At 71.0% G+C, this 56,532-nt stretch carries 48 protein-coding genes (1 of these 48 only partly in view); 34 read left to right on the plus strand and 14 right to left on the minus strand.

The annotated features are described in order from the left end of the window. Nucleotides 1-86: 86 nt before the first annotated feature. Nucleotides 87-1,064 (minus strand): GMP reductase, encoded by a 978-nt coding sequence (locus KAK03_RS13240; RefSeq protein ID WP_210854435.1) that lies wholly within the window; start codon nt 1,062-1,064, stop codon nt 87-89. Between the two features lie 199 nt (nt 1,065-1,263). On the opposite strand from KAK03_RS13240, the gene KAK03_RS13245 reads away from it, so the two are divergent. From KAK03_RS13245 to KAK03_RS13255, 3 genes are read left to right on the plus strand one after another with little or no spacing between them, the layout of a single operon-like run. Then, nucleotides 1,264-3,657, plus strand: coding sequence for a UvrD-helicase domain-containing protein (locus KAK03_RS13245; protein ID WP_210854436.1), 2,394 nt, complete (start codon nt 1,264-1,266; stop codon nt 3,655-3,657). Beyond that, nucleotides 3,654-5,651: a diguanylate cyclase gene (locus KAK03_RS25405; RefSeq protein WP_210854437.1), complete on the plus strand. Its 1,998-nt coding sequence runs from the start codon at nt 3,654-3,656 to the stop codon at nt 5,649-5,651. The genes KAK03_RS13245 and KAK03_RS25405 overlap by 4 nt, the downstream gene beginning before the upstream one ends. Further along, entirely contained in the window at nt 5,648-7,714 is a 2,067-nt protein-coding gene (locus KAK03_RS13255) for a GGDEF domain-containing protein (RefSeq protein WP_210854438.1), read from the plus strand. The genes KAK03_RS25405 and KAK03_RS13255 overlap by 4 nt, the downstream gene beginning before the upstream one ends. Here the strand turns inward: KAK03_RS13255 and KAK03_RS13260 are convergent. From KAK03_RS13260 to KAK03_RS13270, 3 genes are read right to left on the minus strand one after another with little or no spacing between them, the layout of a single operon-like run. Beyond that, a complete protein-coding gene (locus KAK03_RS13260) occupies nt 7,669-8,448 on the minus strand; it encodes a BPSS1780 family membrane protein (RefSeq protein ID WP_210854439.1) in 780 nt (259 codons plus the stop codon). The genes KAK03_RS13255 and KAK03_RS13260 overlap by 46 nt on opposite strands. A 7-nt stretch (nt 8,449-8,455) precedes the next feature. Next, complete coding sequence (locus KAK03_RS13265; protein WP_210854440.1) at nt 8,456-9,418, minus strand: homoserine kinase; 963 nt, start codon at nt 9,416-9,418, stop codon at nt 8,456-8,458. Between the two features lie 42 nt (nt 9,419-9,460). Then, nucleotides 9,461-9,748, minus strand: coding sequence for a hypothetical protein (locus tag KAK03_RS13270; protein ID WP_210854441.1), 288 nt, complete (start codon nt 9,746-9,748; stop codon nt 9,461-9,463). A 56-nt stretch (nt 9,749-9,804) separates the two neighbouring features. Here KAK03_RS13270 and polA point away from each other — a divergent pair, with 56 nt between their 5' ends. Further along, nucleotides 9,805-12,582: a DNA polymerase I gene (gene polA / locus KAK03_RS13275; RefSeq protein WP_210854442.1), complete on the plus strand. Its 2,778-nt coding sequence runs from the start codon at nt 9,805-9,807 to the stop codon at nt 12,580-12,582. 48 nt (nt 12,583-12,630) lie between these two features. Here polA and KAK03_RS13280 read toward each other — a convergent pair whose 3' ends face one another. Further along, nucleotides 12,631-13,536, minus strand: a complete 906-nt coding sequence (locus tag KAK03_RS13280; RefSeq protein WP_210854443.1) for an AraC family transcriptional regulator — start codon at nt 13,534-13,536, stop codon at nt 12,631-12,633. A gap of 138 nt (nt 13,537-13,674) precedes the next feature. Here KAK03_RS13280 and KAK03_RS13285 point away from each other — a divergent pair, with 138 nt between their 5' ends. The 5 genes from KAK03_RS13285 (at nt 13,675) to KAK03_RS13305 (ending at nt 20,428) form a co-directional block, all read left to right on the plus strand. Then, nucleotides 13,675-14,148: a (2Fe-2S)-binding protein gene (locus KAK03_RS13285; RefSeq protein ID WP_210854444.1), complete on the plus strand. Its 474-nt coding sequence runs from the start codon at nt 13,675-13,677 to the stop codon at nt 14,146-14,148. Nucleotides 14,149-14,161: 13 nt separating this feature from the next. Further along, nucleotides 14,162-16,390, plus strand: coding sequence for a xanthine dehydrogenase family protein molybdopterin-binding subunit (locus KAK03_RS13290; protein ID WP_210854445.1), 2,229 nt, complete (start codon nt 14,162-14,164; stop codon nt 16,388-16,390). 86 nt (nt 16,391-16,476) lie between these two features. Further along, nucleotides 16,477-18,540 carry a polyphosphate kinase 1 gene (gene ppk1 / locus KAK03_RS13295; protein WP_210854446.1) on the plus strand — a complete coding sequence of 688 codons (2,064 nt, stop codon included), beginning with the start codon at nt 16,477-16,479 and terminating at the stop codon, nt 18,538-18,540. After that, on the plus strand, nt 18,541-19,026 hold the full coding sequence (locus KAK03_RS13300) for a SixA phosphatase family protein (protein WP_210854447.1): 486 nt from the start codon (nt 18,541-18,543) through the stop codon (nt 19,024-19,026). A 199-nt stretch (nt 19,027-19,225) separates the two neighbouring features. After that, complete coding sequence (locus tag KAK03_RS13305) at nt 19,226-20,428, plus strand: ammonium transporter (RefSeq protein WP_210854448.1); 1,203 nt, start codon at nt 19,226-19,228, stop codon at nt 20,426-20,428. On the opposite strand, the gene KAK03_RS13310 is transcribed toward KAK03_RS13305, so the two are convergent. Then, nucleotides 20,418-21,749, minus strand: coding sequence for a sensor histidine kinase (locus tag KAK03_RS13310; protein WP_210854449.1), 1,332 nt, complete (start codon nt 21,747-21,749; stop codon nt 20,418-20,420). The two genes, KAK03_RS13305 and KAK03_RS13310, sit on opposite strands and share 11 nt — an antisense overlap. A 34-nt stretch (nt 21,750-21,783) precedes the next feature. Beyond that, nucleotides 21,784-22,146, minus strand: coding sequence for a response regulator transcription factor (locus tag KAK03_RS13315; protein WP_210854450.1), 363 nt, complete (start codon nt 22,144-22,146; stop codon nt 21,784-21,786). 238 nt (nt 22,147-22,384) lie between these two features. On the opposite strand from KAK03_RS13315, the gene KAK03_RS25410 reads away from it, so the two are divergent. Continuing rightward, entirely contained in the window at nt 22,385-23,869 is a 1,485-nt protein-coding gene (locus tag KAK03_RS25410) for a methyl-accepting chemotaxis protein (RefSeq protein WP_210854451.1), read from the plus strand. Between the two features lie 23 nt (nt 23,870-23,892). On the opposite strand, the gene KAK03_RS13325 is transcribed toward KAK03_RS25410, so the two are convergent. After that, nucleotides 23,893-25,833, minus strand: a complete 1,941-nt coding sequence (locus KAK03_RS13325; RefSeq protein ID WP_210854452.1) for a sigma-54-dependent Fis family transcriptional regulator — start codon at nt 25,831-25,833, stop codon at nt 23,893-23,895. A 309-nt stretch (nt 25,834-26,142) separates the two neighbouring features. Here KAK03_RS13325 and adh point away from each other — a divergent pair, with 309 nt between their 5' ends. The 5 genes from adh (at nt 26,143) to KAK03_RS13350 (ending at nt 31,416) form a co-directional block, all read left to right on the plus strand. After that, a complete protein-coding gene (gene adh / locus KAK03_RS13330; protein WP_210854453.1) occupies nt 26,143-27,663 on the plus strand; it encodes an aldehyde dehydrogenase in 1,521 nt (506 codons plus the stop codon). A 105-nt stretch (nt 27,664-27,768) separates the two neighbouring features. Beyond that, entirely contained in the window at nt 27,769-28,158 is a 390-nt protein-coding gene (locus KAK03_RS13335; protein ID WP_210854454.1) for a DUF779 domain-containing protein, read from the plus strand. A 76-nt stretch (nt 28,159-28,234) separates the two neighbouring features. After that, on the plus strand, nt 28,235-28,648 hold the full coding sequence (locus KAK03_RS25520; RefSeq protein ID WP_210854455.1) for a PAS domain-containing protein: 414 nt from the start codon (nt 28,235-28,237) through the stop codon (nt 28,646-28,648). 20 nt (nt 28,649-28,668) lie between these two features. Further along, a complete protein-coding gene (locus KAK03_RS13345) occupies nt 28,669-30,651 on the plus strand; it encodes a response regulator (protein WP_210854456.1) in 1,983 nt (660 codons plus the stop codon). Between the two features lie 45 nt (nt 30,652-30,696). Further along, nucleotides 30,697-31,416 carry a riboflavin synthase subunit alpha gene (locus KAK03_RS13350; RefSeq protein ID WP_210854457.1) on the plus strand — a complete coding sequence of 240 codons (720 nt, stop codon included), beginning with the start codon at nt 30,697-30,699 and terminating at the stop codon, nt 31,414-31,416. On the opposite strand, the gene KAK03_RS13355 is transcribed toward KAK03_RS13350, so the two are convergent. Then, on the minus strand, nt 31,406-32,929 hold the full coding sequence (locus tag KAK03_RS13355) for a methyl-accepting chemotaxis protein (RefSeq protein ID WP_210854458.1): 1,524 nt from the start codon (nt 32,927-32,929) through the stop codon (nt 31,406-31,408). The two genes, KAK03_RS13350 and KAK03_RS13355, sit on opposite strands and share 11 nt — an antisense overlap. Before the next feature lie 185 nt (nt 32,930-33,114). On the opposite strand from KAK03_RS13355, the gene KAK03_RS13360 reads away from it, so the two are divergent. The 10 genes from KAK03_RS13360 (at nt 33,115) to KAK03_RS13405 (ending at nt 43,673) form a co-directional block, all read left to right on the plus strand. After that, the gene (locus KAK03_RS13360) at nt 33,115-33,984 is read left to right on the plus strand and encodes a DNA ligase (RefSeq protein ID WP_210854459.1); all 870 of its coding nucleotides are present in this window, start codon (nt 33,115-33,117) and stop codon (nt 33,982-33,984) included. A gap of 163 nt (nt 33,985-34,147) precedes the next feature. Then, the gene (gene sbcB, locus KAK03_RS13365; RefSeq protein ID WP_210854460.1) at nt 34,148-35,578 is read left to right on the plus strand and encodes an exodeoxyribonuclease I; all 1,431 of its coding nucleotides are present in this window, start codon (nt 34,148-34,150) and stop codon (nt 35,576-35,578) included. A gap of 82 nt (nt 35,579-35,660) precedes the next feature. Then, on the plus strand, nt 35,661-36,350 hold the full coding sequence (locus KAK03_RS13370; protein ID WP_210854461.1) for a DUF6781 family protein: 690 nt from the start codon (nt 35,661-35,663) through the stop codon (nt 36,348-36,350). A 79-nt stretch (nt 36,351-36,429) separates the two neighbouring features. Continuing rightward, on the plus strand, nt 36,430-37,551 hold the full coding sequence (locus KAK03_RS13375) for a beta-ketoacyl-ACP synthase III (RefSeq protein WP_210854462.1): 1,122 nt from the start codon (nt 36,430-36,432) through the stop codon (nt 37,549-37,551). 63 nt (nt 37,552-37,614) lie between these two features. Then, nucleotides 37,615-38,313, plus strand: coding sequence for a hypothetical protein (locus tag KAK03_RS13380; RefSeq protein WP_210854463.1), 699 nt, complete (start codon nt 37,615-37,617; stop codon nt 38,311-38,313). Between the two features lie 13 nt (nt 38,314-38,326). Further along, nucleotides 38,327-39,859, plus strand: a complete 1,533-nt coding sequence (locus KAK03_RS13385) for a class I adenylate-forming enzyme family protein (RefSeq protein ID WP_210854464.1) — start codon at nt 38,327-38,329, stop codon at nt 39,857-39,859. Then, the gene (locus KAK03_RS13390; RefSeq protein WP_210854465.1) at nt 39,856-40,848 is read left to right on the plus strand and encodes an NAD-dependent epimerase/dehydratase family protein; all 993 of its coding nucleotides are present in this window, start codon (nt 39,856-39,858) and stop codon (nt 40,846-40,848) included. Before KAK03_RS13385 ends, KAK03_RS13390 begins: the two co-directional genes overlap by 4 nt. Then, nucleotides 40,845-41,240, plus strand: a complete 396-nt coding sequence (locus tag KAK03_RS13395; RefSeq protein ID WP_210854466.1) for a PPC domain-containing DNA-binding protein — start codon at nt 40,845-40,847, stop codon at nt 41,238-41,240. Before KAK03_RS13390 ends, KAK03_RS13395 begins: the two co-directional genes overlap by 4 nt. Nucleotides 41,241-41,274: 34 nt before the next feature. Next, nucleotides 41,275-42,663, plus strand: a complete 1,389-nt coding sequence (trhP, locus tag KAK03_RS13400) for a prephenate-dependent tRNA uridine(34) hydroxylase TrhP (RefSeq protein WP_210854467.1) — start codon at nt 41,275-41,277, stop codon at nt 42,661-42,663. Further along, the gene (locus KAK03_RS13405) at nt 42,660-43,673 is read left to right on the plus strand and encodes an MBL fold metallo-hydrolase (protein ID WP_247661147.1); all 1,014 of its coding nucleotides are present in this window, start codon (nt 42,660-42,662) and stop codon (nt 43,671-43,673) included. Before trhP ends, KAK03_RS13405 begins: the two co-directional genes overlap by 4 nt. Before the next feature lie 13 nt (nt 43,674-43,686). Here KAK03_RS13405 and KAK03_RS13410 read toward each other — a convergent pair whose 3' ends face one another. After that, nucleotides 43,687-44,259, minus strand: coding sequence for a peroxidase-related enzyme (locus KAK03_RS13410; RefSeq protein WP_210854468.1), 573 nt, complete (start codon nt 44,257-44,259; stop codon nt 43,687-43,689). A gap of 78 nt (nt 44,260-44,337) precedes the next feature. On the opposite strand from KAK03_RS13410, the gene KAK03_RS13415 reads away from it, so the two are divergent. From KAK03_RS13415 to KAK03_RS13435, 5 genes are all read left to right on the plus strand, one after another. Beyond that, nucleotides 44,338-44,694, plus strand: a complete 357-nt coding sequence (locus KAK03_RS13415; RefSeq protein WP_210854469.1) for a YciI family protein — start codon at nt 44,338-44,340, stop codon at nt 44,692-44,694. 86 nt (nt 44,695-44,780) lie between these two features. Next, on the plus strand, nt 44,781-45,188 hold the full coding sequence (locus tag KAK03_RS13420; RefSeq protein WP_210854470.1) for a VOC family protein: 408 nt from the start codon (nt 44,781-44,783) through the stop codon (nt 45,186-45,188). A 13-nt stretch (nt 45,189-45,201) separates the two neighbouring features. Then, nucleotides 45,202-45,630 (plus strand): YciI family protein, encoded by a 429-nt coding sequence (locus KAK03_RS13425; protein ID WP_210854471.1) that lies wholly within the window; start codon nt 45,202-45,204, stop codon nt 45,628-45,630. Then, nucleotides 45,627-46,946: an RNA polymerase sigma factor gene (locus KAK03_RS13430; protein WP_210854472.1), complete on the plus strand. Its 1,320-nt coding sequence runs from the start codon at nt 45,627-45,629 to the stop codon at nt 46,944-46,946. Before KAK03_RS13425 ends, KAK03_RS13430 begins: the two co-directional genes overlap by 4 nt. Next, nucleotides 46,943-47,506 (plus strand): GNAT family N-acetyltransferase, encoded by a 564-nt coding sequence (locus KAK03_RS13435; protein WP_210854473.1) that lies wholly within the window; start codon nt 46,943-46,945, stop codon nt 47,504-47,506. The genes KAK03_RS13430 and KAK03_RS13435 overlap by 4 nt, the downstream gene beginning before the upstream one ends. Nucleotides 47,507-47,551: 45 nt before the next feature. On the opposite strand, the gene acnB is transcribed toward KAK03_RS13435, so the two are convergent. From acnB to KAK03_RS13455, 4 genes are all read right to left on the minus strand, one after another. After that, nucleotides 47,552-50,140 carry a bifunctional aconitate hydratase 2/2-methylisocitrate dehydratase gene (gene acnB, locus KAK03_RS13440; protein ID WP_210854474.1) on the minus strand — a complete coding sequence of 863 codons (2,589 nt, stop codon included), beginning with the start codon at nt 50,138-50,140 and terminating at the stop codon, nt 47,552-47,554. A 265-nt stretch (nt 50,141-50,405) separates the two neighbouring features. After that, nucleotides 50,406-50,942 carry a hypothetical protein gene (locus KAK03_RS13445; protein WP_210854475.1) on the minus strand — a complete coding sequence of 179 codons (537 nt, stop codon included), beginning with the start codon at nt 50,940-50,942 and terminating at the stop codon, nt 50,406-50,408. Between the two features lie 98 nt (nt 50,943-51,040). Beyond that, nucleotides 51,041-52,051 carry an HpcH/HpaI aldolase/citrate lyase family protein gene (locus tag KAK03_RS13450; protein ID WP_210854476.1) on the minus strand — a complete coding sequence of 337 codons (1,011 nt, stop codon included), beginning with the start codon at nt 52,049-52,051 and terminating at the stop codon, nt 51,041-51,043. Between the two features lie 94 nt (nt 52,052-52,145). Then, complete coding sequence (locus tag KAK03_RS13455) at nt 52,146-53,132, minus strand: malate dehydrogenase (protein ID WP_210854477.1); 987 nt, start codon at nt 53,130-53,132, stop codon at nt 52,146-52,148. A gap of 225 nt (nt 53,133-53,357) precedes the next feature. On the opposite strand from KAK03_RS13455, the gene KAK03_RS13460 reads away from it, so the two are divergent. The 4 genes from KAK03_RS13460 to sdhA form a co-directional block, all read left to right on the plus strand. Further along, nucleotides 53,358-54,131 (plus strand): GntR family transcriptional regulator, encoded by a 774-nt coding sequence (locus KAK03_RS13460; protein WP_210854478.1) that lies wholly within the window; start codon nt 53,358-53,360, stop codon nt 54,129-54,131. Nucleotides 54,132-54,297: 166 nt separating this feature from the next. Beyond that, nucleotides 54,298-54,729, plus strand: a complete 432-nt coding sequence (gene sdhC / locus KAK03_RS13465; RefSeq protein ID WP_210854479.1) for a succinate dehydrogenase, cytochrome b556 subunit — start codon at nt 54,298-54,300, stop codon at nt 54,727-54,729. A gap of 22 nt (nt 54,730-54,751) precedes the next feature. After that, nucleotides 54,752-55,114: a succinate dehydrogenase, hydrophobic membrane anchor protein gene (sdhD, locus tag KAK03_RS13470; RefSeq protein ID WP_210854480.1), complete on the plus strand. Its 363-nt coding sequence runs from the start codon at nt 54,752-54,754 to the stop codon at nt 55,112-55,114. 33 nt (nt 55,115-55,147) lie between these two features. Further along, nucleotides 55,148-56,532, plus strand: partial view of a succinate dehydrogenase flavoprotein subunit gene (gene sdhA, locus KAK03_RS13475; protein WP_210854481.1) — the 5' portion only. Its footprint extends 382 nt past the window's final position; only the first 1,385 of its 1,767 coding nucleotides appear in the window; its start codon is at nt 55,148-55,150; the stop codon falls past the right edge of the window.

The raw sequence follows: 56,532 nt of genomic DNA on the forward strand, positions 1-56,532 counted from the left end.
TCACGGTGGAGGGTCACATCACTGGGTGTCCGTTGGCGTTGTGACGCCCCTGGCGGGGCGTCGAAACGCCGGTTCACCGTGGAGCGTTACATCAGAAGGTGTTCCCCGGCGTTTTCACCCCCGAGGATGACGTAGTTGACGCGGCGCAGATCACCCAGCTGGCGGCCGCCGGCGTAGCTGATGCTGCTTTGCAGGTCCTCGCGCATCTCGCGCAGCGTGTCGGCCAGTTGGCCCTTGACCGGCTCGAGGATGCGCTTGCCTTCAACGTGCTTGTATTCGCCTTTGTTGAAGTCCGAGGCCGAGCCGAAGTACTCCTTGTAGAGCTGGCCGTCGACCTCCACCGTCTTGCCGGGCGATTCCTCGTGGCCGGCGAACAGCGAGCCCACCATCACCATGCTGGCGCCGAAGCGCACGCTCTTGGCGATGTCGCCATGGTGGCGGATGCCGCCGTCGGCGATGATCGGCTTGGTGGCCACGCGGGCGCACCACTTCAGCGCCGAGAGTTGCCAGCCGCCGGTGCCGAAGCCGGTCTTCAGCCGCGTGATGCACACCTTGCCCGGGCCGATGCCCACCTTGGTGGCGTCGGCGCCCCAGTTCTCCAGGTCGATCACCGCCTCGGGCGTGCCCACATTGCCGGCGATGATGAAGGTCTTGGGCAGACGCTGCTTGATGTAATCGATCATCTGCCGCACGCTCTCGGCATGGCCGTGGGCGATGTCGATGGTGATGTAGTCGGCGCCCACGCCCTCGGCGGCCAGGCGGTCGACCATCTCGCGGTCGGCCTGCTTGACGCCGGCACTGATCGACACGAACAGGCCCTTGTCGCGCATGGACCGGGCGTAGGCCACGTTGTCCAGGTCGAAGCGGTGCATCACGTAGAAGTAGCCGTTGGCGGCCAGGTATTCGGTGATGCGCTCGTCGACCACCGTCTTCATGTTGGCCGGGACCACCGGCAGCTTGAAGCGGCGGCCACCGAAGTCGATGCCGGTGTCGCATTCCGAGCGGCTTTCCACGCGGCATTGGCGCGGCAGCAGCAGGATGTTGTCGTAGTCAAAGATTTCCATCTCGAAGCTCCAGTGAAGGCGCCGACGCGTTGAAGGCAGTGCGTCGGCCAAGGGCTGCGAGCGCTTGACCTGGGGGCCGGTCACGTGGCCGCTGCAGTGCGTCCTCAGATCTGAGGCGAGCGGGCACAAAAAACCGGGCGCCAGAATTTGGGCCCGGTGGCCGATTCTAGAGGTGCCCGCGCATCCCTACAATCCGGCGATGGTTTTTTCGGCATCTTCCGAGGCGTCTGCACGCCCCGACGCCCAGGGACTGCTGCGCGGTCTCAATCCCGAGCAGCTGGCCGCCGTGACGCTGCCCGACGAGCCGGCCCTGATCCTGGCCGGTGCGGGCTCGGGCAAGACGCGGGTGCTGACCACCCGCATCGCCTGGCTGCTGCAGACCGGGCGCGTCTCGCCCGGCGGCGTGATGGCCGTCACCTTCACCAACAAGGCGGCCAAGGAGATGCTCACCCGCCTGGGTGCGATGCTGCCGGTCAATGTGCGTGGCATGTGGATCGGCACCTTCCACGGCCTGTGCAACCGCTTCCTGCGCGCCCACTGGAAGGCCGCCGGCCTGCCGCAGAGCTTCCAGATCCTGGACAGCGGCGACCAGCTCAGCGCCGTCAAGCGCGTCATCAAGGCGATGCAGCTGGATGAAGAGCGCTTCGTGCCCAAGCAGGTCACCTGGTTCATCGCCGACGCGAAAGAGAACGGCCAGCGCCCCAAGGACGTGCCGGTGCGCGACGGCCAGACGCAGACGCTGGTGCAGGTCTACCAGGCCTATGAGGACCAGTGCCAGCGCGAGGGCGTGGTCGATTTCGCCGAGCTGATGCTGCGCACCTACGAGCTGCTGCGCGACGACGCGCTGCTGCGCGAGCACTACCGCCGGCGCTTCCGCCACATCCTGGTCGACGAGTTCCAGGACACCAACCGCCTGCAGTACGCCTGGCTGAAGATGTTCGCCGGCCCCGACACCGCGGTGCTGGCGGTGGGCGACGACGACCAGAGCATCTACGCCTTCCGCGGCGCCCAGGTCGGCAACATGGCCGACTTCGAGCGTGAGTTCCGCGTCGGCCACCTGATCAAGCTGGAAACCAACTACCGCTCCAGCGGCCACATCCTGGACGCCGCCAACGCGCTGATCGCCCACAACAGCCGCCGCCTGGGCAAGACCCTGCGCACCGAGGCCGGCCACGGCGAGCCGGTGCGGGTGCAGGAGAACGCCAGCGACTTCAACGAGGCCCAGTGGCTGCTCGAGGAGGCCCAGCAGCTGCACCGCCAGGGCCTGCCGCGGCGCGAGATCGCGGTGCTCTACCGCAGCAATGCGCAGAGCCGGGTGATCGAGTCGGCGCTGTTCAACGCCGGCATTCCGTACCGCGTCTACGGCGGCCTGCGCTTCTTCGAGCGCGCCGAGATCAAGCACGCACTGGCCTACCTGCGCCTGATCGAGAACTGCCACGACGACACCAGCTACCTGCGGGTGGTGAATTTCCCCACCCGCGGCATCGGCGCGCGCACGCTGGAGCAGTTGCAGGACGCCGCGCGCCAGAGCGGCCGCAGCCTGTGGCAGAGCGTGGGCGCGGTGGGCGGCAAGGGCGGCGCCAACCTGATCGCCTTCAATGCGCTGGTCGACAGCATGCGCAACGCCACGCTGGGCCTGACGCTGCGCGAGATCATCGAGCACATGCTGCAGCGCTCCGGCCTGGTCGACTTCTACCGCACCGAGAAGGAAGGCACCGACCGCATCGAGAACCTGGAGGAACTGGTCAACGCCGCCGAGGCCTTTGTCACCCAGGAAGGCTTCGGCAAGGATGCGGTGGCCCTGCCGGTGGATGAGCATGGTCCCGGCCAGATCGCTGCGCCCAGGCCCGGCGAGCCACCGGCGGTGGCGCCGGTGGACCTGACCCCCGACGCCGAGACCGGCGAGATCATGTCGCCGCTGGCCGCCTTCCTCACCCACGCGGCGCTCGAAGCCGGCGACAACCAGGCCCAGGCCGGGCAGGACGCGGTGCAGTTGATGACGGTGCACTCGGCCAAGGGCCTGGAATTCGACGCGGTGTTCATCACCGGTCTGGAGGAAGGCCTGTTCCCGCACGAGAACGCGATGTCGGATGCCGATGGTCTGGAAGAGGAACGTCGGCTGATGTACGTGGCCATCACGCGCGCCCGCCAGCGCCTGTACCTGAGCTTCAGCCAGACCCGCATGCTGCACGGGCAGACGCGCTACAACGTCAAGAGCCGCTTCCTGGATGAGCTGCCCGAGGACGGCCTGAAGTGGCTGACGCCGCGCAACCAGGGCTTCGGTTCGGGATTCGCGCGCGACTACCAGCAGGCCTGGCAGCGCGGCAGCGGCCTGGGCTCGATGGTCGGGGCTGGCCGCGCCGCGCCGGTGGCGCCACCGGCCCCGCTGCCGCGGGCGATGGCCGAGGCCCAGGCCAAGGCGGCCGGGCATGGGCTGCGGGTGGGGCAGGGGGTGTTCCACAGCAAGTTCGGCGAGGGGGTGATCGTCACCCTCGAGGGGGCGGGTGACGATGCCCGCGCCCAGGTGCGCTTCGGCCGGCACGGTCTGAAGTGGCTGGCGCTGAGCGTGGCCAAGCTGACGCCGATCGAATGACACGCTGGCGGGTCCTGCGCCGTGCCCTGCCGTTGGCGGCCGCCCTGGTCGCCGCTGGCGCCTGGGCGTCGCTGGACAGCGCCACCTTGCTGCGCTGGGAACAGCGCGCCTGGGCCGACCCCGAGCAGGTCGTGGCCGACCTGCAGCAGGCGCTGGAAGGCCTGCCCGCCGAGCGGCCCGAATGGCTGGAGGGCCAGCGCGTGCTGGCCGAGGCCTATCTGTGGCGCGGCGACATGCGTGCCACCGACCAGGTGATCACGCGCATCGACGCGGCGGCCGCCGCCGCCAGCGACCCCGGGCTGCTGCGCGATGCCGGCGCGCTGAGCACCTGCCTGCGCGCCGCCCGCCAGCGCAAGACCGGCACGCTGGGCCGTGCCGATGCCTTGCTGCAGCAGGCGGCGCCGGCCCTGGCGGCCTCGCCCACGCCGGGGCTGCGCCACAGCTGTGCCCATCTGCACGCGCTGGTGCTGCAGGGCCAGGGCCGCTACGACGAAGCCGCGCGCACGCTGCAGGTGGCGATTCGCGACGCCGACCAGAGCGGCGCCACCTGGCGGCGCAGTGAGCTGCGCACCACGCTGTCCGACGTGCTGTGGCGCGTCGGACAGCGCGATGCGGCGCGCACCATGCAGGAGCAGGCGCTGCAGCTGGCCCGCCAGCATGGCGACCAGCTGGCGCAGTCGCATGCGCTGACCGTCCAGGCGATGCAGCTGGGTGACCAGGGCCGCAGCGAAGACGAACTCCAGGCGATGGAGCAGGCGCTGGCGCTGGCCCGCGACGCCGAAGCCACCAGCGACGAGGCCCACTGCCTGGCCAACCTCAGCGACTACCACCTGCGCCACGACCAGGCCGCCAAGGCCCTGGCCGTGGCCGAGCGGGCGCTGCCCATGGCCCGGCGCACCCGCAACACCGTGGCCGAGGGCCTGGCCCAGGTCAATGCCGGCCTGGCGCTGATCGCGCTGCAGCGCAAGGAAGAGGGCGTGCGGCGCGTGCGTGCGTCGATCGAGTCCGACCTGCGGGCCGATGACATCGTCAGCGCCGCCGATTCCCTGGTCGAGCTGGGCCTGTACCTGGAACGTGCCGGCCACCTGGCCGATGCCTACGACGCGTTGCGCGAGCACCGCCAGCTGGCCGACGAGGTCGCGCGCCGCACCCGCCAGACCCAGCTGCTCGAGCTGCAGGAGGCCTTCGAGGCCGACCGACGCCGCGACGAGCGCGCGCGCCTGATCGCCGACAACCAGCTCAAGGAGGCGCAGTGGCGCGGGCGCGAGCTGAGCGACCGCTTCTGGCTGCTGATGACCGGCGCCGCCGGTGTGCTGGCCACGCTGGCGGCGCTGGTCTACCACCGCCTGCGCAGCACCCAGACGCTGCGGGCCGGCGCCCCTGCGCGGGCCCGCCTGGACAGTGCGATCGACCCGCTGACCGGCCTGGGCAACCGGCGCCTGATGCCTCCGCTGAACGAACCGGCCACGGGCCTGCTGTGCCTGATCGACCTGGACCATTTCAAGTCGATCAACGACCGTTTCGGCGCCGCGGCGGGCGACCAGGTGCTGGTCGAGGTGGCGCGGCGCCTGCGCGCCGCCACCCGTGAGCCGGACCTGGTGCTGCGCTGGGGGGGCGAGGAGTTCCTGGTGCTGGCGCCGCCCGGCCCTGACACCGACCCCGAAGGCCTGGTGACCCGGCTGCTGGGTGTGCTGGCAGGTGTGCCGATGACGGTGGGCGGCGAGTCCATCACCGTGACGGCGTCCATGGGTTTCCTGCGCCTGCCGCTGTCCGGCGGCGGGCCGGTGCTGGACGGCGCCCGCGCGATCACGCTGGCCGACGCCATGCTGCGCAGGGCCCGCCAGGGTGGTCGCAACCGGGCCTGCGGTCTGCTGGGGGCGCCGCCGGGTGTGTTCCGCGAGGGCGTACCGGACCTGGAAGCGCTGGACGAGGCCTGCGAGCGCGGTCTGCTGACCCTGCTGCACCTGACCGGTCCGTGGAAGGCCGCCGCATGAGGCCGCTGCACCGCGCCTGGACCCTGCGCCACGCCGGCGTGCTGGCCACGCTGTTGCTGGCGGGCCTGCCGACGAGGGCACAGCACGAGCCGCACTGGTCGGCCTGGGTGCAGGAAGGCTACGAGGCGCCTGAGCGTGTGCTGGCCCGCCTGGCCGCCCTGCGGCCTCCCGCCGGGGCCGACGATTGGCGGCGCCACTGGTGGCGCACCCGCGGCGTGGTGGCCGCGGCCGGACATGTCGAGGCTGCGGCCGACGAGGCCCTGGCCGAGCTGCGGGGCTGGAGCGGGCCGCAGGCCTCGCTGGCGCGCGCCGATGCGCGCCTGGTGGAAGCGGTGCGGGCCGAGCGCGAGGGCCGGGTGCAGGACGTCGAGGCCGCCGCCAGCGACGCCGAGCAGGCCTACGCCGCCGTCTGTGCGCCGGCGCAGCTGCCGGGCTGTGACCTGCCCACCTGGTGGCGTCTGCTGCGCCTGCGCGCCCTGCGGGCCGAGTCCCAGGGCCTGTGGATCGAGGCCCGCAGCCTGCAATTGCGGGCCGCCGAGGTGGCCGACCAGGCGGGCGATCTGTACCTGCAGGCCTGGTCGCTGGCCGCGGCGGCGGTGGCCTCGCAGCGTCTGGGCGAGTCGGACCTGGCGCGGGAGCAACTGGCCAGTGCACAGCGCCTGGCGGTGCGCGACGACCGCCCCGAAACCGGCGTACGCGTGCTGCTCAACCGGGCCCGCGTCGAGGAACGCCGGGGCGACCCGGCGGCGGCGCTGCGCGCCCTGGACCAGGCGCTGGACACGCTGCGATCGCACGAGATGCCGCGCCTGCGCGCACTGGTGCAGGCCAACCGGGCCGACCTGCTGGGCCGCAGCGGGCGCTCGCGCGAGGCGGTGGCCTCGATCGAGCAGGCCCTGCCGGTGGTGCGGCGCTTCGATGACCGGCGCCTGGATCCGCTGCTGCAGTTCAACCTGGGCCTGGCCCATCTGGCGCTGGGGCAGGTCAAGCCCGGACAGGCCGAACTGGGCGCGGCGGTGGCGCAGTGGGAGCGTCAGGGGGCGCAGGGCGCGCTGCGCGAGGCCCTGCGCCAGGGGGGCGACGCGCTGCATGCGGTGGGCGAGCATGCCCAGGCGCTGGCGTGGCTGCACCGTGAACGCCGCCTCACCGAGGCCCAGGACGACGCCAACCGCGACGCCGCGCTGCGCGAGCTGCGACAGCGGCGCGACCAGGAGGCCGAGCACCTCGACCTTGACCGGCTGCGCGCCGAGAACCTGCTGGCCACCGCCCGGCTGGAGAGCCAGCAGTGGCTGCGTCGGGTGCAGTGGCTGATCGGTGGCTCGCTGCTGGCGATGGCAGCGATGCTGGGTCTGCTGGTCGTGCGCCTGCGTGGCGGCCAGGGTCCTGAGCCGGGCGCGCGCCGGGCGCCCTGGTGGTCGCGCTGGACGCGGCGGCGCGATCCGCTGACGGGCCTGCCGCATCGCCGCCAGCTGCTGGCCCAGGCCCTGCAGCAGGCCCAGTCGCCCGCGGGCCTGCGCGGCAGCCTGGTGATGGTCGACATCGACCACTGGGCGCGACTGTCCGAGCGTCTCGGCGCTGCCGCGGCCCCGGCGGTGCTGGCCGGGATGGCCAGCCGGCTGCGCGACGCGGTGCGCGACGCCGACCGCCTGTGCCGATGGTCCGACTCCAGCTTCCTGGTGCTGCTGGACGAGACCGCCCCCGAGGCGCTGGACCAGCTGGCACAGCGGCTGCTGGCCGCCATCGGCGACACGCCGATCGCCCACGCCGGCGACCACCTGGCTGTCACCGCCTCGGTGGGGGTGGTGGCGTTCCCGCTCGAGGGCGAGCCGGCGCCGGTGGACTGGGAGCGCGCCCTGGCCCGGGTGGAGCTGGCGGTCTATGCGGCCCGCGCGGATGGCCGCGACCGGGCGGTGCGGCTGATCAAGCTGACCGCCCGCGGCGACGAGGAGCGGGCCCTGCTGAGCCATGAATTCGCCCAGGCCCGTCAGCGCGGCCTGGTCCACTGGATCGGCCTGGAGCGTCAGTCGGGCGAGACGGCGGCGAAACTGTCGACGAAGCTGGCGTAGAGCGAGGCGTAGAAGGCGGTCGACAGCAGCAGCCAGGCGGGCAGGGTGAGGATGCCCAGCGCCGGCACCGCCAGCTGCACCAGCATCAGGCCCAGGCCGGCCGCCATCCAGCACAGGTTGTAGACCACGAACGCGCCCAGCGAGCGCCACAGCGCCAGCACGTTGGAGAACAGCGCCTGCGCCACGCCCTGATCGGCCCACAGCACCAGCGGCGGGGCGTGCCAGTACAGCATCGACAGCAGGCTGCCGCTGACCACGCGGAACAGCAGGCCGTCCCGCACCGCGGGGTCGTTGGCCAGGTTCTCCCACTCGGCGCTGCCGGTGTCGCCCTTGGCCGTCAGCTCCAGCCAGCGGTCGAACTGGCCGCCATCGATCAGGCCGGCCAGCCACAACAGCAGGGTCAGCGCCACCGCGTAGCTCAGGCACAGCTGGAACAGACGACGCCGCTGCAGCGCCGGTCCGCTGCGCCAGGGCGCCACCAGCACCGCCACCCGCACCGGCACGCCGCGGCGGGTGCCGGCGGCGGCCATCACGAAGGCCAGGCTCAGCAGTGGCATCGACATCATCAGCAGCGGCCCGCCGACCAGCGGCACGACACTGATCAGCAACACCACCAGCATGAAGGTCGCGAACAGGCCGGCATAGGCCAGCGGCTGGCGCAGCAGCTCCTGGAAGCCGGCCTTGAACCAGCGCAGGCCGGCCGAGGCCGGTTGGGACGTCAGGGACAGTCGCATCGGATGATCAGGGGTGCCAGGGTTGGTCCACCGCATGGCGCAGCACGCGCTCGAAGTGGGCCGGGTCCTTCGGGGTCAGCAACTGGGCGTCACGCGGGCGGTGCCAGTCGTCCAGGCGCGACAGCCAGAAACGCAGCGCAGCGGCGCGGCGCAGGGCGGGCAGCAGGCGCTGCTCGGCGCCCTGCAGCGGGCGCACCGCCTGGTAGGCCTGCAGCAGGGCCTGGGCGCGGGCGTCGTCGAGCGCGCCGCTGTCCAGGTCGATACACCAGTCGTTCAGCACCACCGCCAGGTCGTAGATGAAGTGGTCGTGGCCGGCAAAGTAGAAGTCGAAAACGCCGGACAGCTGTTCCTGGCCCGGCGCGCCATCGAACAAGGCGTTGTCGCGGAACAGGTCGGCATGCACCGCGCCCTGGGGCAGGGCGGCCAGCGCCGGCGCATCGGCCAGCGTCTGCTGGAAGGCCAGTTCGGCGCGCAGCAACTCGGCCGGTGCCCCCTGGAGCCAGGCCTGGGCATGCTGGCCGGCCTCGGCGCGCCAGGCCGGGCCACGCAGGTTGGGCTGGTGCATCGCAAAGTCGGCCACGGCCAGGTGCATCCGGGCCAGCACCGAGCCCAGCAGGGCCACGTGGTGGATGTCCGGCGCGTCCACCGGTGCACCGGGCAGCCGCTCCACCAGCGCCGCCGGCTTGCCCGCCAGCGTGTGCACCAGACCACCGCTGGCGTCGGGCCGCGGCGCCGGCACCGGCAGGCCGTGGGCCGCCAGGTGGGCCATCAGGCGCAGGTAGTAGGGCAGTTGCTCGGCGGCCAGGCGCTCGAAGACGGTCAGCACCCATTCGCCCTCGGCGGTGCTGACGAAGTAGTTGGTGTTCTCGATGCCGCTGGCCACCGGGACCAGGGCCTGCTGCGGCCCCAGACCCAGACGGGCCAGCAGCGCGTCGGCCTGATCGGGAGAGACTTGGGTGTAGACCGCCATGGACGAGGAGGGCGCGCGGCTCGGGCCGGCGCCGGCAGGAATTCAGAAGCTGAGCGAGAACCAGATGCGCTGGCCGGCCTTGGGGTCCTGGGCCGGGTCGCGGCCGGGTTCGGGCGGCGTGATCTCGTAAGGGCCCAGACCCTTGATCTTGGGTTGCACCGTCAGGCGGCGGGTCTGGCCGCGGACGCGCAGCTCCTCGATGCGCACCTGGTCGTCCTCGGTGACCCGCTGGATCACCTGCGGCTCGCCAGGCAGGGGCGTGCCGGCCACAGGGTCGGCATGGGCAGGCAGGGCCAGCAGCCCGCAGCCCAGGAGAAGAAGACGGCGCATCGCCCGATTGTAGGCAGGCTGGCCGCCCGGGTCTGCGGGCGGGCGAGAATCGCCCCATGAACGACGCCCCCTCCCACGCCCCGATCCTGCTGCTGGTCGACGGCTCCAGCTACCTGTACCGGGCCTACCACGCGATGCCCGACCTGCGCGGCCCCGAGGGCGTGCCCACCGGCGCCATCCACGGCGTGGTCAACATGATGACCTGGCTGCGCGAGCACGTCGGCGCCGAGCATGCGGTGTGCGTCTTCGACGCCAAGGGTCCGACCTTTCGCGACGAGTGGTACCCCGAGTACAAGGCGCACCGCCCGCCGATGCCCGACGACCTGCGCGCCCAGATCGAGCCGATCCACGAGGTGGTGCGCCTGCTGGGCTGGCCGGTGCTGGAGGTGCCAGGCATCGAGGCCGACGACGCGATCGGTACGCTGGCCCGCTTTGGCGAGGCCAGCGGCCACCGTGTGGTGATCTCCACCGGCGACAAGGACCTGGCCCAGCTGGTGACGCCGGCGGTGTCGCTGATCAACACCATGGACAAGCCGCCCAGCGTGTCGGACGAGGCCGGCGTGCTGGCCAAGTTCGGCGTGCCGCCGTCGCTGATCATCGACTACCTGACGCTGATCGGCGACGCGGTGGACAACGTGCCTGGCGTGGACAAGGTGGGCCCGAAGACCGCGGTCAAGTGGCTGCAGGAGCATGGCTCGCTCGATGGCATCGTGGCCGCGGCCGAATCCATCAAGGGTGTGGCTGGTGACAACCTGCGCAAGGCGCTGGACTGGCTGCCGCTGGGCCGCCGGCTGATCACCGTGAAGACCGACTGCGACCTGTCGGCCCAGATCCCCGGCTGGCCGGCGCTGGAGCCGCTGGCGCTGCGGGCGCCGGACCTGGACGGCCTGGTCGGCTTCTACACCCGCTTCGGCTTCAAGACCGCACTGCGCACGCTGGAGCAGCAGCTGGGCCGCACGCCGTCGGTGGCGCCGGCCGCCGCCGCACCCGACCTGTTCGACAGCGCCCCCGCGCCCGCGGTGGACTTGCCGCGGGACTACCAGACCGTGCACACGCTGGAGCAACTGGACGACTGGATCGCCCGCCTGCGGGCCGCGCCGATCAGTGCGCTCGACACCGAGACCGACTCGCTCGATCCGATGCGCGCGCGCATCGTGGGCATCAGCTTTGCCGTCGAACCCGGCCGCGCCGCCTACGTGCCCACCGGCCACGACTACCCCGGCGCCCCGGACCAGTTGCCGCTGGCCGAGGTGCTGGCGCGCCTGCGGCCCTGGCTGGAGGATGCCAGCGCCGCCAAGCTGGGCCAGAACGTCAAGTACGACCTGCATGTGTTTGCCAACCACGGCATCGCGGTGCGCGGCTACACCCACGACACCCTGCTGCAGAGCTATGTGCTCGAGGCCCACCTGCGCCACAACCTGGAGGAGCTGGCGCAGCGCCACCTGGGCCGCCAGGGCCTGAGCTACGAGGCGCTGTGCGGCAAGGGCGCCAACCAGATCCCGTTCTCGCAGGTCGACATCGAGCGCGCCAGCACCTACAGCGGCGAGGACAGCGAGATGTGCGTGCAGCTGCACCAGGTGCTGTGGCCGCAGATCGAGGCCGAGCCGGGCCTGCGCCGCGTCTATGCCGACATCGAGATGCCGGCGATGGCCATCCTGCAGCGCATCGAACGCCACGGCGTGCTGATCGACCCGGCGCGCCTGGCCGCGCAGAGCCAGCAGCTGGCCGAGCGCATGGTGGCGCTGGAGCAGCAGGCCTACGAGGCGGCCGGCCAGCCCTTCAACATGGCCAGCCCCAAGCAGATCGGCGAGATCCTGTTCGGCAAGCTGGGCCTGCCGGTCAAGAAGAAGACCGCCAGCGGCGCCCCCAGCACCGACGAGGAGGTGCTGCAGGAGCTGGCCGCCGACTTCCCGCTGCCGGCGCTGCTGCTGGAGCACCGCAGCTTGGCCAAGCTCAAGGGCACCTACACCGACAAGCTGCCGCTGATGGTCAACCCCGAGACCGGTCGCGTGCACACCAACTACGCGCAGGCGGTGGCGATCACCGGCCGCCTGGCCAGCAACGATCCCAACCTGCAGAACATCCCGATCCGCACCGCGGAGGGCCGGCGCGTGCGCGAGGCCTTCATCGCGCCGCCGGGCCATGTGCTGATGAGCGCCGACTACTCGCAGATCGAGCTGCGCATCATGGCCCACATCAGCGGCGACCCCGGCCTGACGCGCGCCTTCGCCGAAGGCCAGGACGTGCACCGCGCCACCGCCGCCGAGGTCTTCGGCATCCCGCTGGCCGAGGTGTCCTCCGAGCAGCGCCGCTATGCCAAGACCATCAACTTCGGCCTGATCTACGGCATGGGTGCCTTCGGTCTGGCGCAAAGCCTGGGCATCGACCAGAAGGCGGCGAAGAACTACATCGACCGCTACTTCGAGCGCTTCGCCGGCGTGCGCGACTACATGGAAGCCACCCGCGCCAGCGCGCGCGAGAAGGGCTACGTGGAAACGCTGTTCGGCCGGCGCATCGTGCTGCCCGAGATCCGCGGCGGCAACGGCCCGCGCAAGGCCGGCGCCGAGCGCCAGGCGATCAACGCGCCGATGCAGGGCACGGCGGCCGACCTGATCAAGCTGGCGATGATCGCGGTGCAGCGTGCACTGGACGACGAGGGCCGCGCCACCCGGATGGTGATGCAGGTGCACGATGAACTGGTGCTGGAGGTGCCCGAGGCCGAGATCGGCTGGGCGCGCGAGGCGATCCCGCGGCTGATGGCCGGCGCCGCCGAACTCAGCGTCCCGCTGCTGGCCGAAGTGGGCCAGGGCGCCAATTGGGACGAGGCGCATTGACTGGGGCACCCGGCTGCGGGGTCCCACGGCCACGCGCCAGGTCGGTGCTCAGGCGGTCTCGCGCTCGCGCAGCGCCGCAATGTCGCGCGCCGGCGGCGCGCCGAAGCGCCGCGCGTATTCGCGGCTGAACTGCGACGGGCTCTCGTAGCCCACCCGGTAGGCGGCCGCTGCGGCGTCCAGGCGGTCGGAGAGCATCAGCCGGCGCGCCTCGGACAGGCGCAAGGCCTTCTGGTACTGCAGCGGGCTCATCGCCGTGAGCGCCTTGAAGCGCTGGTGGAAGACCGATGCGCCCATGCCTGCCGCGCGCGCCAGCTCGTCCACCCGCAGCGGCTGGTCGAAGCGCTGGTTCAGCAGCGCCACCGCGCGGGCGACCTGCTGGCTGGGGCTGCCGGCGGTGGCCATCTGGCGCAGCCGGGCGCCGGCCTCGCCACACAGCAGGCGGTAGTGGATTTCGCGCTGGATCAGCGGCGCCAGCGCCGGGATGTCCTCCGGCTGGTCGAGCAGGGCCAGCAGGCGGTCGAAGGCATCCAGCAGGGGGGGCGTGACCGCGCCGGTGCCCAGGGCGCGGTCGTCGTCTGCGCGGCCGGCGGCTGCGGTGGGCGGCGCCTCCAGCATCAGCGAGGCGATCTCGCGCGGGTTCAGGCGCAGCGCCAGCGCCAGATAGGGCCGCTCGGGGCTGGCCTCAAGCAGCGCGGCGGTCACCGGCAGCTCCATCGAGGCGATCAGGTAGCGCTCGGGTCCGTAGTCCAGCAGCGTGCCGCCCAGTGCCAGACGCTTGCGCCCCTGGACGATCAGCGCCACGCAGGGTTCATAGGCGCCGCAGTGGTTGCTGTAGGGCTGCTCGTTGCGGATCAGCCGCAGGTCCGGCAGCGCTGCAGCGGCCTGCATGCCCCCATTGGGCGCATGGGTCAATAGGCGGTGGCGCAGGCGGGACAGCGGGTCGACAGGCAACATGGTCGGTGCATGCTAACCAGGTCTTGCCCAGCGGTCCGCCGCGCACGCAGTTTTGGGCAAGCATCGCGCAGCATCAGGCTACCGCCACCCGGCCCCCTGCCGGGACACTGGCCCCTTCAAGAACCGGGAGACCCCTCGATGGCTTCACTGAACGTCAACGGACGCGAGCACACGCTCGACGTCGATCCGTCCACGCCGGTGCTGTGGGCACTGCGCGACGAGCTGGGCCTGACCGGCACCAAGTTCGGCTGCGGCGCCGCGCAGTGCGGCGCCTGCACGGTACACCTCAACGGCCAGGCCACGCGGTCCTGCGTGACGCCGGTGGGCGCGGTGCAGGGTCAGCGCATCACCACCATCGAGGCGGTGACCGGCGGCGACGACCGAGTCGGCCGCGCGGTGCTGGACGCCTGGGTGCGCCACGACGTGGCCCAGTGCGGCTACTGCCAGAGCGGGCAGGTGATGGCCGCCAGTGCCTTCCTGGCGACGCTGCCGCGCGGGAAGCAGCCCACGCCGGCCGAGATCGATGCCGCGATGAGCGGCAACATCTGCCGCTGCGGCACCTATGAACGCATCCGCGCCGCGGTGGCAGACGCCGCCCGCGCGCTGGCCTGAAGGGAGACACCGCATGCACTTCGACCTCACCGCCGAGATGCCCCGCGCCCTGCAGCACCTGCTGGCGCGCGATGCCACCGAGCCTGCCGAACTCCCCCGCCGCCAGTTCCTGAAGCTGGGCGTGGTCGGAGGCTTCGGCCTGGGCCTGTTTCCGCTGGGCGCCGCGGCGCAGGCCACGCCGGCCGCCGGCCTGAAGCCCCAGCAGCAACCCGCTGCGTTCGTCATGATCGGCGCTGACGGCACGGTCACGATCACCGTCAACCGCCTGGAGTTCGGCCAGGGCATCAATACCGCGCTGCCGATGCTGCTGGCCGAGGAGCTGGACGCCGACTGGTCGCGCGTGCGCAGCCAGCTGGGCACCAACGACGGCGCCTACGCCGACCCGCTGTTCGGCCTGCATCTGACCGGCGGCTCCAATTCCATCAAAAACAGCTTCATGCAGTACCGCGAACTGGGTGCGCGCACCCGCGCGATGCTGCTGCAGGCCGCCGCCACGCGCTGGAGCGTGGATGTGGCCAGCCTGCGCACCGAGGCCGGCACGGTCCTGGGCCCGGCCGGCCAGAAGGCCGGCTACGGCGAGCTGGCCGCCGCCGCGATGGCCCTGCCCGTGCCCGAGAAGGTGGTGTTGAAGGACCCGGCGCAGTTCCGCCTGGTGGGCCGACCCACGCCGCGCCTGGACGCGCGCGCCAAGAGCAGCGGTCGCCAGTCCTTCGGCCTGGACGTGAAGCGCCCGGGCCAACTGGTCGCGGTGGTGGCTCGGCCCCCGGTCTTCGGTGCGAAGCCGCGCTCGGTGGACGACAGCGCCGCCAAGGCGGTCAAGGGCGTGCAGGCCGTGCTGCGCGTGCCGCTGGACCGCGGCGCCGAGGGCGTGGTGGTGATCGCCCGCAGCACCTGGCCGGCGATCCAGGGGCGCCAGGCCCTGAAGATCGAGTGGGACACCGCGGGTGTCGAGAAGGTCGACAGCGCCAGGCAGCTGGCCGACTACCGCGCGCTGGCCCGCCAGCCCGGACCGAAGCACTTCGACGCCGACATGACGCCGCTGGCCAACGCGCCCCGGCGCATCGAGGCCGAGTTCAGCTTCCCCTACCTGGCCCATGCGCCGATGGAGCCGCTGAACTGCACGGTCGAGCTGCGCGACGACGGTGCCACCGTGTGGGCGGGATCGCAGATGCCCGGCCTGGACGGCATGGCGGCGGCGCGCGTGCTGGGCCTGAAACCCGAGCAGGTGGCGCTGCAGGTGCAGATGGCGGGGGGCGGCTTCGGCCGCCGCGCGATCCCCACCAGCGACTACCTGGTCGAGGCCTGCGGGATCGCCAAGGCGGCCCGGGCGGCGGGCCTGAAGGCGCCGATCCAGACTGTCTGGACGCGCGAGGACGACCTGCGCGGCGGCTACTACCGCCCGATGCACCTGCACCGCGCCGAGATCGGCTTTGACGCCCAGGGCCGCGTGCTGGCCTGGGACCATGTGATCGTCGGCCAGTCCATCGTCTCGGGCAGTCCCTTCGAGGCCATGATGGTCAAGAACGGCATCGACAACACCGCGGTCGAAGGCATGCGCGAACCCTACGCCTTGCCGATGCGCCTGACCGTGCACCATCCTAAACAGAACGTGCCGGTGCTGTGGTGGCGCAGCGTGGGCAGCACCCACACCGCCTTCGTGATGGAGACGCTGCTCGACCAGATCGCCCGCGAGACGAACCAGGACCCGGTCGCCTACCGGCTGGCCCTGATGGGCGACAAGCACCCGCGCCACCGCGCGGCGCTGGAGCTGGCCGTGGCGCGCAGCGGCTACGGCAAGACGCCGCTGCCCGCCGGTCGCGCCTGGGGCGTGGCGCTGCACGAGTCCTTCAATTCGGTGGTGGCCTATGTGGTCGAGGCCTCGCTGCAGGGTGGCCGGCCGACGCTGCACCGGGTCACCGCGGGCGTGCACTGCAACCTGGCGGTCAACCCGCGCACGGTGGAAGCCCAGGTCCAGGGTGCGGCGCTGATGGGCCTGGGCATGTGCCTGCCTGGCGCGGCGATCACCTTGAAGGACGGCGTGGTGGAGCAGCAGAACTTCGGCGACTACACCGTGGCCCGGATGAGCGACATGCCCAGCTTCTCGGTGCACATCGTGCCCAGCGCCGACGCGCCCACCGGCATGGGCGAGCCGGGCCTGCCGCCGCTGGCACCGGCCTTTGCCAATGCCGTGGCACGTCTGACCGGCAAGCCGATCCGCCGATTGCCCTTTGATGCGGCCTGAGCCCGGGTCTGGCGTGTGACAGCTGGCCGGCGGTCTGCCGGCCAGCTGTCACGGGAGCGTCACGCGGTCTTCATACACTGCCCGGCATGACCCGTCCGGACCATGCCGTGCCCCTGCTCGACCGCGAGCGCTCCCTGCTGGAGTTCAACCGCCGCGTGCTGGCCCAGGCGCGCCGCCCGGACGTGCCGCTGCTTGAGCGGCTGCGCTACATCACCATCGTCTCGTCCAACCTGGACGAGTTCTTCGAGGTGCGCTTTGCCGACGTGGTCGAGGCCGCGCGCAGCGGCACCAGCGCACCGGGCAGCCTGGCCAGTGTGGCGGCCGAGGCCCATGCGCTGATCGACGAGCAGTACGCGCTGTTCAACGACGAGGTGATGCCGGCGCTGGCCGCCCAGGGCCTGCGCATCGTCAACCATGCCGAGCGTGACCCGGCCCAGCGGCGCTGGGTCGAGCGCTTCTTCGAACGCGAGGTGCGACCGCTGCTGATGCCGGTGGTGCTGGACCCGGCGCATCCGTTTCCGCTGGTGGCCAACAAGTCGCTGAACTTCATCGTCCAGCTCTCGGGCCAGGATGCCTTCGGGCGCGAGAACGCGATCGCCATCGTCAAGGTGCCACGCGTGCTGCCGCGGGTGATCCGCCTGCCGGCGGAGGTGTGCGCACCGGGCCAGCAGGTCTTCGTGATGCTGACCAGCGTGATGCGGGCGCACCTGGAGGCGCTGTTCCCGGGGCGCACGGTGGAGGCCTTCTCGCAGTTCCGAGTCACCCGCGACTCCGACCTGGATGTCGACGAGGAGGACGTGGCCAACCTGCGCCAGGCCCTGCGCTCGGGTTTGAGCACCCGCCATTACGGCGAGGCAATCCGGCTGGAGGTGGTCAACACCTGCCCCGAGGCGCTGTGGCGCCTGCTGCTGGAGCAGTTCGATCTGCCCGATGCCGCCGTCTACCGCGTCAACGGTCCCGTCAACCTGGTGCGCCTGAACCAGCTGATCGACCAGGCCGACGATCCCGGTGGCCTGCGATTTCCGGGTTTCGAGCCACGTTGGCCCGAGCACGGCTGGCCGCGCGGCGAATCGGTGTTCAACCTGCTGCAGCAGCGCGACCTGCTGCTGCACCACCCCTTCGAGAGCTTCGAGCCGGTCGTCGAGTTCCTGCGCCAGGCGGTGCACGACCCCGAGGTGCTGGCGATCCGCCAGACGATCTACCGCACCGGCGACAAGTCGGTGCTGGGCGACCTGCTGGTCGAGGCGGCGCGGCGCGGCAAGGAAGTCACGGCGGTGGTCGAGTTGAAGGCCCGCTTCGATGAAGAGGCCAACATCAACTGGGCCGAGCGCCTGGAGGCCGTGGGCGCCCAGGTGGTGTACGGCGTGGTCGGTCTGAAGACCCACGCCAAGCTGCTGCTGGTGACGCGCCGCGAGACCGACCGCCGCGGTCGCACCCGCCTGCGCGACTACCTGCACCTGTCGACCGGCAACTACAACCCCAAGACCGCGCGCTTCTACACCGACCTGGGCATGCTGACCGCTGACCCGGCGCTGTGCGCCGACGCCGAGGGGGTGTTCCAGCAGATCGCCAGCCAGGCCCGGGTGCGCCCCCCGCGTCAGCTGCTGACGGCCCCCTTCGTGATGCAGGATCGCCTGCTGGGTTGCCTGCGCCGCGTGGCCGATGCTGCCCGCGCCGGCCGGCCCGCCCGCGTGGTGCTCAAGTGCAATGCGCTGACCGACCTGCCGCTGATCGATGCGCTGGTGCGCGCCGCCCAGGCCGGCGCCGAGATCGATCTGGTGGTGCGCGGCGCCTGCATGCTGCCGCCCGGGCTGCCCGGCTGGACCGAGCGGGTGCGGGTGCGCTCGATCGTCGGCCGCTTCCTGGAACATTCACGGATCATCTACCTGCGCTGGGGCGATGCCCCCGACGAGGAGCAGCTGTGGCTGTCCAGCGCCGACTGGATGAACCGCAACATGACCCGCCGCGTGGAAGTGGCCTGGCCGGTGCGCGATCCGGCGCTGCGCCAGCGCGTGATCGACGAGGCCCTGGTGCCCTACCTGCACGATGCGCGGGATGCCTGGCAGCTGCGTTCCGACGGCCGCTATGAGCGGGTCGGCACCGACGGGCCGGGCGCGCAGACCGCTCTGCTGCGCCGCTACGGGGGCTGAATGGACCTGATCCTGTGGCGCCATGCCGAGGCCGAGGAACTGGCCCCCGGCATCGACGACCCGCACCGCGGCCTGACCCCCCGCGGCCTGAAGCAGGCGCGGCGGGCCGCCGAGTGGCTGAACCGGTTCCTGCCAGCCGGCACCCGTGTGCTGAGCAGCCCGGCGCTGCGCTGCCAGCAGACGGCCGCCGCGCTGGAGCGGCGGGTCAAGCTGGTCGAGGCCTTGTCGCCCGAGGGCAGTGTCGAGGGCCTGCTGGCCGCGGCGCGCTGGCCCGAGGCCCGCGAGCCGGTGCTGGTGGTCGGCCATCAACCGACGCTGGGGCTGGTGGCGGCCTACCTGATGACCGGCGCGCGCCTGGGCGCCGACGCCGGCACGCTGCGGCCCTGGGCGGTCAAGAAGGGCAGCGTCTGGTGGCTGCGCCATCGCCCGCGGGAGGAGCGGGGCGAGGTGGTGCTGGTCGCGGTGCGCACGGCCGAAATGATGTGAGCCGGCACTGACCTACATGGCGCACTAAACAGGTGCGAAAGCGCACTGTAGGTGGGCGCATTCGCGCGGCCGTGGTGCGCATCCATGCGCCGCGGCGCGGTGCAACGGGTGCCTGAGTGCACCAACGCGGGCACATCGATTGCTTTCCTGGTGCGGTTTTCGCGCGGCCGTGGTGCGCCGCCCCCACCGGAGAGTCACGATGGATCAGGTCAAGCAGGGCACCGACGCCCTGTTCATTTTGCTCGGCGCCATCATGGTGCTGGCCATGCACGCAGGCTTCGCCTTCCTGGAGCTGGGCACGGTGCGCAAGAAGAACCAGGTCAATGCCCTGGTCAAGATCCTGGTCGACTTTGCCGTCTCGACCATCGCCTACTTCTTTGTGGGCTACACCGTCGCCTATGGCGTCGACTTCTTCAGTGGTGCCGAGACGCTGGCCCAGAAGAACGGCTACGAGCTGGTCAAGTTCTTCTTCCTGCTGACCTTTGCCGCGGCGATTCCGGCCATCGTCTCGGGGGGCATCGCGGAGCGGGCCCGCTTCCAGCCGCAGCTGCTGGCCACGGCGCTGCTGGTGGGCTTCATCTACCCGCTGTTCGAGGGGGTGGTCTGGGGCGGCAAGTTCGAGCTGCAGGCCTGGCTCAAGGGCGTGGCCGGTGCCGAGTTCCATGACTTCGCCGGCTCGGTGGTGGTGCACGCGGTGGGCGGCTGGATCGGCCTGGCCGCGGTGCTGCTGCTGGGCGCGCGGCAGAACCGCTACCGCAAGGACGGCGCGATGAGCGCGCATCCGCCGTCGAGCATTCCCTTCCTGGCGCTGGGCGCCTGGATCCTGGCGGTGGGCTGGTTCGGCTTCAACGTGATGAGCGCGCAGACGATCGACAAGATCTCGGGCCTGGTGGCGGTGAATTCGCTGATGGCCATGGTCGGCGGCACGCTGGTGGCGGTGGTGATGGGCAAGAACGACCCCGGCTTCGCCTACAACGGCCCGCTGGCCGGCCTGGTGGCGGTGTGCGCCGGATCCGACCTGATGCATCCGGCCGGCGCGCTGGTGGTGGGCGGCGTGGCCGGGGCGATCTTCGTCTCGCTGTTCACGCTGACGCAGAACCGCTGGAAGATCGACGACGTGCTGGGCGTCTGGCCGCTGCATGGCCTGTGCGGCGCCTGGGGCGGCATCGCCTGCGGCATCTTCGGTCAGACCGCGCTGGGCGGACTGGGGGGCGTCACGCTCGGCGCGCAGCTGATCGGCACGCTGGCTGGTGTGGCCTGGGCCTTTGCCGGCGGTCTGGTGGTCTATGGCGTGATCAAGGCGGTGCTGGGCCTGCGCCTGAGCCAGGAGGAAGAGTACGAGGGCGCGGATCTGTCGATCCACCGCATCGGCGCCACGCCCGATCGCGAAGTCAGCTGGTGAGTTCGGCGGCCTCGAGGGCCTGAACCGCCGGGGTCTGCGCCGCCCCACAGACGGGCAGCCACACCGAGAAATGGCTGCCCACGCCGGCCTGGCTGCGCAGGTCGATGCGGCCGCCATGGTGCTGCACGATCTCCTGCACGATCGACAGGCCCAGCCCGGCACCGAGCAGATGGCCGGACGGGTCGGCGCGGTAGAAGCGCTCGAAGGCGCGCTGCTGCTGCTCGGCCGTCATGCCAATGCCCTGGTCGCTGACCGTGGCCACCGCCCAGTCCTGGCCGTCCAGGTGCTCGTGGTGCAGCTGCAGCTGCACCGGTGCGGGTGCGATGGAGTACTTCAGGCCATTGGCCAGCAGGTTCACCAGCGCCTGGCGCAGCCGCGAGGCGTCGCCCATGACCCACAGCGCCTGCTCGCCGCAGGCGCACTGGAGCCGCTGGTCCTCGTCGGGCGACTGCGCCGATTCGATGGCCTCGCTGGCGATCTCCCGCAGGTCACAGGGCTGGCGCTGGAAGTCGGCGTCGCCGCGGGCATCCAGGCGCGCCAGGTCCAGCAGCTCGTCGACCAGGTGCTTGAGCACGCCCGCCTGGCGGTGCACGACGCTGCAGACCTGCTGCCGGCGCTCCTCGCTGAGCCGGCCGCTGGCCAGCAGTTCGGAGAAGCCGTAGACGCTGGCCAGCGGGGTGCGCAGCTCGTGCGCAGCGGTGGTCAGGAACTCGCTTTTCAGGCGCTCCACCGCGGTCTCGTGGGTGATGTCGCGGAAGTAGTAGACCCGCTGACTGCGGTCCTCGCGCGAGGTGCGCAGCAGGGTGCGCAGCGGCGGCCCGGCCAGCTCGATGCGGGCGTCGCCGTCCAGCAGCGGCGGCATCGGGCGCTCGTCGCTGGCCAGTCCGGCCAGCCATTCGTCGGTGGCGGCCTCGCTCAGGCCCAGCAGTTCCTGCGGCCGCAGGCCGAACAGTTCGCTGAAGGCCGGATTGGTGAAGACCAGGCGCAGCTGCCCGTCGGTGTCGCGCTCGAACACCAGGACGGCGTCGGGCGACAGGCCACTGACCGCGTCCAGCCAGCGGGTGCGCGCGGCCACCTCGTCGCCGCGGTCGGCGGTGGACCGCTCGGCATGCCAGCGCAGGCTGGATTGCCGCCACAGCAGCAGGGCCAGCAGGCCCGCGGCCGGCAGGGCCAGATGATCGGACAGGCCGGCAGCCAGCACCAGGCCGATCACGGCCGCAGCGGTCAGCCAGGGCCGCCCCAGCCCGCGCGCCAGCGCGCCGTCCGGTGCACCGACGACTCTTGGCGTGCGACGACGGCGGTGGTGTTCGATGACTTCCACGCAATGCTTCCCGCAGTTCGGTGGGCCGGTGGTGTCAGAGGCTGCGCCGCACGACCTGCAGCAACTGGCGCGGGCTGAACGGCTTGACCAGGTAGTCGTCGGCACCGGCGCGCAACCCGGCCTGGCGGTCGGCGGCACCACTGCGCGCCGACAGCATCACGATGCGGGTGCGCTTGTGCGCCGCATCGCCCTTGAGCTTCTGGCACACGCCGATGCCGTCGATCGAGCCCGGCATCATCACGTCCAGCAGCAGCAGGTCGGGCTGCAGCTGGCGGGTCATCTGCAGCGCGGACTCGCCATCCTCGGCCTCGTGGATTTCGAAGTCGCTGGCTTCCAGGCTCATGCGGATCAGTTCGCGGATGTCGGGCTGGTCCTCGACGATCAGGATGCGCTTCATGGGTGGGGTCCTCAATGCAGGCGTTGGCCGTGTCTGTCATTCACCCGGGCGTGGCGCGTACCCGCCACCAGGGTGCCTGAGCGGACTCTAGGGCGCTTGCGGCACGCCGAAGCCCGCATATACGGCCCCACAGCGGTGCATATCGCCAGACGCTGGGTCGCGGGATCCCCGTAAGCTGCCCCCCATTCCTCAACCCTGACCCAGCCGCGCCCGTCGCGGCGGCTGGACCTGTTCCGAGATGCCAAGCTCCAACGCTTCCTTCCTGCCCGGCCTCGCCGTCCTGGCCTTGCTGGCGCTGCTGGGCGTTCATGCCACGCCCGGCGACGCGGTCTGGCTGGGTCCCATGGTCGGTGTCGCCCTGGGCATCGTGTGGTGGGCCTGGCGCCGCTGGCGTCGCCTGGACACGGTGGCGGTCGGCATGGCGCAGGTGCTGATGGCCGTGGCCTGGCAGGCGCTGGGCCCCGACATGGCCCAGGGCGCGCTGGTGTCGATGCTGGCGCTGAGCCTGCTGCCGCCGCTGCGCAGCCTGCCACTGCTGGTGGCGGCCACCGTGGCGCTGGTGGCCACGCCGCTGCTGCTCTCGCTCAGCGGCCTGGTTGCGATGCCGCTGCAGCCCTTGCCGCTGCTGCTGGTGCTGGTGCAGGGGGCGCTGCTGTCGACCCGTACCTTGCACCTGGGCCGCCAGTTCGCCGAGAACGCCGATGTCACCTTCCTGGTCCGGGCGATGGGCCAGCAGGGGCCGATCCGCCTGAACCTCAGCGCGGTGCGCGCCGAGTCGACGCTGGGCAAGCGCCTGCGGGACCTGCAGGACCGCATGGCCGGCGCGCTGCGCGAGGCCCGGACCGCGTCGTCCGAGGTGCAATCGGCCTCGGCCGAACTGGCCCAGGAATCCCACCAGCTGACGGCGCGCACTGAGCGCGGCGCGGCCGGGCTGCGCGACGCCGTCATGACGCTCGAGCAGATCAGCGTGATCGTCAAGAGCAGCGCCGATGCCGCGATGGAAGCGCGCAGCACCGCCGAGCATGCCTCCAAGCAGGCCGAACACGGTGCCGAGCTGTTCGGGCGCGTGGTCCACACGATGCGCGACATCGACGCCTCCTCGCGCGAGATCGCCGAGATCATCAGCGTCATCGATGGCATCGCCTTCCAGACCAACATCCTGGCCCTGAATGCCGCGGTCGAAGCGGCGCGTGCGGGCGAGCAGGGCCGCGGATTCGCGGTGGTGGCGGCCGAGGTGCGCTCGCTGGCGCTGCGCTCGGCGTCCAGCGCATCGCAGATCAAAGGACTGATCCAGCGCTCCAACGAGACGGTGCGCCAGGGCTCGGACCTGGTCGATGCCGCGGGAACGGCGATGGGCGAGATCGTGCGCTCGGTGCGCAACGTGGGCGAGGTTTTCGCCACGCTGTCGGCCGACACCAGCGAGCACGCCGGCAGCATCGAGACGGTCACGGGCGCAGTGCGCGAGGTGGACGAGCTGACGCGCGACAACGCCGCGATGGCCGCTTCGCTGGGGCGCATCGCCGGCGCGCTGCACAACCGCGGTCAGCAGCTCGAATCGGTGCTGGGCGCCTTCCGGCTGGGCGATGGCGACGCGCCGCCGTCGACGGCACCGGTCTCGGCAGGGGCACCGATGGCCTCGGCACCGGCGGCGAACCTGTCGCCATCCGCGGCCTCGTCCGCACCGGCCGCCGACGCCACCGCCGACGCCGTCGAGTACTTCTGAGCGCCGCTGCTGGCGCGACCCGCTCAGTGGCCGCTCTGGCGCAGACGCCGGTAGAGCGTGTTGCGGCTCACGCCCAGACGGCGCGCCGCTTCCGACACATTGCCCCGGGCCAGGGCCATCGCCGCCTCGACCTGCTGGCGCTCCAGTTCGCGCAGCGTGCCTTCGGCCGCCGCAGCGCCTGGCGCTGAGGCCGTGCGTTCGCGCAGCTGGCGCAGGTCCTCGGCCAGATCGTCGGGCAGATGCTCCCAGCCGATCTCGTCCTCGCGCTCGTCCATCAGGGCGCAGGCGGTGCGCAGCGCATTCGCCAGCTGGCGCAGGTTGCCGGGCCAGGCGTAGCGGGCCGCCAGCGTGGCCAGCTCGGGTGAGAGCACGGTGGCCAGGCCGGGACGGATCTCGCCCAGCAGGCGCCGCACCAACTCGGCCAGGTCCTGGCGGTCGCGCAGTGCTGGCAATTGCAAGGCCAGGCCATTGATGCGGTAGTACAGGTCCTCGCGGAAGCGGCCGGCCTTCATGTCCTCGCGCAGCGGCCGGTGGGTCGCACACATCAGCTGGATGTTCACCGGAACCGGTTTGCCGCCACCCAGCGGTGTCACCTGGCGCTCCTGCAGCACGCGCAGCAGGCGGCCCTGCATCGCCAGCGGCATGTCGCCGATCTCGTCCAGGAAGAGCGTGCCGCCATCGGCTTCGCGGATGCGGCCGGGAGCGCCGTCACGGTGGGCGCCGGTGAAGGCGCCGGGGCGGTAGCCGAACAGCTCGGCCTCGATCAGGGTGTCGGGCAAGGCCGCGCAGTTCACCGCCACGAAGGCCTGCTCGCGCCGCGGGCCGCTGGCATGCACGGCCCGGGCAAAGACCTCCTTGCCGACGCCCGATTCGCCCAGCAGCAGCAGCGCGATCGGCTTGCCCTGCACGCGCCGCGCACGTTCCAGCGCCGCGCGCAGCGCGCTGTCGCCGGTGTCCAGCGCGGCCAGGGCATCGGCCGCCGGGGGCAGCGCGGGTGCCGGCACGGGCGTGCGCAGCGAGGCCACGGTCTGCCGATCGGCTTCGGCGATCCACCACAGGCTGCGGCCATCGCGGGTCTGCGTGGCCTGTGGCTGGCGCAGGCCGCGGTGGGCGCTGGCCAGCAGCTGCAGCGTGTCCAGCGCCAGCAGGTCGGGCAGGCGACGGGCGGCCACATCGGCCCAGCCCAGGCCCAGCAGCTTCAGCGCGGTGTCGTTGGCGCCGACCAGCCAGCCGTCTTCGCTGAGTGCCAGCAGGCCCTCGGTCAGCGAGCCCAGGCCGTCGCGCTGGGCGTGCAGGCGCAGGCGCAGGCCCTGGCCGTGGCGCGACTGGAAGAGCCCGTGCTCGATCATGCGCACCGCCGAGCGCACCAGGCCCAGTGTGTGGCGGTGAAAACCGCGGTGGTCGCCCGACAGGTCCAGGGCGCCCAGCACCCGGCCGGTGGGGTCGTGGATCGGCGCGGCGGCGCAGGTCAGGAAGCCGTTGCGCTCCAGGTAGTGTTCGCCGGCATGCACCGACACCGGCTGCGCCTCCTGCAGCGCCGTACCGATCGCGTTGGTGCCGCGCCAGCGCTCGTGCCAGTTGGCGCCGGGGCGCAGCGCCACGCGCTCGGCGCGGTCGATGAAGTGGTCGTCGCCCAGCGCGTGCAGCAGCATGCCCTGGGCGTCGGCCAGGATGACCATGCTGTCGGTGTCGCGGGTCTGCTCGTGCAGGAACTCCATCACCGGGCGGGCGTGCGACAGCAGGTCGCGCTGCAGCTCCAGGGCCCGCGCCAGCTGGGCCGCAGAGGCGTGCGGCGTGCCGGGCGTGCGGCCGTCCGGCTGCAGGCCGGCGCTGGCGCAGCGCTGCCAGCTGCGCGCCAGCAGGGGTCCCAGCAGTTCGGTCGAAACCTCGCCGGAGTTGTTCAGCTGCCTTCGGGCCTCGCGCACATCGGCAGGGGGCAGGACGGGGGTGAGGGCGTGGTGCATGGTTCAGCCAAGGAACAGTCGCATCGACCTATGCAAACTCGTGCATGAGGGTGATCACCAGGGTTGGCGGCGGGGGGGGCCCATCTGGAGACGGTTTGTGCAGGATCTGCGGGGTCATCTGCGTCGTGTCGGAACAGGTGCGCCGGTGATCAGCCGGTGCTGCACAACGCGGTGCAGATTCCGGGCCCGCTTTGGACGGCGAAGGCGCGATTCCTGGCGGAACTTGCGCTGGCACAAACGCTGCGATGCGGCCGCCGCGCTGCGCAGTGAACGGTTCACGGCGCCGCAAGCCACCACAGGAGACACCCCATGCTGTATGCCCTTCCCGGCACTGCCGGCGCCCCGGTCCAGTACAAGGCCCGCTACGACAACTTCATCGGCGGCAAGTTCGTCGCGCCGCAGGGCGGCCAGTACTTCGATGTGATCACGCCGATCAACGGCAAGGTCTACACCCAGGCCGCCCGCTCCACCGAGGCCGACATCGAGCTGGCCCTGGACGCCGCCCACAAGGCCAAGGACGCCTGGGGCAAGACCAGCCCGGCCGAGCGCGCCAACATCCTGCTGAAGATCGCCGACCGCCTGGAAGCCAACCTGGAGAAGCTGGCCTACGCCGAAACCGTGGACAACGGCAAGCCGATCCGCGAGACCCTGGCCGCCGACATCCCGCTGAGCGTGGACCACTTCCGCTACTTCGCCGGCTGCGTGCGGGCCCAGGAAGGCGCGATCAGCGAGATCGACGAGAACACGGTGGCCTACCACCTGCACGAGCCGCTGGGCGTGGTCGGCCAGATCATTCCCTGGAACTTCCCGATCCTGATGGCCGCCTGGAAGCTGGCCCCCGCGCTGGGTGCCGGCAACTGCGTGGTGCTCAAGCCCGCCGAGAGCACCCCGGTGTCGATCCTGGTGCTGGCCGAGCTGATCGCCGACCTGCTGCCCCCGGGCGTGCTGAACATCGTCAACGGCTTTGGTCGCGAGGCCGGCATGCCGCTGGCCACCAGCAAGCGCATCGCCAAGATCGCCTTCACCGGCTCCACCGCCACCGGCAAGATCATCGGCCAGGCTGCGGCCGCCAACCTGATCCCCGCCACGCTGGAGCTGGGCGGCAAGAGCCCCAACATCTTCTTCGAGGATGTGGCCGATGCCGACGACGCCTTCTTCGACAAGGCGATCGAGGGCCTGGTGCTGTTCGCCTTCAACCAGGGCGAGGTCTGCACCTGCCCGTCGCGCGCGCTGATCCAGGAATCGATCTACGACAAGTTCATGGCCCGCGTGCTGCCGCGCGTGGCGGCCATCAAGCAGGGCAGCCCGCTGGACACCGACACCATGATCGGCGCCCAGGCCTCGGCCATGCAGATGGACAAGATCCAGTCCTACCTGGAGATCGGCAAGCAGGAGGGCGCCCAGGTCCTGATCGGCGGCAGCGCGGCCCAGCTGGGTGGCGACCTGTCGGGCGGCTACTACATCCAGCCGACGCTGTTCAAGGGCCACAACAACATGCGCGTGTTCCGCGAGGAGATCTTCGGTCCGGTGCTGGCCGTGACCACCTTCAAGGACGAGGCCGAGGCGCTGGCCATTGCCAACGACACCCCCTACGGCCTGGGCGCCGGCGTCTGGAGCCGTGACGGCAACCGTGCCTACCGCATGGGCCGCGGCATCCAGGCCGGCCGCGTGTGGACCAACTGCTACCACGCCTACCCGGCGCACGCCGCCTTCGGTGGCTACAAGGAGTCGGGCATCGGCCGCGAGACGCACAAGGTCATGCTGGACCACTACCAGCAGACCAAGAACCTGCTGGTCAGCTACAGCCCGCACAAGCTGGGCTTCTTCTGAGCCGGCCTGTTTCTTCGTGATCGGGACGCCTGTGGGCCTGGTCGGCCCCGGGCGATCTTGGCAGGGCAGCCTCCGGGCTGCCCTTTTTTCATCCAGGAGCACACGATGGACCCGGTTCAGCGCGTGGTGGCCACCGATGCCGCCCGAGACCTGCTGCAGCGGCTGCGCCAGCGCCACGGCGCGATCTTCCTCTACCAGTCGCACGGCTGCTGCGACGGCTCGACCCCGATGGCCTTCCAGCCCGGCGAGATGCGCCTCACGCCGGATGACCTGCACTACGGCGAGATCGACGGCGTGACGATGTGGGTGGGCCGCACCCAGGCCGACTACATGCAGGGCACGCAGCTGATCCTGGATGTCGGGCAGGGCAGCCTGGGCAGCTTCTCGCTGGAGGATGCTGAGGGACTGCACTTCAAGGCCCGCACGCGGCTGTGGACCGACGCCGAGGCCGCCTGGCTGGCCGCGCACCCGCTGCCGGGGCTGGCGACGGGCTGAGACTCGCCAGCGGCGCCGTGCTGCGGCATCATCGGGCCGGTCCGCCGCACCGATGCCGTACCGAGAGGGGCTGCCGATGGAGAGCACACCGAGCGAGCGACGCTCCGAGACCGACGCCGAGCCAGGGCGCTTTCGCCGCCTGATCGAGGCCGCGCCCGTGGCCATCGGCGTGTCCGCCGGCGAGCGGGTCGTCTATGGCAACCCCGCCTTTCGCCGCCTGTTCGGCCTGGCCGATGGGGTGGCGATCGAATCACTGCAGGTGCCCGACCTGATCGCGCCGTCGGCCCGCCCGGAGATGGCCCGCCGCAGCGCCAGGCCGGCCTGGCGGTCGAGGACGGCTACGAGACCATCGGCCGGCGCCTGGACGGCAGCGAGTTCGAGTGCCACATCTCGGTCACCGACGTACCCTTCCGCTCGGAGCAGGAGACGCTGGTCTTCGTCGAGGACATCTCGGCCCGCCGCCGCGCCGAGCGCGAGCTGCGGGCCCTGAACCAGGGCCTGGAGCAGCGGGTGGCTGACCGCACGCTGGAGCTGGAGGCGAGCAACGAGGCGCTGCTGCTGGCGCGCGACGAGGCCCACGCGGCCGGTCGCGCCAAGGCTGACTTCCTCGCCCACATGAGTCACGAAATCCGCACGCCCATGAACGCCATCATCGGCCTGTCGGGCCTGGCGCTGCGCGATGAGCAGCTCGGCCCGCGCAGCCGCGAGTACCTGCAGCACATCCAGTCGGCGGCGCAGTCGCTGCTGGGCATCCTCAACGACGTGCTGGACTTCTCCAAGATCGAGGCCGGCAAGCTGCAGATCGAGCACGAGCCCTTCGTGCTGCAGGAGGTGCTCGACCGGGTCACGTCCATCGTCGGCCACGGGGCCTCGGACAAGGGCCTGGACTTCCTGCTGCACACCGCGCCCGATGTGCCGCGCGAGCTGGTCGGCGATGCGTTGCGCCTGGGCCAGGTGCTGCTCAACCTGTGCGGCAACGCAGTCAAGTTCACCGAGCGCGGCGAGATCGTCGTCGTCACCGTCAAGGCCGAGGCCCAGGACGGCGACGGCTGGCGCCTGCGCTTCAGCGTGCGCGACACCGGCGCCGGCATGGACGCCGAACAGCAGGCCCGCCTGTTCCAGCCCTTCGAGCAGCTCGACGCCTCCACCACGCGGCGCCATGGCGGCACCGGCCTGGGCCTGGCGATCAGCCGCCAGCTGGTGGAGCGCATGGGCGGCTCGATCTCGGTGCGCAGCGAGCCGGGGCGGGGCAGCGAGTTCACCGTGCTGCTGCCCTTCGGTCGTGTGCCCGGCGCAGCGTCCGAGCCGGCCTGGCCGCAGGCGGGCCAGGGCCGCCAGGTGCTGGTGCTGGATGACAGCGCCGCCGCGCGCGCCATCCTGGCCGACCTGCTGGGCGCCATGGGCTGCGGCGTCAGCCAGGCGGGCACGGTCGACGAGGCCCGGTCCCTGCTGGCCGGGCACCCCCACGACCTGGCCTTGATCGACTGGCGCATGCCCGGCATCGACGGGTTCGAGGCCGCAGAGCGCCTGCGCCAGCACCTGGGCACCGCCTGCCCGCCGCTGGTGATGGTCACGGCCTATGGCGACCAGGGCGTGGCCGCGCGTGCGCGCGAGGCCGGCTTCAGCGGCTACCTGGCCAAGCCGGTGACGCCCGAGACCCTGTTGCCCCTGCTGCAGCAGCGCGCCACGGTGGTGCTGCGCCCCGCGGCGGCCCCGCCGCCCGAGCTGGCCTGGCTGCGCGGCCGCCATCTGCTGCTGGCCGAGGACAACGCGCTCAACCGCCTGGTGGCCGCCGACCTGTTGTGCGACGTGGCCGGCGCGCGGGTGGACATGGCCGTCGACGGCGAGCAGGCGCTGGCGGCCGCGCTGGCGGGCACGCACGATTTGGTGCTGCTGGATGTGCAGATGCCTGGCCTGGACGGCCACGAGGTGGCGCGCCGGCTGCGCGCGGCCTGGGGGCCGGGCCGGCCGATCCTGGCCATGACCGCCCATGCGATGGCGCGCGACCGCGAGCTGTGTCTGCTGGCCGGCATGGACGACGTCATCGTCAAACCCTACGAGCCGGTGCAGTTGTTCCGCACGCTGGCCCACTGGCTGGGCTGGCGGGCCGACGACGCGGCCGCCCCGCAGGCGCTGCCCGCGGTCACCGGTGGCGTGGATTTCGGCCTGGGTCTGCAGCGCTGCATGGGGCGCGAGGACCTGCAGCGCCGTCTGCTGCAGGCCTTCGCCCAGGCCCATGCCGGGGACCGCGAGCAGTTGCTCGAGGCGCTGGCGCGCGGTGAACTCGACCGTGTCGGCCGGCTGGCCCACACCGCCATGTCGGCAGCCGGTGCCATCGGGGCGCTGCGCCTGCAACAGCAGGCCGTGGTGCTGGAGGCGGCGGCGCGCAGCGGCGATCTCACCGCCAGCGCGCGCCTGGCCAGCGCCTACCTCGTCGCCTGGGAGGAGGCGCTGCAAGCCGTGCGTCGCTGGACCGCCCGGCAGGCCGTCTGAACAGCGGCGACAATCGGACCCCCATCGGTTCTCCATCTCCCCACCATGTTCACCGGGATCGTCCAGGGCGTCGCCACTGTCGAGCGCATCATCGACCGACCGGGCCTGCGCAGCTTCACGCTGCGTTTCCCGCCGGGCTTTGCCCAGGGCCTGGCCATCGGTGCCAGCGTCAGCACCGACGGCGTCTGCCTGACCGTCACCGCACTGCATGGCGATGACGCTGCGGACTTCGACGTGATGCTGCAAAGCCTCAACCTGACCTCGCTGGGCGGGCTGGTCGAGGGCAGCCGCGTCAACGTCGAGCGCGCTGCCAGGGACGGTGCCGAAATCGGCGGTCATCCGCTCTCGGGCCACATCGACTTCACCGCCCAGGTGGTCGAGGTGCGCCGCCCCGAGAACAACCAGGTGCTGCGCATCCAGGTGCCCCCGCCGTGGATGCGCTACGTGTTCGCCAAGGGCTACATCGCCATCAACGGCGCCAGCCTGACCGTGGCCGAGGCCGACCGCCAGGCGGGCTGGTTCGAGGTCTGGCTGATCCCTGAGACCCTGCGCATGACCACCTTCGCCGAGAAGGGCCCGGGCGACCGGCTCAACATCGAGATCGAGCGCCAGACCCAGGTCTTCGTCGACACCGTGCGCGACACCCTGGATGAGCGCCTGGGGCCGCTGATGCCGCTGCTGGAGCAGTTCCTGGCCGAGAAGGGCCTGGGCACCGAGTTGCTGGCGGGTGCCGCGCCGCGCCTGGGCGGTCCGGTCAAGTCCTGAAGGTGGACACCCGTTCCACCAGCGCCGTGGCCTGACGGCTCAGGCTCTCGGAGGCGGCACTGGTCTGCTCGACCAGCGCCGCGTTCTGCTGGGTGTGGCCATCCATGCGCGCCACCGCCTGGCCCATCGCGCCCACGCCGGCGCTCTGTTCGTCGCTGGCCTGGCTGATCTCGCGGATGATCTGGTCGACCCGGCCGATGGCCGTCACGACCTCCTGCATCGTGTGCCCGGCCAGACCGGCCAGTTCATTGCCCTGGCCCACGCGTTCGACGCTGGCCTGGATCAGCGACTTGATCTCGCGCGCCGCATCGGCGCTGCGCTGTGCCAGGCTGCGCACCTCCGAGGCCACCACCGCGAAGCCGCGGCCGGATTCACCGGCACGGGCCGCCTCGACCGCGGCATTGAGCGCCAGGATGTTGGTCTGGAAGGCGATGCCGTCGATCACGCCGATGATGTCGGCAATGCGCTTGGCGCTGTCGTCGATCGCGCGCATGGTGCTCACCATGTCGTGCACCACCTGACCGCCGCGCTGGGCCACCTCGCTGGCGGTGGCGGCCAGGCCGGTGGCCTGGCGCGCGTTGTCGGCGTTGCGGCGCACCGTGTCGCCGAGGTCGCTCATCGAGCTGGCCGCCATCTGCAGTTCTGAAGCCTGGCGCTCGGTGCGGCCGGCGAGGTCACCGTTGCCCTGGGCGATCTGGCCGCTGGCGGCTGCCACGCTCTCGGCGCCAGCGCGCACCTGGCTGACCAGGTCGCGCAGGTGCGCCTGCATCTCCGACAACGCCTGCAGCAGCCGGGCCGGCTCGTCGCTGCCGCGTGCGTCAATGGCCTGGCGCAGGTCACCGGCGGCCACGCGGCGCGCGGCATCGATCGCCGCCTGCAGCGAGGCCGACACCTGGCGGCTGATCACCACTGCGATGCCGATGCCGGCCAGCATCGCCGCCAGCATCAGGCCGACGCTCCAGCCGATCGCCTGCCGACCGGCGGCCGCGGCCTGCGCGGCCACGGCCGCACTGCGCTCGGTGATCGATGTCTGCAGCTTGTTCAGCAACTGCGCCGGCTCGCGGTCGATGCCGCGCACGGCCAGGTCGCCGACCGAGGATTCCATGCCACTGCCCTTGAACTTCTCCAGGCCGCCGCGGTAGGCCTGCGCCATCTTGGCGTGGGCGGCCAGGAAGGCATCGACCAGGGCCTGTTCCCCCGCATCGTCCAGGTGCAGGCGCAACGCGCGGGCGTTGTCGTCCACCAGCTTTTCCTCTTTCTCGAAGGCCTTCCAGTGCTTGTCGAGCAGCGCCGTGTCCGAGCCGCGCAACAGCACGTTCTTCCACTCCTGGACCTGCGTCTTGAAGTGCGATTCCAGGTCGTCGGCGGCGCGCACGTCGGCATGGCGGCCCTGCACCTCGACCTCGAACACAGTCATGCTGCGCTGGGCCTGCCACAGTCCGCCGCCGCCGGCCAGCAGTGTCAGCGCCAGCACGGCGGCGAAGGCGAGGGGGAGCTTGATGCGGATGTCCATGTCTGGCGGCCTCGGGAAGCGGGGTCGGATCTTCGAAGCCGCCATGCTGAAGGGACGGCGCCGACGCAAAACCGCGAAATCAGCGGTCGCCCACCGGCAATTTCCGGACAGGCACCGATTGCGGGCATCCACCTCCCCCATCAGCGGGTAGCGCGCACGCGCGTGGTGCATTTATCGTGGGTGACATGCCCGTTGACCTGTCTGCGGCCCCGGTCGCTGCCCATGCCCCCAGCGCTGCCCTCGCCGCCAGTGCCGTCACGGCCGCCCAGGTGGCGCAGCCACAGGCGCCGCCCGCACTGCTGCTGGCCCGAGACGCGCCGGCCCGTCCAGACCCGACCGGCTGGCTGGTCAGCGAGAAATACGACGGTGTGCGTGCGCTGTGGGACGGCACCCGCCTGCGCAGCCGCAGCGGCCGCCAGCTCCCTGCGCCGCCGGGCTTTCTGGCCCGCCTGCCGGCCCAGGCGCTGGACGGCGAGTTGTGGCTGGGCCGCGGCCGCTTCCAGGCCATGTCGGCGCTGGTCCACCGCGCCGACGCCTCGGAGGCCGACTGGGCGCCCGTGCGTTTCATGGTGTTCGAGCTGCCAGGCGGCGGCGGCAGCTTCGCCGAGCGCGTGGCCCAGTTGCAGCGCCTCGCCGCGGCCGATGGCGTCTGGCAGGTGGCGCCGCAACGCCGCCTGCCCGATGCCCAGGCCCTGGCCGCCTGGCTGCAGGAGGTGGTGGCGGGCGGCGGCGAGGGCCTGATGCTGCACCGTGCCGACAGCCCCTGGCACACCGGCCGCAGCGATGCGCTGCTCAAGCTCAAGCCCCAGCCCGACGACGAAGCGGTGGTCATCGGCCTGGTTCCGGGTCGCGGTCGCCTCTCCGGCCTGGTGGGCGCGCTGACGGTGCGCGACGCGCAGGGACGCGTGTTCCGCATCGGCAGCGGCCTGTCCGACGCCCAGCGTCGCCAGCCGCCGCCGCTGGGCAGCCGTGTGGCCTTCCACCACCGGGGCCGCACCTCGACCGGGCTGCCTCGCCACGCCAGCTTCTGGCGCCTGCTGGGGGCGGGCGATTGAAGCGGCGCCAGCCAGGCCTTGATGCACGGCGCCCTGCACGGCGCCCTGCACGGCAAGGTGTACGGCACGCTGCCCGGCGCGCCGCCAGGCTGGCCCAGCGGGGCGTCAGCGTGCCCCCGCCCGGCCGGCCCGCGCCGGCGCCGTGCGCTGCTATCGTGGCGCCATGAGCGACCTCAGCTTCTTCTGGCACGACTACGAGACCTTCGGCCGCGTGCCGCGCCGTGACCGTCCTGCGCAGTTCGCCGGCGTGCGCACCGATGCCGACCTGAACGAGGTCGGCGAGCCGGTGATGGTCTATTGCCAACCCGCGCTGGACAGCCTGCCCGACCCTGAAAGCTGTCTGCTGACCGGCATCCTGCCGCAGCACTGCGCCGAACTGGGCCTGCCGGAGAACGACTTTGCCAGCCGCATCCATGAGGTGCTGTCCCAGCCCGGCACCGTGGGCGTGGGCTACAACTCGATCCGCTTTGACGACGAGGTCACCCGCCACCTGTTCTGGCGCAACCTGATCGACCCCTACGCCCGCGAGTACAAGAACGACTGCGGCCGCTGGGACCTGCTGGACACCGTGCGCTGCCTCTACGCGCTGCGCCCCGATGGCCTGCAGTGGCCCACCCACGAGGACGGCCGGCCCTCGTTCAAGCTGGAGCACCTGAGCGCCGCCAACGGCCTGCTGCACGAGGCCGCCCACGATGCGCTGTCCGATGTGCGCGCCACGATCGCGCTGGCCCGCCTGATCCGCCAGGCCAACCCGCGCCTGTGGGATTTCTGCCTGCGCCTGCGCCACAAGCAGGCGGTGTGGGACGAGATCGGCGTGGGCAAGCCCTTCCTGCATGTCTCGGGCATGTACGGCCCTGAGCGCGGCTGCCTGGCGCTGGTCTACCCGCTGGGCCTGCACCCCACCAACCGCAACGAGCTGCTGGTCTGGGACTGCGCGCAGGACCCGTCGGTGCTGGCCGACCTGGACGCTGCCGCGCTGCGCCAGCGGATGTTCACCCGCAGCGCCGACCTGCCCGAGGGCGTCGAGCGTCTGCCGCTCAAGACCATCCACGTCAACAAGTCGCCGGTCGTGATCGGCAACATCAGGACCTTGCAATCCGCCCAGGCCGAGCGCTGGGGCCTGGACGTGGCGGCGGCACTGCAGTACGCCGAGCGCGCCAAGGCCCTGGTCGAGCCCCTGTCGCGCCGCTGGCCCGAGGTGTTCGCCCGCCCGGCACCCGAGCGCGCCCCCGATGTCGACGAAGACCTCTACGGTGGCTTCCTCTCGCCCACTGACCGAAAACGCCTGGACGGCCTGCGCCGTGCCCCCGAGCCGGCCGCCCTGCGCCGGGCCAGCTTCGACGATCCGCGCCTGGCCGAGCTGGTCTTCCGCTGGCGCGCCCGCAACTTTCCCCAGATGCTGGATGAGGCCGAGCAGGCCCGCTGGCTGCAGTGGCGTGCCGCGGCGCTGCACGACGGTGCCGCCGGCGGCCTGACGCTGGCCGCCTTCAGCGAGCGCATCGACCACCTGGTCGAGACCGCCGACGAGCGCGGCCAGGCCCTGCTGGAAGCCCTGGTCGACTGGGCCGAACAGATCGCCCCGCCGCCGCCCTGAGGGGCGCGCGTGTTTGCCCGGTGTGGCCGATCGGCCCGGACGGGCGTATCGTCGGGCCTGTTTCCACCCCACAGGAGCTTCCATGCTGAAATCCGGCATCGACCAGGATGCGTTGATCGAGCAGTTCGCGGGCGCCAGCGCACGCCAGACCGCCCAGCTGCGTCAGGTGGTCACCGAGGCCACCCTCAAGGCCCTGCAGGGCCGCGAGATGACGCTCAAGAACATCCGCAGCGTCGTCAAGTCGGTGGCCGAAGCCGCCAGCGCCGGCGCGGCCCAGAACGTGATGCCCAAGGTCGACATGGAAAAGCTGCTGGCCTCGGCCGTGGCCGGTGTCGATGACGCGCTGCTCAAGGCGGTCGAGGCCAACAAGGTGGCCCTGGCGCGCTTCGTCGACCAGGGCATCGGTCTGCAGGAAAAGCAGCTGAAGAAGGCGCTGGACGACCTCGAGAAGTTCGAGGACACGATGTTCGCCGCGATGAAGAAGGCCGCGGTCGGCGCCGGCACCACGATGGAAGGCCCCTGGAACCAGGTGCTCGAGAAGTTCCAGGCCCAGGGCTCGCAGTCCGGGGCCCAGGCGGCCGCCACGGCCCAGCAGATGGCCGGCCAGATGCAGCAGGCGCTGCGCGAGGGCAGGGCGGCCAGCTTCAAGGCCGCCCAGGTGCTGGCGCAGAGCTACACCGCGCTGGTCAGCGGCGTGCTGATCGGCCTGTCCGACGCGCTCACCACGGGCGCCGCGGCCGAACCGGCCGCCAAGCCGGCCCGCAAGCGCTGATCTCCCGGGCTGTGGCCGGACCCGGCGCTGACCGGCGTCCGGCCCGACGCCTGTCGTTCTGACCTCTCCCTCGCATTCCATGACCTCTGTCGTCATCAGCGGCACCGGCTTGTTCCGGCCGCAGCACATCATCACCAACGCCGAGTTGGTGGCCTCCTACAACGCCTACGTCGCCCTGCAGAACGAGCGCCACGCCGAGGCCATCGCCGCCGGTACGTGCGAGCCGCTGGTGCCCTCCAGCGTCGAGTTCATCGAGAAGGCCTCGGGCATCAAGCAGCGCCATGTCCTCGAGAAGGACGGCGTGCTCGACCCCACCCGCATGTACCCGCGCTTCCAGGAACGTTCCGACGACCAGCTCTCGCTGATGGCCGAGATCGCGGTGGACGCCGGCCGCCAGGCCCTGGCCGCCGCCGGCAAGCGCGCCGACGAGGTGGACATGGTGCTGTGCTCGGCCGCCAACATGCAGCGCGCCTACCCGGCGATGGCGGTCGAGATCCAGAATGCACTGGGCGCGGGCGGCTTCGGCTTCGACATGAACGTCGCCTGCTCCTCGGCCACCTTCGGCATCGAGCAGGCGGTCAATGCGATCAAGTCCGGCACCGCCCGCTGCGTGCTGATGGTCAACCCCGAGATCACCTCGGCCCACCTGGAGTGGCGCGACCGCGACTGCCACTTCATCTTCGGTGATGTCTGCACCGCGGTGGTCGTCGAGGCCGCCGACACCGCCACCTCGGCCGAGCAGTGGGAGGTGCTGGGCACGAAGCTGGCCACGAAGTTCTCCAACAACATCCGCAACAACTTCGGCTTCATGAACAGCTGCGAGGACAGCGACCCCGAGGCCCGCGACAAGAAGTTCCGGCAGGAGGGGCGCAAGGTCTTCAAGGAGGTCGTGCCGATGGCCGCGGCCCACATCGAGGCCCACCTGGGCACGCTGGGTGTCACGCCCCAGCAGGTGCGGCGCTATTGGCTGCACCAGGCCAACCTGGGCATGAACCAGCTGGTGCTCAAGAAGCTGGTCGACCGCGAGGTGGGCGACGACATCGCGCCGCTGATCCTGCACAAGTACGCCAACACCGCCTCGGCCGGCTCGGTCATCGCCTTCCATGAACACCGTGGCGACCTGGTCGCCGGCGACCTGGGGGTGATCTGCTCCTTCGGCGCCGGCTACTCGATCGGCAGTGTCATCGTGCGTCGGCGCTGAGCCGTTGTGCGCCGGTGGCATCATGCCGCCCTTCATGTCCCTGATTGACCGAGGAATCCGCCGATGCCGCTGATCCGTCCCGCCGCCCTGTGCGCCATGGCCCTGTCCCTGGCCAGCCTGGGCGCTGCTGCCCAGACCAAGCCCGCAGCCGCCCCCGTGCCCAGCAAGACCATCACCGGCAAGGCCGCCGTGGGCAAGCTGATGACCTTCAAGGAACTGGAGTCCTGCCTCAAGGAGTACGACCAGCTCAAACCCAAGGCCGATGACCTGAACAGCCGCCGCGCCGCCCTCACCGAGGAGCGCAAGTCGATCGAGGCCGAGGCCGAGGCGCTGCGCAACGATGGCCAGGCCGCCGCGCTGCAGGCCAAGGTGACCGCCTTCAACCAGCGCCAGGTGGCCTTCAAGGAACGGGTCGAGGCCTTCAACAAGCGCTCCACCGAGTTCAATGCCAATCCGCCTTCGGGCTCGGCGGGCGACCGCGAGCGCAAGGCCCTGGATGCCGAGCGTGATCAGCTGCTGGCCTTGGAAGGCCCGCTGCGTACCGAGGGCCAGGCCCTGACCACCGAGCGCGAGACCATCGCCAACAACCTGAAGCAGCGCACCGATGCCCAGGGCGCCAAGGCCAACGACTGGAACGCGCGCAGCAAGGCGCTCGACGACGAGGTGGCCGGCTTCGAGGAAACCCGCCTGGCCTGGAGCGAGCGCTGCGGCAACCGGCCCTACAACGAGGACCACGAGAAGATCATCCGCTCGGGCAAGTGATGCCGCGACCGCGATGAACCTGGCCCATCTGCTGGAGCGCCAGGCGCTGCGCGCGCCTGAGCGGCCGGCCCTGCTGAGCGGCCGGCAGGTGGTGGCCAGCCACGGCGACTGGGCCGCCAGCGCCGCGGCGCTGGCCTGGCGCCTGCGGGCCGCGGGCCTGCAGCCGGGTGACCGCGTGGCGCTGTTCAGCCGCAACCATGTGCGCTACGCGCAGTGGATGCTGGGCTGCTGGTGGGCCGGGCTGGTGGTGGTGCCGATCAACGCCCGGCTGCATGCCCAGGAACTGCGCTGGATCGTCGACAACGCCCAGGCACGCTGGGTGGTCCACAGCGCCGATGTGCTGCCCGAAGGCGCTGCGGCGCTGCCGGGACTGGCGCGAGTGGTCGAGATCGACAGCGACGAGGGCAGCGCCCTGCTGGCCGCGGGCGAGCGGCTGCCAATCACCCCGCGGGCCCCGGACGAGACCGCCTGGCTGTTCTACACCAGCGGCACCACCGGTCGTCCCAAGGGCGTGATGATCACGCACCGCAACCTGATGACCATGGGTCTGGGCTACCAGGTGGATGTGGACGCGGTGTCCCCCGACGACGCCATGGTCTACGCCGCCCCGATGTCGCATGGCGCCGGCATCTACCTGGTGCCGCACCTGATGGCCGGCGCGCGCCATGTGGTGCCTGACAGCGGCGGCGTGGACCCGGCCGAACTGTTCGCGCTGGGGGCCCAGGTCGGACCGCTCTCCACCTTCGCGGCACCGACCATCGTGCGGCGGCTGGTCGAGCATGCCGAGGCGGCCGGGCTGACGCCCCATGACTGCGCCCGCGCCTTCAAGACCATCGTCTACGGCGGCGCCCCGATGTATGCCGCCGACATCCAGCATGCGCTGCGCGTGATGGGCCCGCGTTTCGTGCAGATCTACGGCCAGGGCGAGACGCCGATGGTGGGCACCGTGCTGTCGCGCCGCGACCTGGCCGACAGCGCCCACCCGCGCCATGCCGAGCGTCTGGCCTCGGTGGGCGTGGCGCAGACGCCGGTGTGCATCCGCGTGGCGGGTGCCGACGGCCAGCCGCTGCCTGCCGGCGAGGTGGGCGAGGTGCTGGTGCAGGGCGACTCGGTGATGGCCGGCTACTGGCGCAACCAGGCCGCCAGCGCAGAGGCGCTGCGCGGCGGCTGGCTGTGGACCGGCGACATGGGCTGCCTGGACGAGTCCGGTTACCTGACGCTGAAGGACCGCAGCAAGGATCTGGTGATCAGTGGCGGCTCGAACATCTACCCGCGCGAGATCGAGGAGGTGCTGCTGGAGCACCCCGCGGTGGCCGAGGCGGCCGTGGTGGGCGAGCCCGACCCGGAGTGGGGCGAGCGCCTGGTGGCCTTCATCGTGCCCGCCCCAGGCGCCACGCCGGATGCGGCGGCGCTGGACGCGCTGTGCCTGTCGCGCATCGCGCGCTTCAAGCGGCCCAAGCGCTACCTGGTCGTCGAAGCACTGCCCAAGAACGCCTACGGCAAGGTGCTGAAGACGGCGCTGCGTGAGCAGTTGCGCGGACCATGAGGCTGCTGGTCATTGGCGGCGGGCGCTTCGCCGGGCGGGCAATCGTCGAGGCGGCGCTGGCCGAGGGGCATGCCGTCACCACCTTCAACCGCGGCAGCCAGCCGCCGCTGCCGGGCGTGCAGGCCATCACGGGCGACCGCCGGGGCGACCTGTCCGCGCTGCACGCGGGCCGCTGGGACGCGGTGATCGACTGCTGCGGCTACCTGCCGCGCGAGGTGGCCGCCATGGCCGACGCGCTGGCGCACCGGGTGGGCCGCTATGTCTTCCTCTCCAGCGTGTCGGTCTATGCCAACCACTCGGCGCCCTGCGACGAGTCCGCCGCCACCGGCACGCTCGTCGATCCTGCCACCGAGGTGATCGACGCAGACACCTACGGCCCGCTGAAGGCCGCCTGTGAAGCCGCGCTGGCCGCCCGGCTGCCCGACCGCCACCTGAGCCTGCGCCCCACCTTGATCGTCGGCCCGCACGACCCCACCGGCCGCTTCCCCTGGTGGCCGGCGCGCGCCGCCCGCGCCCAGGCGGGTGAGCCGATGCTGTGGCCGGGCGACCCGCTGGGGCCGCTGCAGTGGATCGATGCGCGCGACCTGGCGCGCTTTGCGCTGGCGATGGCGGCGCAGGGGCCCTGCGGCGCGCTCAACGTGGGTTCGCCGGCCGGCCACTTCCGTTGGGGCGATCTGGCCGACGCCTGCCTGGCGGGGGCCGCCACCGGCTTCCAGCCGGTCTGGGTGCCCGAGGCACGGCTGGTGGCCGCCGGCGTGCAGCCCTGGGTGGAGCTGCCGCTGTGGATTCCGGCCGATGGCGAGCACGACGGCTTCTTGCGGGTGGATTGCCGCCGCGCCGAGGCGCTGGGGCTGCGCTGCCGCTCTGCCACCACCACCGTGGCCGACACGCTGGCCTGGTGGCGTACGCTGCCGGCCGACGCACAGGCCTTCCCGACCACCGGCCTGGCGCCCGAGCGCGAACAGGCGCTGTTGGCGGCCGCACCATGACCCCGCTGCGACTGCCGCCGGGCACCGACCTGAAGGCCGGCCTGCTGGCGCTGTTGGCGCAGCCGGCCTGGGCCGACGGCGCCTTCGTCGTGGCCGGCATCGGCAGCCTGCACGGCGCCCGCCTGCGCCTGGCCGCCGCGGACGCGGCCACCGAGATCGCCGGCCCCTGCGAGCTGCTGTCGCTGCAAGGCACGCTCAGCACCGATGGCGCCCACCTGCACGCGGCGCTGGCCGATGCCCAGGGCCGTGTCTGGGGCGGTCACCTGCTGGATGGCAACCGCGTCCGCACCACGGCCGAGCTGCTGCTGGCGCCGCTGCCGGGCTGGCGGCTGTCGCGCGCCGCCGATGCGGCCACCGGCTACGCTGAACTGGTCGTGCGCCCCCGCACCTGACAGGGCCGGCGCGGGCAGCGGACAATCGCCGCCCATGACGATCCGAGCCCCCGAGCTGCTGCTGCCCGCCGGCAGCCTGCAGCGCATGCGTGCCGCCTATGACTTCGGCGCCGACGCGGTCTATGCCGGCCAGCCGCGCTACAGCCTGCGCGCGCGCAACAACGAGTTCCGCATGGAGCAGCTGGCCCAGGGCATTGCCGAGGCGCATGCGCGCGGCAAGCGCTTCTTCGTCACCAGCAACCTGATCGCCCACAACGACAAGCTGCGCACCTACCTGCGCGACCTGCAGCCGGTGGTGGAACTGCGGCCCGATGCGCTGATCATGGCCGACCCCGGCCTGATCATGCTGGTGCGCGAGCAGATGGAGCAGGGCCGGTGGCCCGAGGTGCCGATCCACCTGTCGGTGCAGGCCAATACCACCAACAGCGCCTCGGTGAGGTTCTGGCAGAAGCAGGGCGTGGCGCGCATCATCCTCTCGCGCGAGCTGAGCCTGGACGAGGTGGCGCAGATCCGTGACGACTGCCCCGACATCGAACTGGAGGTCTTCGTGCACGGCGCGCTGTGCATCGCCTACTCGGGCCGCTGCCTGCTGAGTGGCTACTTCAACCGCCGCGACCCCAACCAGGGCACCTGCACCAACGCCTGCCGCTGGGACTACAAGACCCACGCCGGCACCGACGCCACCGACACTGGCGAGGTGCAGCCGGTCGAGCTGATCCGCGATTTCAGCTTCTCGAAGGAGCAGTCCGAGGCCGACGCCTCGTTCGCCACCTGCGGCGGTGGCCAGCGTCACCCGCTGGCCGATGGCGTCTACCTGCTCGAGGAAAAGGAGCGCCCCGGCGAGCTGATGCCGGTGATGGAGGACGAGCACGGCACCTACATCATGAACAGCAAGGACCTGCGCGCGGTGGAGCATGTGGCGCGGCTGGCGGCCATCGGCATCGACTCGCTGAAGATCGAGGGCCGCACCAAGAGCCACTACTACGTGGCGCGCACGGCCCAGGTGTACCGCCGGGCGATCGACGACGCGGTGGCCGGCCGGCCCTTCAACCCCGAGCTGCTGCGCGAGCTCGAGGGCCTGTCCAACCGCGGCTACACCGGCGGCCTGCTGGAGCGCCGACCCAGCCAGGACTACCAGAACTACCTCAGCGGCCACTCCGAGAGCCAGCGCAGCCAGTTCGTCGCCGAGGTGGTGGGACAGCGCGCCGATGGCTGGGTGGAGGTGGAAACCAAGAACCGATTCGCCGTGGGCGACCAGCTGGAGATCATCCATCCGCAGGGCAACCGCACCATCACGCTGAGCGCGATGCAGGGCGCCGAGGGCGAGCCGCTGAGCGTGGCGCCGGGCAGCCCGCTGCATGTGTGGCTGCCGCTGGAGGGGCCGGCCGAGGGGGCGTTGATCGCGCGCCTGCTGGCGGCATGAGGCGCTGGCGCCGGGGCCTGGCCGGGCTGGTTGCGCTGGGCCTGGCCGGGTGGCTGGCGGCGGCCGTTCGCGACGAGCCGCCGTACCGCAACCTGCACGGCGGCGACATCGAGAAGCCCTTCATGGAGGTGCTGCGCTGGCGCCTGTCGCGCGAGTCGGCCCCGTTGCCGAATCCGCCACTGCCGGCCGCCCAGCCACGCCTGGACGCGCCGGTGCCCCACCTCACCTGGATCGGCCACGCGACGATGCTGCTGCGCCTGCCGGGCCTGACGCTGATCACCGACCCGCAGTTCTCCGAGCGCGCCTCGCCCTTCAGCTTCGCCGGTCCGAAGCGCGCCTACCCGCCGGGGGTGGCGCTGTCGGCCTTGCCGAAGGTGGATGTGGTGGTCATCTCGCACAACCACTACGACCACCTGGACGTGGCCTCGGTGCAGGCGCTGGCGGCACAGCCGGGCGGCGCGCCGCTGTTCGTCGTGCCGCTGGGCCTGAAGGCCTGGTTCGCCGACATCGGCATCACGAACGTGGTGGAGCTGGGCTGGTGGCAGTCGCACCGTGTGGGCGAGGCCGAGATCGTGCTGACGCCCGCGCACCACTGGTCGGCGCGCGGCGTGTTCGACCGTCGCCAGACGCTGTGGGGCGGCTTTGCCGTCTTCACCGGCGGCCTGCGCCTGCTCTACACCGGTGACACCGGCTACGCCGACGATTTCAAGGACATCCGCCAGCGCTTTGCCGACCGCGGGCCATTCGATCTGGCGCTGATCCCGGTGGGCTGCTACGAGCCGCGGGGCTTCATGCAGGACCAGCACGTCAACCCGGCCGATGCGGTGCGCATCTTCCAGGACCTGGGTGCGCGCCGCGCGGTGGGCGTGCACTGGGGCACCTTTGCCGACCTGTGCGATGAACCTCTGGACCAGGCGCCCAGGGACCTGGCCATCGCCCGCCAGGCCGCCGGCCTGCCCGAGGCCGCGTTCAGCGTGATGCAGCGCGGCGAGACCCGGCCGATCGAGTGACGCGGCGGGGCCCTCAGCGCCCCATCGCGTAGAACTCGGGGTTGGGCCGCATGCCGGTGACATTGGCCAGGCGGTTGGACAGGCCGAAGAAGGCCGCCACGCCGGCGATGTCCCAGGCGTCTTCATCGCTGAAGCCGTGGGCGTGCAGCGCGGCGAAGTCGGTGTCGTCCACCGCGTAGGACTGCTGCGAGACCTTCATCGCGAAATCCAGCATCGCCTTCTGGCGCGGCGTGATGTCGGCCTTGCGGTAGTTGACCGCCACCTGGTCGGCCACCAGCGCGTTCTTGGCGCGGATGCGCAGGATCGCGCCATGGGCGATCACGCAGTACTGGCACTGGTTGGCATTGCTGGTGGCGACGACGATCATCTCGCGCTCGGCCTTGCTCAGACCGCTGGGCTTGTCCATCAGCGCGTCGTGGTAGGCGAAGAAGGCGCGGAACTCGTCGGGCCGGTGGGCCAGCGTCAGGAACACGTTGGGCACGAAACCCGACTTCTCCTGCACGGCCAGGATGCGCGCGCGGATGTCCTCGGGCAGGTCCTTCAGCTCGGGTACGGGGAAGCGGCTGATCGGGGCGGTGGGGCTCATGGCGAAGGTCTCCAGGCGATCGGGGTGATTGGATCCAAGCGTAGCATCGGGCATCCCCAGCCCCGATCCGATCCGTCGATGTCCTATCTCCTGCTGATCCACGAACCCGTTGGCCAGCGCGCCACCCGCACCGAGGCCGAAGGCCGCGAGGCCTATGCGCGCATGCAGCGCTTCGGCGAGGCGATCGCCGCCGAGGGGCAACTGGCCGCGGTGGAGTCGCTGGCCGGGCTGGAGCAGTCGGTGCGCATCGAGCACGGCGTGCAGCACGACGGCCCGTTCACCGAGGCCAAGGAGATGGTCGGCGGCTTCTTCCTGCTGAAGAACGTCAGCCGCGAGCAGGCGCTGGCCTGGGCGCGGCGCTGCCCGGCGGCCGAGTGGGCGACGGTGGAGGTGCGCGCGCTGGCGCCGTGCTTCGAGGGCTCGAACCGGGGCTGATCCGGGTTTGCCCCAGGGTTCCGGGCGTCGAAACGCGCGAGGCTTGTGCGTCGTCCTGACATCACCCCGTCCTGGAGGAAACCGCCATGAGCACGCCGATGTGTCCCGTCGTCCATTTCGAGATGCCCTACCGAGATGCCGCCCGCGCCTCGCGTTTCTACACCGAGGTCTTCGGCTGGCAGATCCAGGCCTTCGGCGAGGAGATGGGCCACTATCTGATGGCCACCACCGCCGGCGAGGACAGCGCCGAGCCGGGCACCAAGCGCGGCGTGATCAACGGCGGCCTGTTCCCGTTCAAGGCCGACTGGCCGATGCAGCACCCCAGCGTGGTGATCGCCGTGGCCGACATCCGCGCGGCGATGGCCCGCGTCAACGCTGGCGGCGGCGAGGTGATGGGCGAACCCATGCCCATCCCCGGTGTCGGCGACTACGTGTCCTTCGTCGACACCGAGGGCAACCGCCACAGCATGCTGCAGCCCCTGATGCCGGGCTGAGGGGGAGCCAGCCGTGCGCTTCATGATCATCGTGAAATCCTGCGAGGCCTTCGAGGCCGAGCAGACCCCCGAGGCCCCGCCCGAGCTGCTGGCCGAGATGGCCGCGTACCACGAGGACCTGGCCCGCGCCGGCGTGCTGCTGGAGGGCGCCGGACTGCACCCCAGCCGCACCGGCTGGCGGGTGCACTACGGCGCTGATGACAGCCGCCAGGTGGTGGACGGCCCCTTCGCCGAGGCCAAGGAGCTGATCGCCGGCTACACCCTGATCCAGGTGCGCAGCCGCGAGGAGGCGATGGAGTGGGCCCGGCGCTTTCCCAACCCGGCCGGCCGCGGTCAGCCGGCGGTGATCGAGGTGCGGCAGCTGATCGAGCTGGAGGAGTTTCCCCCCAGCGCCGAGATCGAGCGCATGAAGGCGATGGACGCCGCGCTGCCTCTGCGGTGAGCGCCCCGCTGGACGCCACGCTGGCGGCGGTCTGGCGCATCGAGTCGGCCCGTGTGGTGGCCACCGTGGCGCGGCGCGTGCGTGATCTGGGGGTGGCCGAGGAACTGGCGCAGGACGCCTGGCTGGAGGCCCTGCAGCGCTGGCCGCAGGACGGCCTGCCCGACAAGCCCGGCGCCTGGCTGATGACCACTGCGCAGCGCAAGGCCCTGGACTGGCTGCGCCACCGCCAGATGGCCGCCGGCCACGAGTCGGCGCTGGCCGAGGACCTGATCGCAATGCAGGCCGACCGCCACCCCGACCACGCCGACACGCTGGACGCCCGCCGCGAGGCGCAGGCCGTGGGCAGCGACGAACTCCTGCGGCTGCTGTTCACCGCCTGCCACCCGGTGCTGCCGCCGCCGCAGCGCGTGGCGCTGACGCTGAAGGTGCTGGCGGGCCTGTCCACCGCCGAGATCGCCCGCGCCTTCCTGGTCAGCGAGCCGACGATGGCGCAGCGCCTGGTGCGCGCCAAGCGCACGCTGGGCGAGGCCGGCGTGCCCTTCGAGCTGCCGCGCGGCGAAGCCCTGGCGGCGCGTCTGGGCTCGGTGCTGGAGGTGGTCTACCTGGTCTTCAATGAAGGCTACGCCGCCACCGCTGGCGAGGACTGGATGCGTCCGGCGCTGTGCGACGAGGCGCTGCGTCTGGGCCGCATGCTGGTGCAACTGGCGCCGGCCGAGCCCGAGGCCTGGGGGCTGTTGGCGCTGATGAGCCTGCAGGCCTCGCGCACGGCGGCGCGCACCGATGCCCAGGGCGACCCCATCCTGCTGGCCGACCAGGACCGCCGACGCTGGGACCGGCTGTTGATTCGCCATGGCCTGGAGGCCCTGGCGCGCGCCCGCACGCTGCTGGGTGGCGCGGACGCCGGCAGCTACCAGCTGCAGGCCGAACTGGCAGCCTGCCACGCCCGCGCCTGGCGGGTCGAGGACACCGACTGGGGCCGCATCTGCGCGCTGTATGCCCAGCTGATGCAGCGCACTCCGTCGCCGGTGGTGGCGCTCAACCGCGCGGTCGCCGTGGGCATGCACCAGGGCCCGGCTGCCGGGCTGGCGCTGGTGGAGGCGCTGTCAGCCGAACCCACGCTGGCAGCCTATCCCTGGCTGCCCGCGGTCCGTGCCGATCTGCTGTCGCGGCTGGGGCGCCACGCCGAAGCCCGCGCCGCCTTCGAAACGGCGGCCCGGGCCAGCCGCAATCGGCGCGAGCGCCAGAGCCTGCTGACCCGTGCCGAGCAGGCGGCCCGCAGCGCTGCCGCCATGGCTGCTCCGACCGACGCCGCATGAGCCTGCCTGAATGGCCTGCCCTCTCCACCACGCGCCTGACGGTGCGTGCGGTGGCCGACACCGATCTGCCGGCGCTGATGGCCGTCAACGGCGATGACGAGACCACGCGCTTCCTGCCCTATGCCTCCTGGCGCAGCCTGGACGATGCGCAGGCCTGGTTGGCACGCATGCGTTCCCTGGAGGCCGCTGGCGGCACGCGGCAGCTGGTGATGGCCCGCCGGGCCGACGGCCTGGCGATCGGCACCGTGCTGCTGTTCAAGCACGACCCGGCCAGTGCGCGGCTGGAGCTGGGCTATGTGCTGGCGCGCAGCCACTGGCGTCAGGGCCTGGCGCGCGAGGCGCTGGCGGCGGTCATCCGGCAGGTGTTCGGGCCGATGGGCCAGCGCCGCATCGAAGCCGAGGTGAACCCCGACAACACCGCCTCCAATGCGCTGCTGCAGGCGCTGGGATTCACGCTGGAAGGGCGGCTGCGCCAGCGCTACACCGGCAAGGGCCGGTCCTACGACATCCACCTCTGGGGCCTGCTGGCCAGCGACCCGCGCCCTGGCGCCGACGCATGAAAAAGGCCCGCACAGGGCGGGCCTTCAGAGGCGAGCGTTGACGCGTCAGGCGACGGTCTTGGCGGTCTCCACGTACTCGTCGATCTGGTTGAAGTTCATGTACTTGTAGATCTGGTCGGCCTTGGCGGTGACCACGCCGGTGGCGGCCAGGTACTCGTCCTTGGTGGGCAGCTTGCCCAGCTTGGAGGCCACCGCGGCCAGCTCGGCCGAGCCCAGGAACACGTTGGTGTTCTTGCCCAGGCGGTTCGGGAAGTTGCGGGTGGAGGTGGAGATCACCGTGGCGCCTTCACGCACCTGCGCCTGGTTGCCCATGCACAACGAGCAGCCCGGCATCTCGGTGCGCGCACCGGCGCTGCCGAAGGCGGCGTAGTGGCCTTCCTTCATCAGCTCGGCCGCGTCCATCTTGGTCGGCGGCGCCACCCACAGCTTGACCGGGATGTCGCGTGCGCCGCCCAGCACGGTGGCGGCGGCACGGAAGTGGCCGATGTTGGTCATGCACGAGCCGATGAAGGCCTCGTCGATCTTGGTGCCGGCCACTTCGGACAGGGTCTTGGCATCGTCCGGGTCGTTCGGGCAGCAGACGATCGGCTCGGTGATCTCGGCCAGGTCGATCTCGATGACGGCGGCGTACTCGGCGTCGGCATCGGCTTCCAGCAGCTGCGGGTTGGCCAGCCACTGTTCGACCTTCTCGATGCGGCGTGCCAGGGTCTTGGCGTCCTGGTAGCCGTCGGCAATCATGTTCTTCATCAGCACGATGTTCGACTGCAGGTACTCGATCACCGGCTCCTTGTTGAGCTTGATCGTGCAACCGGCGGCCGAGCGCTCGGCCGAGGCGTCGCTCAGCTCGAAGGCCTGTTCCACCTTCAGGTCGGGCAGGCCTTCGATCTCCAGCACGCGGCCCGAGAAGATGTTCTTCTTGCCGGCCTTGGCCACGGTCAGCAGACCGGCCTTGATCGCGTACAGCGGGATCGCATGCACCAGGTCACGCAGCGTGACGCCGGGCTGCATCGTGCCCTTGAAGCGCACCAGCACCGACTCGGGCATGTCCAGCGGCATCACGCCGGTGGCGGCGCCGAAGGCCACCAGGCCGGAGCCGGCCGGGAACGAGATGCCGATCGGGAAACGGGTGTGGCTGTCGCCGCCGGTGCCCACGGTGTCGGGCAGCAGCAGGCGGTTGAGCCAGCTGTGGATCACGCCGTCGCCCGGACGCAGGGCCACGCCGCCGCGGCTGCTGATGAAGGGCGGCAGCTCGCGGTGCATCTTGGCGTCCACCGGCTTCGGGTAGGCGGCGGTGTGGCAGAAGGACTGCATCACCATGTCGGCCGAGAAGCCCAGGCAGGCCAGGTCCTTCAGCTCGTCGCGGGTCATCGGGCCGGTGGTGTCCTGGCTGCCCACCGTGGTCATCTTGGGCTCGCAATAGGTGCCCGGGCGGATGCCCTGGCCTTCCGGCAGGCCGCAGGCGCGGCCCACCATCTTCTGCGCCAGCGTGAAGCCCTTGCCGCTGTCCTTCGGGGCGACCGGCAGGCGGAAGGTGGTGGAGGCGCCCAGCCCCAGGAACTCACGCGCCTTGGCGGTGAGACTGCGGCCGATGATCAGGTTGATGCGGCCGCCGGCGCGCACTTCATCGAGCAGCACCTGGCTCTTCAGCGCGAACGAGGCGACCTCGGCGCCGTTCTTCAGGATCTTGCCGTCGTAGGGCAGCACGTCGATGACGTCGCCCATCTCCAGCTTGGACACATCCACCTCGATCGGCAGCGAGCCCGAGTCTTCCTGCGTGTTGAAGAAGATGGGGGCGATCTTGCCGCCCAGCGTGACGCCGCCAAAGCGCTTGTTCGGCACGAACGGGATGTCCTGGCCGGTGGCCCAGATCACCGAGTTGGTGGCCGACTTGCGGCTGGAGCCGGTGCCCACCACGTCGCCCACGTAGGCGACCAGGTGGCCCTTCTTCTTCAGGTCCTCGATGAACTGCATCGGGCCGCGCTTGCCGTCTTCCTCGGGCTTGAAGGCCGCGTCGGGGCGCGTGTTCTTCAGCATCGCCAGGTAGTGCATCGGGATGTCCGGGCGGCTCCAGGCGTCCGGCGCGGGCGACAGGTCGTCGGTGTTGGTCTCGCCCGGCACCTTGAAGACGGTGACGGTGATGCTCTTGGGCACCTCGGGACGCGAGGTGAACCACTCGGCGTCGGCCCACGACTGCATCACTTCCTGGGCCTTGGCGTTGCCCGCCTTGGCCTTGGTGGCGACGTCGTTGAAGTAGTCGAACATCAGCAGGGTCTTCTTCAGGCCCTCGGCGGCGACGCCCGCCACCTCGGCGTCGTCGAGCAGTTCGATCAGCGGGTGCACGTTGTAGCCACCCACCATGGTGCCCAGCAGTTCGGTGGCCTTGGCCTTGGAGACCAGGCCGACCTTCACGTCACCATGGGCGACCGCGGCCAGGAAGCTGGCCTTGACCTTGGCGGCATCGTCCACGCCAGGCGGCACGCGGTGGGTCAGCAGGTCCAGCAGGAAGGCCTCTTCACCGGCCGGCGGGTTCTTGATCAGCTCGATCAGCTCGGACACCTGCTTGGCGTCGAGGGCCAGCGGGGGGATGCCGAGCGCGGCGCGTTCGGCGGCATGTTGGCGGTAGGCTTGCAGCATGTCGGGGCTCCTGATGGGGGCGGTCGTCGGTGGTTCTGCGGCGGGACCCGGGTCGGGTGACTGCGGGTAACTACGGTATTTTATATCTTATATAAGACTTGCCAAGCACTGATTCAGGGCCGGGCGTGTGGCGGCCGCGGCGGGCGGCCGGGCAACATGCAATTTTGGCGCCAGAAAGGCGAACGCCGGGCGATATTCGACCCGGCGTGCAGGGCAATCGGTGTGCGTCAGCCGCGTGACAGGCCGGCGCGGTGTGGGGCGGCCGTCAGCGCTGGGGCGGCGGGTCGGCCTGCAGCAGGCCCGGCGTGGCGCCGCCACCCATGGCCTGCTGGGCCTCGTAGGCGCGCTTGGCTTCCATCTGCTTCTCGCTCTGGCACTCGTCGACCAGGCGCTGGCCCAGCTTGACGTCCATCAGCATCGACTTGTGGGCGATCTGCAGCATCAGGGTCTGGCCCTTGACGTCCTCCAGGCGCAGCGCGCCGGTGCTGGACAGGACGGGCTTCATCGTCCACTGGCGCTTGCCGAAGCTGACATCGATGTAGCCGTCGTACTTCGGGTTCATCGACACCTTGACGGTCTGGTTGAACTCGCAGGCGTAGTCGCCGAACAGCGTCATCGACGCGGCCGCGTTCTGCTCACCGGTGGCGGCCGGCAGCGGCACCTCGACCGGCGCGGGCGGCGCCTTCTTGCGCACAGGCGCCTTGGCGGCGGGCTTGGCCGCCGCCGCATTGGGCTGCGCCGACGCAGCGACGGGGAGCAGGGTGGCCAGGCAGGCCAGGGCGGACACAACGACAGACTTCATGGATGTCAGGGCAACGGTGATGAAGCCAGATTGTCCCCCGGCGGCCCGGTGCGCGGTGTCCGGACGTTTCCGGAGCCGGCCCGGCCAAGTGGCAGTGATCAGGCCGTGACGAAGAAGCGCTGCACCATGTCCGCCGGCAGGGCGGCGCCGGTGCGGTGGGCACGCTGCACCACCTGCCAGAAGTAACGGAAGCTCGCACGATCATGCAACTGCTCACGCCCGGCATGGCGGTGGGGGATCGGTGCCCAGTCGGCCTCCTGCGCGGCCACGATGATCTCGAGCGCCTGCTCGACCTCGTCGGCCGCCGGTGAGAAGGCCTCGACGATGGGGCGGATCTGGTCGGGATGGATGCTCCACATGCGCGTGTAGCCCAGCTCCCGCGCCGCGCGCCGGGCGGCCTGGCGCAGACCGTCCAGGTCCTTGAACTCGGTGACCACGCAGTGCGAGGGCACCTTGCCGGCGGCGTGGCAGGCGGCGGCGATCTCCAGCTTGGCGCGCAGCACCAGCGGGTGTTCGAACTGGCCGGGCACGCCCATCGCCGACTGCGGAATGGCGCCGCGGTGTGCCGAGACGAAGTCCATCAGCCCGAAGGACAGGCTCTCCAGCCGGGGGTGCTCGGCCAGCGCCCGCACATCGCGCAGCGCGCCGTGGGTTTCCACCAGCGCCTGCAGCGGCAGCGGCCGGGTGATGCCGCTGCGCGCCAGCGTGGCGTCCACCGCGCGGGCGGCGGCGTCCAGGTCGGCAGCGTCGCGCGGCTTGGGGATCATCAGGTAGGCCAGGCGCTGGCCGGCGCGCGGCAGCAGGGCGTCGAGCATCGGCTGGAAGGCCGGGTGGTCGACCGGCACCACGCGTGCGCCGACGCGGCCATGCCGGTTCAGCGGCGAGTCGACCAGCTCGGCCATCAGGTGGGCATGCTCCACCTCGCCGCCCACCGGCGCGCCATCCTCGCCGTCCAGCGTGACATCGAACACCGGGCCCAGCTCGGCCTGCAACTGCAGGCTCTTGCGCATGCGCGCCTCGACGCCACAGTAGTGGTCACAGACCGGCATCTCGGGAACGGCATCGCCTTCCTCGAACAGGACCTCGGCAGGGTGGCGCAGGGAACTCATCGGCGATCGACGCTGAAGACAAAGAAAAAGCCGGCGGCCTGGTGGGCGCGCCGGCTGTCGAGCTTACCGCGCGAATGCGGTCAGCGGCGAGGCATCACAGCAGGTGCTTGACGCCGTCCTTCTCGCCCTCGAGCTCGGCCAGGGTCTTGTTGATGCACTCTTGCGAGAACGCATCGATCGGCAGGCCCTCGACGATCTTGTACTCGCCGCCTTCGCAGGTGACGGGGTAGCCGAACATGGTCTCGGCCGGAATGCCGTACTCGCCCTTGGACGGGATGCCCATGGTGACCCACTGGCCGTTGGTGCCCAGGGCCCAGTCGCGCATGTGGTCGATCGCGGCGTTGGCGGCCGAGGCGGCCGACGACAGGCCGCGCGCGGCGATGATGGCGGCGCCACGCTTGCCCACGGTGGGCAGGAAGGTGTTGGCGTTCCAATCGTGGTCGTTGATCGTGTCCTTGACGCTCTTGCCGTTCACGGTGGCGAAGCGGTAGTCGGCGTACATGGTGGGCGAGTGGTTGCCCCAGACGCACAGCTTCTGGATGTCGCCGACGGCGCAGCCGATCTTGGCGGCGATCTGCGAGGCGGCGCGGTTGTGGTCCAGGCGCAGCATGGCGGTGAAGTTCTTGGCCGGCAGGTCCGGGGCCGACTTCATCGCGATGTAGGCGTTGGTGTTGGCCGGGTTGCCGACCACCAGCACCTTGACGTTGCGCGAGGCCACGGCGTTCAGGGCCTTGCCCTGGGCGGTGAAGATCTGGGCGTTGGCGGCCAGCAGGTCAGCGCGCTCCATGCCGGGGCCGCGCGGACGGGCGCCGACCAGCAGCGCGTAGTCGGTGTCCTTGAAGGCGGTCATCGGGTCGCTGTGGGCCTCGATGCCGGCCAGCAGCGGGAAGGCGCAGTCTTCCAGCTCCATGATCACGCCCTTGAGCGCGTTCTGGGCCTTCTCGTCGGGAATTTCCAGCAGTTGCAGGATGACGGGCTGGTCCTTGCCCAGCATCTCGCCAGAGGCGATGCGGAACAGCAGCGCGTAGCCGATCTGGCCAGCGGCGCCGGTGACGGCCACGCGAACGGGGGTCTTGCTCATGAGGGGGCTCCGGGAAAAGAGGAGGGAGGTTGCGTTAACCGGCTGACGCGGGGCTGTCGTCCCTGGGCGCGCGCGGGGCAGGCGCCGGGGCGGCTGGCAGACCGCACGTAGAGCCTCTGAGTCTAGGGGGGAACCCGGAGATCGTCAAGATTCATATGTCTTATATAAGACATCAGTTGGTTTTTCATGGACGCCGCTGGTGCGCCTGTGCTGCAATGCGCGCCCATGTCTGCGCAACTGCCCGCCGATCCACCCGACGCCGACGTCCTGCCGGTGGCCGAGGGCCCTGCCTTCAGCCCCCTGTACCAGCAGATCAAGGCGCTGCTGGTGCGCAGCCTGCAGGAAGGCGAATGGAAGCCGGCCGAGGCAATCCCCAGCGAGACCGACCTGGCCCAGCGCTACAAGGTCAGCCAGGGCACGGTGCGCAAGGCAATCGACGAACTGGCCGCCGAGAACCTGGTGGTGCGCCGCCAGGGCAAGGGCACCTTCGTCGCCACCCACGCCGAAGAGAACATCCAGTACCGCTTCCTGCGGCTGACGCCCGATGACGGTCCGTCCACCGGCATGGCGCGGCGCTTCCTGGACTGCCGGCGCATGCGTGCGCCCGCCGAGGTGGCCAAGGCCCTGGCGCTGAAGGCTGGTGACAGTGCGGTGCTGGTGCGCCGCACGCTCAGCCGGGACGGCAGCCCGGTGGTGCTGGACGAGATCTGGCTGCCCGCCGGCCCGTTCAAGGGCCTGAGCGCCGAGCGCCTGTCGCAGTACGCCGGTCCGATGTACGGCCTGTTCGAGAGCGAGTTCGGCGTGCGCATGATCCGCGCCGAGGAAAAGATCCGCGCCGTGGCGGCCGATGCCGCCACGGCGGAACTGCTGGAGGTGCCGGTCGGCACGCCGCTGCTGAGCGTCGAGCGCCTGGCCCACACCTATGGTGATCGCCCGGTGGAACTGCGCCGCGGCCTGTACAACACCGCCGCCCACTTCTACCGCAATGAACTCAACTGAGGCGGCCCGGGCCCGCGCGAGTCCGTGATCTCGACGCTGGCAAGCCCACTGAAAGCTTGTTGCAGTGCAATAGAATCTTTCGGTTTCACCGTGGGAACACCGTGAACCGCTAGCCCCCTCCCGACTCCGATCCTTTCCCGAGCGACCACAACAAGGACACCCCCTCATGGCCGATACGCTCAAGCAACGCCCGGAGTTCCGCAACATCAATGCGTTGACGGACCTTCGCAACTACCGGCTCCCGCCGGCGGGCATCGTCTCCATCCTGCACCGTATCAGCGGCATGGTCATGTTCCTGCTGCTGCCCCTGGTGATCTGGCTGTTCGACACCAGCGTCACCTCGGAGGTGAGCTTCGACACCTTCCGCAGCGCCTTCCTGGCCGGCCTGGGCCCGATCCCCGGCGTGCTGGTCAAGCTGGTCGTGCTGGGTCTGATCTGGTCCTATCTGCACCACTTCACCGCCGGCGTGCGCCACCTTTTGATGGATGCCACCCACAGCGTCAGCAAGGAGCAGGGCAAGAGCTCGGCCGTCATCACCCTGGCGGTGAGCCTGCTGCTGACCGCGGCCCTGGGCGCCAAGCTCTTCGGCCTGTACTGAGCCACGACAAGGACAACACGACATGGCAATCGAACACGGTTCCAAGCGGCTGGTCGTCGGCGCCAGCTACGGCCTGCGCGACTGGCTGGCCCAGCGCATCACCGCGGTGCTGATGGCGCTCTTCACGGTGGTCCTGCTGGTGCAGGTGCTGATGCCCGGCGAGATGGGCTACGACAAGTGGGCCGGCATCTTCGCCGCCCAGTGGATGAAGTTCCTGACCTTCTCGGTCATCGTCGCGCTGGCCTGGCATGCCTGGGTGGGCGTGCGCGACATCTGGATGGACTACGTCAAGCCGGTGGGCATCCGCCTGGCGCTGCACGTCTTCACCATCGTCTGGCTGGTCGGCTGCGCCGGCTGGGCCATCCAAGTGCTGTGGCGCCTCTGATCGCCCACGCACCCGACTGAGAAGAGACACACCATGACTCAAGTTTCCAAGCGCAAGTTCGACGTCGTCATCGTCGGCGCCGGCGGCTCCGGCATGCGCGCTTCGCTGCAGCTGTCGCTGGCCGGCCTCAACGTGGCCGTGCTGTCCAAGGTCTTCCCCACCCGCTCGCACACCGTGGCGGCGCAGGGCGGCATCGGTGCCTCGCTGGGCAACATGTCGGAAGACAACTGGCACTACCACTTCTTCGACACCGTCAAGGGCTCCGACTGGCTCGGCGACCAGGACGCGATCGAGTTCATGTGCCGCGAGGCGCCCAAGGTCGTCTATGAGCTTGAGCACTTCGGCATGCCGTTCGACCGCAATCCCGACGGCACGATCTACCAGCGCCCCTTCGGCGGCCATACCGCCAACTACGGCGAGAAGCCGGTGCAGCGCGCCTGCGCCGCCGCCGACCGCACCGGCCACGCGCTGCTGCACACGCTGTACCAGCAGAACGTCAAGGCCCGCACCAACTTCTTTGTGGAGTGGATGGCGCTGGACCTGATCCGCGACGCCGACGGCGACGTGGTGGGTGTCACCGCGCTGGAGATGGAAACCGGCGACCTGCACATCCTCGAAGCCAAGACGGTGCTGATGGCCACCGGTGGCGCCGGTCGCATCTACGCCGCCTCCACCAACGCCTTCATCAACACCGGTGACGGTCTGGGCATGGCCTCGCGTGCCGGCATCCCGCTGGAGGACATGGAGTTCTGGCAGTTCCACCCGACCGGCGTGGCCGGCGCCGGCGTGCTGCTGACCGAAGGCTGCCGCGGCGAAGGCGCGATCCTGCGCAATGCCAACGGCGAGCGCTTCATGGAGCGCTATGCGCCCACGCTGAAGGACCTGGCGCCGCGCGACTTCGTCTCGCGCTCGATGGACCAGGAGATCAAGGAAGGTCGCGGCTGCGGTCCGAACAAGGACTACGTGCTGCTCGACATGACCCACCTGGGCGCCGAGACCATCATGAAGCGGCTGCCCTCGGTGTTCGAGATCGGCCACAACTTCGCCAACGTCGACATCACCAAGGAGCCGATCCCGGTGGTGCCGACCATCCATTACCAGATGGGCGGCATCCCGACCAACGTCAACGGCCAGGTGGTGGTGCCGAAGAACGGCGTGCCCAACGAGGTGGTCAACGGCCTGTACGCGGTGGGCGAGTGCTCCTGCGTGTCGGTGCATGGCGCCAACCGCCTGGGCACCAACTCGCTGCTCGACCTGGTGGTCTTCGGCCGTGCCGCCGGCAACCACATCGTTGCCAGCGCGCTCAAGCAGAAGAACCACAAGCCGCTGCCGGCCGACGCCGCTGACCGCACGCTGGCCCGCTTGGCGCGCCTGGACTCGGCCAAGAACGGCGAGTACGCGCAGGACGTGGCCAACGA

Origin of the sequence: Ideonella alba, from assembly GCF_018069845.1 — a bacterium.
GTDB lineage: Bacteria > Pseudomonadota > Gammaproteobacteria > Burkholderiales > Burkholderiaceae_C > Ideonella > Ideonella alba.

Coding starts and splice junctions, on each gene's coding strand:
- KAK03_RS13350 (WP_210854457.1), top strand. CDS start 30,697: ATGTTCACCGGGATCGTCCAGGGCGTCGCCACTGTCGAGCGCATCATC.
- ppk1 (WP_210854446.1), top strand. CDS start 16,477: ATGACCCGTCCGGACCATGCCGTGCCCCTGCTCGACCGCGAGCGCTCC.
- KAK03_RS25520 (WP_210854455.1), top strand. CDS start 28,235: ATGGAGAGCACACCGAGCGAGCGACGCTCCGAGACCGACGCCGAGCCA.
- KAK03_RS13450 (WP_210854476.1), bottom strand. CDS start 52,051: ATGAGTTCCCTGCGCCACCCTGCCGAGGTCCTGTTCGAGGAAGGCGAT.
- KAK03_RS13315 (WP_210854450.1), bottom strand. CDS start 22,146: ATGAAGCGCATCCTGATCGTCGAGGACCAGCCCGACATCCGCGAACTG.
- KAK03_RS13245 (WP_210854436.1), top strand. CDS start 1,264: ATGGTTTTTTCGGCATCTTCCGAGGCGTCTGCACGCCCCGACGCCCAG.
- KAK03_RS13375 (WP_210854462.1), top strand. CDS start 36,430: ATGACCTCTGTCGTCATCAGCGGCACCGGCTTGTTCCGGCCGCAGCAC.
- sbcB (WP_210854460.1), top strand. CDS start 34,148: ATGAGCGACCTCAGCTTCTTCTGGCACGACTACGAGACCTTCGGCCGC.
- KAK03_RS13420 (WP_210854470.1), top strand. CDS start 44,781: ATGAGCACGCCGATGTGTCCCGTCGTCCATTTCGAGATGCCCTACCGA.
- KAK03_RS13240 (WP_210854435.1), bottom strand. CDS start 1,064: ATGGAAATCTTTGACTACGACAACATCCTGCTGCTGCCGCGCCAATGC.
- KAK03_RS13335 (WP_210854454.1), top strand. CDS start 27,769: ATGGACCCGGTTCAGCGCGTGGTGGCCACCGATGCCGCCCGAGACCTG.
- sdhD (WP_210854480.1), top strand. CDS start 54,752: ATGGCAATCGAACACGGTTCCAAGCGGCTGGTCGTCGGCGCCAGCTAC.
- KAK03_RS13265 (WP_210854440.1), bottom strand. CDS start 9,418: ATGGCGGTCTACACCCAAGTCTCTCCCGATCAGGCCGACGCGCTGCTG.
- KAK03_RS13390 (WP_210854465.1), top strand. CDS start 39,856: ATGAGGCTGCTGGTCATTGGCGGCGGGCGCTTCGCCGGGCGGGCAATC.
- KAK03_RS13410 (WP_210854468.1), bottom strand. CDS start 44,259: ATGAGCCCCACCGCCCCGATCAGCCGCTTCCCCGTACCCGAGCTGAAG.
- KAK03_RS13460 (WP_210854478.1), top strand. CDS start 53,358: ATGTCTGCGCAACTGCCCGCCGATCCACCCGACGCCGACGTCCTGCCG.
- KAK03_RS13360 (WP_210854459.1), top strand. CDS start 33,115: ATGCCCGTTGACCTGTCTGCGGCCCCGGTCGCTGCCCATGCCCCCAGC.
- KAK03_RS13270 (WP_210854441.1), bottom strand. CDS start 9,748: ATGCGCCGTCTTCTTCTCCTGGGCTGCGGGCTGCTGGCCCTGCCTGCC.
- KAK03_RS13455 (WP_210854477.1), bottom strand. CDS start 53,132: ATGAGCAAGACCCCCGTTCGCGTGGCCGTCACCGGCGCCGCTGGCCAG.
- KAK03_RS13370 (WP_210854461.1), top strand. CDS start 35,661: ATGCTGAAATCCGGCATCGACCAGGATGCGTTGATCGAGCAGTTCGCG.
- KAK03_RS13355 (WP_210854458.1), bottom strand. CDS start 32,929: ATGGACATCCGCATCAAGCTCCCCCTCGCCTTCGCCGCCGTGCTGGCG.
- sdhC (WP_210854479.1), top strand. CDS start 54,298: ATGGCCGATACGCTCAAGCAACGCCCGGAGTTCCGCAACATCAATGCG.
- KAK03_RS13280 (WP_210854443.1), bottom strand. CDS start 13,536: ATGTTGCCTGTCGACCCGCTGTCCCGCCTGCGCCACCGCCTATTGACC.
- KAK03_RS13415 (WP_210854469.1), top strand. CDS start 44,338: ATGTCCTATCTCCTGCTGATCCACGAACCCGTTGGCCAGCGCGCCACC.
- KAK03_RS25410 (WP_210854451.1), top strand. CDS start 22,385: ATGCCAAGCTCCAACGCTTCCTTCCTGCCCGGCCTCGCCGTCCTGGCC.
- KAK03_RS13435 (WP_210854473.1), top strand. CDS start 46,943: ATGAGCCTGCCTGAATGGCCTGCCCTCTCCACCACGCGCCTGACGGTG.
- KAK03_RS13285 (WP_210854444.1), top strand. CDS start 13,675: ATGGCTTCACTGAACGTCAACGGACGCGAGCACACGCTCGACGTCGAT.
- adh (WP_210854453.1), top strand. CDS start 26,143: ATGCTGTATGCCCTTCCCGGCACTGCCGGCGCCCCGGTCCAGTACAAG.
- KAK03_RS13385 (WP_210854464.1), top strand. CDS start 38,327: ATGAACCTGGCCCATCTGCTGGAGCGCCAGGCGCTGCGCGCGCCTGAG.
- acnB (WP_210854474.1), bottom strand. CDS start 50,140: ATGCTGCAAGCCTACCGCCAACATGCCGCCGAACGCGCCGCGCTCGGC.
- KAK03_RS13325 (WP_210854452.1), bottom strand. CDS start 25,833: ATGCACCACGCCCTCACCCCCGTCCTGCCCCCTGCCGATGTGCGCGAG.
- KAK03_RS13300 (WP_210854447.1), top strand. CDS start 18,541: ATGGACCTGATCCTGTGGCGCCATGCCGAGGCCGAGGAACTGGCCCCC.
- KAK03_RS13290 (WP_210854445.1), top strand. CDS start 14,162: ATGCACTTCGACCTCACCGCCGAGATGCCCCGCGCCCTGCAGCACCTG.
- KAK03_RS13260 (WP_210854439.1), bottom strand. CDS start 8,448: ATGCGACTGTCCCTGACGTCCCAACCGGCCTCGGCCGGCCTGCGCTGG.
- KAK03_RS13395 (WP_210854466.1), top strand. CDS start 40,845: ATGACCCCGCTGCGACTGCCGCCGGGCACCGACCTGAAGGCCGGCCTG.
- KAK03_RS13405 (WP_247661147.1), top strand. CDS start 42,660: ATGAGGCGCTGGCGCCGGGGCCTGGCCGGGCTGGTTGCGCTGGGCCTG.
- trhP (WP_210854467.1), top strand. CDS start 41,275: ATGACGATCCGAGCCCCCGAGCTGCTGCTGCCCGCCGGCAGCCTGCAG.
- KAK03_RS13255 (WP_210854438.1), top strand. CDS start 5,648: ATGAGGCCGCTGCACCGCGCCTGGACCCTGCGCCACGCCGGCGTGCTG.
- KAK03_RS13305 (WP_210854448.1), top strand. CDS start 19,226: ATGGATCAGGTCAAGCAGGGCACCGACGCCCTGTTCATTTTGCTCGGC.
- KAK03_RS13380 (WP_210854463.1), top strand. CDS start 37,615: ATGCCGCTGATCCGTCCCGCCGCCCTGTGCGCCATGGCCCTGTCCCTG.
- KAK03_RS25405 (WP_210854437.1), top strand. CDS start 3,654: ATGACACGCTGGCGGGTCCTGCGCCGTGCCCTGCCGTTGGCGGCCGCC.
- polA (WP_210854442.1), top strand. CDS start 9,805: ATGAACGACGCCCCCTCCCACGCCCCGATCCTGCTGCTGGTCGACGGC.
- KAK03_RS13445 (WP_210854475.1), bottom strand. CDS start 50,942: ATGAAGTCTGTCGTTGTGTCCGCCCTGGCCTGCCTGGCCACCCTGCTC.